This window comes from Geomicrobium sp. JCM 19037 (assembly GCF_000698105.1).
Classification (GTDB): Bacteria; Bacillota; Bacilli; order Bacillales; family Marinococcaceae; genus Geomicrobium_A.
On record NZ_BAWZ01000011.1, the window covers coordinates 1 to 57,671 of the forward strand.

Sequence of the window (57,671 nt, forward strand, 5' to 3'; positions counted from 1 at the left end):
GACTACGCAACGAGGAAAATGTTTAGTTCATTCTATATAGACCACCAATCTCCTAAAAGTTACCAATATTGAGCATTCATTAGCACCGCAGGTGTTCAAAGCAGTGAAAAATGATCTAGATCACCATGAATATGATCTAGATCCCCTATATATGAGAAAAACAGTCCTTTTACCGTGATCTAGACCATTTTGGACGTGATCTAGATCGCGGATCTCCTAATCATTCCCAAATAAAGTGTAGCAAGAGGTTTATGTGAGCAAAAATCACCTCAACTTCGGGAGAGAGTAAAATCAAGCTTCTTCGTACACTTGGATGTCGGAAGATCTCGCTAGCATCGCTCGCTCAGCTCGATGCGGAAGCGAACATGACGGGCTGTGTAATTTTATACTGTGACTTCAAAAAATAGTCTCGTCTTTATGCTCTATTTCTTCTTCACTATAAAGAAATAGAACGATATTTAATGGACACTCATATGCTTTTGCTATTGTTGATCCTTAATACAAAGGTATTTCTAAATCCATTTTGTCTCGAGTAAAACAAGAATAGTCTCTTTCCTATTTCCTCTTTAAAGGTCGTGTCCGATCTGATAAGCGTCATCTAAGAATGTGTTGTAATAGTTCTTAATCTCTTTTTGGTCAATGCCTTCTGCGAATGTGTTTAAGAACAAGTGGGTCTCCGTATCTTGAATGCCAATGTAGTTGCTGATGCCTCTGTTTAATTGGATGTTAATCGCGGATGTGAATTCTTGCTCTTTATAGAAGTTTCGATCGACGCCTCCTAGACCAATAAATCGTACCTTATCAACGATGCCGTCTTTTCCTTGGCCATATGCACCCCATAATTAATCACGCGATCGACATACCCCTTCATAATCGCGGGCATCCCGTACCACCAGATTGGAAAAATGAAGACGAGGGCATCACTTTCTTCTATATGTTTGACTTCTTTCATGACTGTCTCAGTGTACACATTATTTTTGGATTCAAAATCTGGTTCATCTTTCTCGAACAGAACAGGGTTAAATTCTTCTCTATATAAATCAACCACGTCAACGATATGACCCTTTTCTTCTGCACCATTAACAAAACGCTCCGCCACTTTCATCGTTAATGCTTCTTTTCTTGGGTGAGCAACAATTAATCGAATTCTCATGAGATCAAAACCATCCTTTTTCATTTGATGTTGTAACCATAAACCTACAGTGCTTGTAGGGTCAACGGATTTACCTCGACCATTAGTTGCCAAATCGCATAACTCTTTGACACATGGGGGAGGTGCTCATAAGAAAACTCATAAATGTCGCCTAGTACTCAATGTCATTCTTGAGGATATGTTCTCTTAGTACATCATAATAGGTAAAGCTTTTCGAATAATCATCTTCAATGGTGAACGTTAAGTATGTTCCTCTTCTTATAACGTGCTCCTGATAGCCTTCAATTGGCGAAGATCCTTCAATGATAAAAGACGTTGCGTAGGACTCACCGTTCAAGAAATTATTTTTCTCTAAAATGAAGCCTGTTCGTGTATTGATAAAATCAACATCAGAAGCAATTGGTAGAAACGCACGATAACATTCTGTTTCTTGATCTTCTGTAGAACGAATCTGCACAGGCTTTACACAAACTACTTTTTCCTCGCGCTGTTGAATGTCGAAGTGGTTACGCTGTTGGTTCAGTTGATCTAAATCGCTTAATTTGTTTTGAATGCTGTTCTTTAGTAAGGATAACTGCTTTATTTCATCATCAATTTTATCAATGAGTTTGCTATAGTTCTCTTTCATTTCAGGTAGGGTGCCTTCTTTAGAAAAGAGATCACGTATCTCATTTACGCTGCCACCCATTCGTTTCAATAGGTTTAAGCTGTGTAATTTCCTTGTTTCTTCTATTGAATAATACCGGTAGCCATTTTCTTCATTTACGAAAGAGGGTGTGATTACCCCTAATTTATCGTAATAACGCAATGTTTGTTGAGGGATATTAAACATCGATGCGATTTCCCCAATTTTGTATGTTCTTTCATTTACCATAAAAACCCCCTTTGAAAAATTACTATCCCTTTTTATGGCGATATGTTAAGTAGCCGTACAGGGAAAATGCATATAACAATACAGAAATGGTAGTTATTATAATAGCAAATAAAGGACTTATATCAGAAACTAAAATGACAAGCCAAGATATTGGTATTATTGGAACTAGTAGTATATGAGCATTTACGAATTTTAATTTTTTTCTAGGGATGTAATCCTTTACGATGTTAGATACTATGATGCTCCCTAGCAACAAACTTAAGGCTGTTAAAGTTATTAATTGTAATATATTTGCCATATACACCTCCAGAAATTATGGGCGTACTTTTATGACGCTCTATATAATTCTGTAAGGAACTGTTTTGAAAGAAACCAGATATGAGAAGGAGCCAAAGATGAAACATACATCCCATGGGGCGACTTCACGGACGGTCTCGATCGAACAGCAGAAGACGCTGCTCGCCAATTCGTAAGTGTCTGGTTGACTACGTGAGGGCGCGATAACTTGCAAGCTCCTCTGTTCGTACCCTAGCTCACAGTAGATGCACCAAAAAAGAAAACCAGCATTACTGCTTTCAAATTGTCTCCTCCTGGAATGCCCGTTTCTAACAAAGTACTAATGAACAAGCACGCCATCAACTGTTTACAAACCAACTCCAACAAACGCAAATGGAGATCCGACCTTCTATACGACTCGAGCAGAATGCTGCCTGCTTCTTCTCCTTCTCGTCACTAGAACTGCTGAGAATAGCACGCTAATGATGCCCACGCCTTGCCAAACTGCCAATGTATCATTCAGAACGAGCACTCCGGTTATTACAGCAACGATCGGCTCAATGGTAGCGAGAATTGATGCTTTACTCGCTTCAAGATGTTTCAATCCGGTTGTATAAAAAACATATCCGGCAACGGTTGAAACGAGGGCGAGCAGTACACTAGAAACGAGCACATCTGGATATGTAAATAACTCCACTTTAGCGGTCACGTCACTAGCAATTAGCATAAACACACTTGTGTATAAAACGTATACGTTGTGATGGTGAGTGGTGAGTAGCGGTCGGTAATCGGTTTTGTAAAGATGCTATACAATGCGTAAAAGAATCCTGAAAGAATGCCCATGCCAACAACAGATAGTGGCAAGCTTGAGGAACCATATGGGAGCAGCTCCACAACGAAGGCACAGCCAATGACAGCGAGACCAAGCGCAATCATCTTTGTTTTTGTGAGAGCCTCTTTAAAGAAAATTCTCGATAAGATGGTAACAAATAAAGGCCCAGTATAAAGCAGCGTAACAGCGAGTGAAATGCCAGCTTGGGCGAACACTTCAAAGTAAAAGTAATTAAAAAAAGCGATGCTAATGATGCCTGCACCTGCAAACACAAGATGATCACGCAACTTTGTAGCGAGGTGTTTTCGGAAAAATAACATCATTAATAAAAACATGAAAACAAACGTGAAGACGCCACGAATCGCCACGACTTCCCAAGGCGTGAATCCGCGATCATACAGGGGGGATACGAAAACGCCAATTAACCCCCAAGCGGATGCACCAAGAATGGTATATAAGTATGCTTTTCCTCTAGCCATGCAGATGTTTCCTACCCCTCTTTTTTCTTCCAACCATACCACGAAACATTAAGAAGATAAAAAGTTTTCAAAGTAATTGTAGGTTCGAAACCAAAAATTGTATCATTTATAAAAAAGTTAGCTTTTTGTAAACGGTTTCTCGTAAAATATTGAAAATAACTATCTTTATTCAAAAGATTCTTGTCTGTAATGCATTTCTGCAATTGATACGATGTAGCAAATACGAAAAAGACAGCAGGAGGAGATTTGAATGGCTGAAGAAACGAAAGTGAAACAATATCAGGCACTGAACTGCATACAAAAGGTGGATTCAAGAAGCCGCACTACGCATGCTCAGTAACAATCTCCATCCAGATGTTGCTGAAAATCCTGACGATTTGGTCGTCTATGGTGGCATTGGAAAAGCAGCGCGCAACTGGGAAAGTTACGATGCGATTGTAGATAGTTTAAAGACATTAAATGATGATGAAACATTACTCGTTCAATCGGGCAAGCCGGTAGTCGTATTCAAAACACATAAGGACGCTCCAAAAGTGTTGATTGCCAACTCCAACCTCGTACCTGCTTGGGCGAATTGGGATCATTTCCATGAGCTTGATCAAAAAGGACTCATGATGTATGGACAAATGACAGCGGGGAGCTGGATTTATATTGGTTCTCAAGGCATTGTCCAAGGAACGTACGAAACGTTTGGTGAGTTAGCGAAGCAACATTACGATGGCAGCCTCGCGGGTACAATTACCGTCACCGCTGGTCTTGGTGGAATGGGTGGTGCACAACCGCTTGCGGTAACACTTAATGGGGGCGTATGTATTGCCATTGAAGTGGATCAACATCGCATTCAGCGCCGGTTAGATACAAAGTATTTGGACGTTTCCACCGATTCAGTTGATGAGGCATTACGTATGGCTGAAGAAGCGAAAGCAAAGAAAGAAGCATTATCGATTGGATTGTTAGGGAATGCTGCAGAAATCCTACCTGAATTCATTGAGCGAGGATTCACACCAGAAGTCCTTACAGACCAAACATCTTCTCACGATCCGCTAAACGGATATGTACCTACAGGTCTAAATCTAGACGAGGCGGATGAACTACGCGCTCGCTCACCAAAAAGTTATACAGAGCAATCAAGAAAAAGCATTGCTGAGCACGTAAAAGCGATGCTCACTCTTCAGCAAAAAGGATCGATTACGTTTGATTATGGCAACAACATTCGACAAGTGGCGAAAGATGAAGGAGTCGAAAATGCGTTTGACTTCCCAGGATTTGTACCCGCATATATTCGCCCACAGTTTTGCGAAGGAAAAGGACCTTTCCGCTGGGTCGCCTTGTCAGGAGATCCGGAAGACATTTATAAAACCGACGAAGTGATTCTTCGTGAATTTAGTGACAACGAGCACTTGTGTAATTGGATTCGCATGGCGAGAGAGAAGATTTCTTTCCAAGGACTACCATCTAGAATTTGCTGGTTAGGGTATGGTGAAAGAGCGAAATTTGGGAAGATCATTAACCAAATGGTCGCAGACGGTGAATTAAGCGCACCGGTTGTTATTGGACGCGATCACTTAGACTCAGGTTCGGTTGCTTCACCAAACCGTGAGACAGAAGCGATGAAAGACGGAAGTGATGCAGTCGCTGACTGGCCAATCCTCAATGCGATGATTAATAGTGTCGGTGGCGCTAGTTGGGTGAGTGTGCACCACGGTGGTGGTGTAGGTATGGGGTATTCCCTCCATGCAGGCATGGTTATCGTTGCTGATGGAACGAAAGATGCAGAAGCTCGGCTTGAGCGTGTGCTTACAACAGATCCGGGAATGGGAATTGTACGACACGTAGATGCTGGCTATGATGAGGCTATTGACGCTGCGAAGAGACATAAGATGAACATTCCGATGTTAGATCAATAGAAAGGAAGATTGTACATGTCAAAAATCGTTTATATTTCAAATGCTGCGCAAGTGGTGACAATGAAAGGCCATAGTGAACAACCTGCTAAAAAAGAGAGAATGTCAGAAGTAGGCATGATTGAACACGGCAGTGTGCTTATTGAAGATGGTGTCATTTTGGCGGTAGGAACGGATCAAGACATTCGCGCAGAATACAGTGAAAAGCTTGAGAATGCAGAGGTGATCGATGCCACTGGAAAGACGGTTACCCCTGGACTTGTTGACCCGCATACACATCTCGTTCATGCAGGTACACGCGAAAACGAATATGCGATGCGCCTTGAAGGCAGAAGTTATATGGACATTATGAACGCAGGTGGCGGAATTCATGCGACGACACGGGCGACGCAAAAAGCGACTTCAGAAGAATTATACGAGCAGTCGCACCGTCGCCTGAACAAATTTTTGCTACACGGTGTGACGACAATTGAAGCGAAAAGTGGGTACGGATTAACACTTGAACATGAGCTTAAGCAATTGCGTGTCGCTAAAGAGCTTGAAGGGGATCATCCGATCGATATTGTGTCTACGTTCATGGGGGCACATGCTGTGCCCATGGATGAAAAAGAAAATCCAGAAGCATTTGTGGACCGTGTCATTGATGAAATGATGCCAGTGGTCGCTGAAGAGAAACTTGCGCAATTTAATGATGTGTTTTGTGAGCGTGGTGTATTCACGCCTGATCAGTCAAGACGAATTCTAGAAGCAGGGAAAAAGCACGGCCTTATTCCGAAAATCCATGCAGATGAAATTGAGCCATATGAAGGCGCAGAACTTGCTGCTGAAGTGGGTGCCATTTCCGCTGATCATTTACTCAAAGCGAGCGACCGTGGAGTTGAACAAATGGCTGAAGCGGGTGTAGTGGGTGTGTTACTACCAGGAACAGCCTTCTTCTTAATGGCAGAGTTCGCCGATGGCCGTAAGATGATTGACAAAGGTTTACCCGTAGCACTTTCGACAGATCAAAATCCAGGCTCCTCACCGACGATTTCTTTGCCATTTATTATGAATCTCGGCTGCTTAAAAATGGGGATGACACCTGAAGAAGTGTTGACGGCAAGACGATCAATGCGGCACATGCCATTGGTATGGAGGAGAAAGTAGGAAGCCTTGAAGTTGGGAAGAAAGGCGACGTTACGATCTTTGATGTGCCGAACTATTTGACCTTATCCTATCAATACGGCATGAATCATGTCGATACGGTCGTTAAAGAAGGCAAGACTCTCGTCCGTGGTGGTTCATTAGCATGAGTGGCTATCCGTACCCGCAGCTCGACCGACCACAAAGAGTTTGGACAAAGAAAGCAGAGGCGACCGAAGACGTAAAAGTTCACGAATGGATTCGACCTGTCGAACAATTGACAGATTTGAATGATGTGGACGTAACAATTCTCGGAGTTCCTCTGTCAAAGTCATCCATTAGCACTTCGGCAGCGAGTGAGAACCCAGAAGCGATGCGCGCCGCTTGGAAATCGTTCCAAACGTACAACTTGGACGAAGATGTCGATCTTGCATCCCTTCAAGCCGTTGACTTAGGGGACGTCAAGCAGCATGTGACGGATATTCATCAAACGCACGAGAACATCACAAAAGCGATGGAAGCGATGAGGGTTCACCATCCGCACACACTTCCAGTGTCCTTAGGTGGTGACCACTCGATAACAGCGATGCTCGTAAAAGGATGGAAAAATGCTCATCCTAATGAGCGAATCGGGATTTTGCAATTGGATACACATTTTGACTTGCGAGACCCGAATGAGCTCGGCCCTGCAAATGGGACGCCCATCCGGTTTTTAATTGAGAACGGGGTCATTGAAGGCAAGCACGTGCATAACATTGGTCTCCATGGTTTCTTTAACGCCAAGGACTTAAAAATATACGCAGATCAACATGACATTAACTATAAAACGATGAAAAATACGAGAAAAGCCGGCATTGGATCGGTCATTCAAGAAGCATTGGAAACACTAAGTAAGCAGGTAGATACCATCTATTTAACGGTCGACATGGACGTGCTTGATATCGTTCATGGACCCGCAGCTCCCGCCGCCACACCTGGTGGCATGTATACAGAAGAATTATTCGAAGCTGTTCAACTGGCAGGTGAACATGAACGCGTGAAGGCAATGGACATTGTTTGTCTTGATCCTCGAAAAGATGTTGGGGAACAAACCGTTAAAGCTGCCGTTCACACCATGCTCAGTTTTCTTACCGGATATAGCAAAAGAAAAGAGGCGTAGTTGCCTCTTTTCTTTACACCGGTCGTTGTGTTGAATACAGGGGGATGAAAGATGAAACAAACATCGAGAACCGTTGAAACTGCGAATAACCGTCTTTCTTACGTGAAGTTATGGAGCACAATGATTATCGGTTTTCTTTTCTTTTTGCTTCCAATAAAAGTAGACGGAGCTTGGACCATTCCATTTGATGTCTTTGTGTCTGGCATACAAGACCACTTTCCGCAAATGGTCGCCTTTTACGTATTGCTCATCATTTTGTTGAGCGCTGTACTTAGTACAATCGCTTTTATTCAAGAGCGCTCGAATACTGAATGGAGTCGTGATTTTTCGTATTTTCGGACGAGCATACCGTTTTTAATCTTTCGTTTGCTCGGTGCTGTTTTTGCGATTATGATCGTCTTTAATATCGGTCCAGAAGCGGTGCTTTTGCCAAATACTGGACAGCTCATGTATCACAATCTTGTGTCATCTGTAGCAGTCATTGTTCCTTTAGGTGCTTTCTTTGTCACGCTTTTCGTTGCTTTTGGCGGATTGGAATTTATCGGAACATTATCAAAACCGATTATGCGACCCCTTTTCAAAGTGCCAGGCGTGCGTCGTTAGACATTGTCGCATCCATTGTAGCAAGCTACTCAGTCGGCATTTATGTGACGAACAAAATGTATAACCAGAGCCGATACTCCGCTAAAGAATCTATCATAATCGTGACGTGTTTTTCGTCTGTAAGCATTGGATTTTTTGCTGTTGTCGCTTCAACATTGGATTTGTTGCATCTGTTTCCCCTTATCTTTTTAAGTGTCACATTTGTCATGATTGTGCTGGCTGCGATTCTCGTTCGGATTCCACCTCTTTCTAGGAAACCAGATACGTTTGTGGGTGAACCGGTGGAAGAAGAACAACCTGAAGGAAACTTATTCAAGGCAGCACTACGGATCGGTGCAGCCGGGCAAAAGAATCTAATCAGTTATTTAAAGAACTGTTTAGTGGGTTGCTAGATGGTGGTAAATTAACGATTCTAATCTTACCTACGATTCTATCTATCGGGTTGTCTGCCATTTTAATTGCAGAATATACACCTGTTTTTCAATGGATTGGAAAGCCGATGGAACCACTCATCATGTTGTTAGGCATACCGGATGCGCATCTCGTAGCACCGGCATCACTCGTTGGAATTGCAGAGATGTTCTTGCCTGCGTTGTTTGTCGTTGAGGCCGCAGTTGAAGCGAAGTTCTTTATCGCTGTTCTTTCCTTATCTCAAGTATTGTTTTTCTCAGCGGTCATTCCGCTTTTAATGGAAGTGGATGTACCGGTCACACTAAAAGATATGCTCATTCTGTTTGTGCTCCGTACACTCATAGCGATGCCGATTATCGCCGTGATTACTCATATCGTATTCTAATTGACTTTTCACAAGGAAAAAAATACAATGAAAACAATTACACTAGTCAATAGTTGATAGTTCGTGTGTAATGTTTAAGGTTAGTGAGTGATTGGGATGCCTTTAAAAACAACCGGAAGAATCGGACAATCCGCGCTTTTGCTACTATTAGAAGAGGATTGTGCACATATTGAAGAACAATTGCAGCTTTCCAACTGGCAGTTTTGCAAAGGGAAAGTTGGATCAATGGATACACATAAAGTTGTTGCCGCTATTGAAACGGCAGCAAAGAATGAGAAGATCATTAACAAAGACCTTTACCGAGAAGGGCATGCGCTTTATCACGCGATTATTGAAGCGATGCAAGGGGTTACAAGAGGGCAAGTCCAGCTAGGGTCGATGTTACGTACGGTTGGTCTTAGCTTTTCCATCGTGAGAGGTCGACCGTATGACGAACCCGAAGAAGGGGAATGGATTGCCGTATCTCTTTATGGGACAATTGGAGCCCCGGTAAAAGGCGCCGAGCATGAGACGATTGGGCTTGGCATTAACCACATATAAACGGCCCACAGCCAATAGACACTAGGGGGCTATATGAAACCGTACATCGTACGGTTTTGTATAGTCCCTTTTTTATATTGAAAAAAGGAGCGGTCTAATGATTACATTAAATGGACATTCACTTACGATCGTACAAATGAAAAAGATCTTGTTTGATAAAGAACGTATTCAGATTGATGACTTGAGCTTGGAGAAAGTAAAAACATCTCGTGAAGCAGTAGAACGAATTGTTGAGGATGGCGATGTCGTGTACGGCATTAACACGGGATTTGGTAAGTTAAGCGATGTGCCCGTACCGAAAGAAGACGTCGTGGCACTGCAGCGCAACTTAATTCATTCTCATGCTTGCGGTGTCGGAGAGCCTTTTCCAGAACCTGTCGGGCGTGCGATGCTCATTCTTAGACTCAATGCGCTTCTTAAAGGCGTTTCTGGGGTTCGCCCTGTCATTGTTCATACGTTAAAAGATATGATTAACGCAAACCTTTCACCGGTCGTTCCGCAACAAGGGTCTCTCGGCGCAAGTGGAGATCTTGCTCCCCTCGCTCATTTAGCACTCGCGCTCATGGGAGAAGGAGACGTGTTTGTAAAAGGAGAAGTCCGCCCTGCCCTGGAAGTGTTAAACGAATACAACATTCAGCCGGTCACATTACGAGCAAAAGAGGGTCTCGCGCTCATCAACGGGACGCAAGCGATGACAGCAATGGGGGTCATTGGATACCTTGAAGCGGAGAACTTAGCTCAATATGCCGATCTTGTGAGTGCGTTGACGATCGAAGGGCTTCAAGGCATTATTGACGCTTTTGATGAGGACGTACACATCGCAAGGGGGTATGAGGAGCAAGTTGATGTTGCAGCGAGAATTCGTGACTACCTTGAAGGAAGCCGACTGACGACGCGCCAAGGGCAATTGCGAGTGCAAGATGCATACTCCATTCGTTGTATTCCGCAAGTGCACGGAGCATCTTGGCAAACGTTGAAGTATGTAAAAGAGAAGCTCGAAATTGAAATGAATGCAGCGACCGACAATCCACTAATCTTTGACGATGGTGAAAAAATCATTAGCGGAGGGAATTTTCACGGTCAACCGATTGCATTTGCTATGGACTTCCTAAAGATTGCCGTCGCAGAACTCGCGAACATTTCAGAACGAAGAATTGAGCGGTTAGTGAATCCACAGCTCAATGATTTGCCAGCATTTTTAAGCCCGCAACCTGGAATTCAGTCTGGGGCGATGATTCTCCAGTATACAGCTGCTTCCCTAGTTTCTGAAAATAAGACACTAGCTCATCCAGCAAGTGTGGATTCAATTCCATCGTCAGCGAATCAAGAAGATCATGTGAGCATGGGGACCATTGGTTCTAGGCATGCGTATCAAATTATCCAAAATGCGAGAAAAGTATTAGCGATCGAGGCCATCTGTGGCATGCAAGCTGCGGAATACAGAGGCAGTGAAAACCTTGCGAAGAAGACGAAACAGTTCTATACCGAAGCAAGAAAAGTGGTTCCGTCCATTGAGCAAGACAGAATCTTTTCAAAAGATATTGAACAACTAGACCATTGGCTAAAAACGAGAATGTGCGAGGAAGTTACGCCCGTCGTTTCTTGAGTTGTGAACGTTCGCTCTTTTTTAGGAGGGAAAGGGGTGGGTCGTTGCCGGTCGTAAAGTTGTCCACAGATAAAGGTGGGTTACGGGTGGTAAGATTTTGCTTAATTAACGAGGTGCATGATTGAAAATCAAAGCATAGAAACTAGAAATCACACCATATCAAAGTCTATGGTGCGATTTTAACCTCATACGCAAGCAAATCCGCAAAAATCTGTCCATAGAGCGTACCCAAATAATTCGGCTCTGTTCGTTCAGGATAAGGGGAAAAATAATTTCTCTTTCTTAAGTAGTGACAGTTTAATAATTTCATCATAAAACGGAGGAAGCTTAACCGCTCCTCCCCGGTCTAGTAGGCACAACGAACACAAAAGAGTTGATGTCGCGCTTCTACTCTGAAATTGAATCGCCACATCAACCAGCAACACTGTTTTTGAGGTAAAATTAAAGCTCAACATATTTAAACTGCCACATTCCAGGACGGTCCAAATCTTTACGTGCAAAAACCGAACAATTCTTCATCCCTCTCAACACCTTTAGAGAAGAGGGCGGGAGTTCTAAGCACTAATTGGATGAATTGGAACTGTTTGCAGCCGTTGACGCAGCAGTCACGGCAATAACGACACTCGCTTCAATGGCCATAATTGTTTCGTATACTGCTTTAGAAACAGGTAAATCTTTGTTCACTTGTTTCAGATGTTTACGAACCGATCGTTCTTCTTTACTATCGGGATAGACGATGCCAAGAAGCTTGCTTGCATCAATAAGTGATAACAACACGATGAGCCGTTCTTCTTCACGATTGAACGGCGTTTTTTCTTGCGCTTTTTGCAAGACGGTGTTGAACGTTTCACGCAGTCCAGTTATGTTGTTTTCTTCACGTAAATGATACGTATAGTGAGGGAAAATCCAGAGGAATTTATGTTCTTTCACGTCTAAATACGATTGTTCCTCGAGGTGATAAGCCATCACATTTGGCAAATTCTTATGAGCTGTCGTTAGTTTGTACACCCAATCTTTCGCTGAACGTTTACGCTTATCGTTTTCAATAATTTGCAACGTTTTTTGAAGAACAGGATCTTCGTGTTCACGATGAATAACGACAACTTTATCCTTTTGCAATTCTACATTTGCAGACAACATCAGCTCGGCGATTAACGCCCCGCTCAATCCGTATGGAAGCGCAGAACTACTGCGAACATACACCCGATCTTTTTCTGGATCAATCGCTGTAAGCATTAACATATCGGCTAAAGTTAACATTCCGATTCACTCCTTTAAATTATATACGTTGCGAGTTGTTGGAAGGATTCAGAAAATACTTTAAGAGTAAAGAAAAAACACTAAATACCACTGGCAAAAAAATATAAAACAACAACGTGCCGGAACCTGTGTTTAACGAAATGACGAGTACAATCATGGTGGTTAAGCTAAACAAAATTGTTGGTCCCTTCCATGTTCCGAAACGAGACAAGTAGTAATGGGCAGGGGCTATAATGAAGATGGTTATGAGTGTGATGCTAAAGAATGTTAATATGACGGTTATTCCAAATGAATGATCTGTGATTGCTGAATGTATCGCTAGGAAATGGTGAAATATACCTCCCAAAAATGAATAGATGACACTAACGATAATGGATGTGAGAGCCATATCTCGGAATAAGTCGTTCGTATTCATTATTACCTCCGCCTACCTTTTATTCAAATCCCCCGATGTCATACCACAACTTACGATAATCGACCCAACCTAATGTGTTCATTTCCACCCCATGTAAATTCTTGGGGTAAAATGCGTATTGCGTTAATCGATAAAGGTGAACATGCGTGTATTGACTTAATAGGTTGCGTTCGATGTGGAGTAGTTTGTTTAGTGCATCTGTTGATTGCAAGGCTTGTTTCACGTCATGAAGAATATCTTCAGGCAGATGAGTGTTTAATATGCTCTGACTGCTTAGAAAAGCCATCATATAAGTAAATAGCGGTGATTCAAGAAATAAGTTTTCTCCAAGTAGTAAATCAGCTCCTGCATGTTCACGGTGGAACTGGTCATAAGGCAACACTCGTAAACGCATACGAATTCCATACTTGAATAGGTGATCAATGATGAGTTGAGCATCTGCTTCATTTCCTGCTCCAGCATACGTGTAAAGCTGTAACGTTTCCCCGCTATATTTACTTTGTTGCAACAAGCTAGCTCCTCGTGTTTCGCTTCTTGCGCATGTGTCTTGTTCAAACTCTTGCACCATTCGCTCAGCTTTTGAAAATCGTTTGCCTTGGTAGCGTTCAAGTAATGAGCTGACGGGAAGAAGATGACAAATGGCTTCTCTCAAAAGGTCGTTGTTGGCTAAGGTGCTGTGTTCATATTTAAAGTTAGAAGTTTACTTCCTCGGTCCACTTTTTCATAACTTTCAAGCCGGTCATCCACACGTTCATAATAAGGGTAATGATAGAAATTTAACGGAACATCTTTCTCGTTAAAATGTTGTGCCGAAGGATAATTGTAAAGTTCAGGATAAAAAAACATGCCAACCATATCAAGCAGAGGCCTTGTGTGAAAGTGTTTTGAGAATGCGTGCATGATGAACTTTTTGTCTGTGAAGCTTGTTACTTCAAATGGCCCTGTTCCTACAGGCAGAGACGACCGTTCAACGGGAGTAATCGCAGCTCCGAGAGACGCAGCAATATGAAGCAAGTGTGGTTGTGAAGATTCAAATGTAATGCGCACAACATATCGGTTTAGTGTTTCAATCGTATCCATATCTTTAAATGCCCAATGATAAGGTGATTCTTTTATACGTAAGTGTTGTAAGAGGCTTTCCTGAACGTCTTTGGCTGTCATTTCTTTACCTGAATGGAATTGAACGTCTTTGCGTAAATAAAATGTCCATTGCTTGTTGTTGTTTTGTACGTGCCAATGATGTGCCAGGTCAGGTAAAAATTGCTCCGTCCGTTCATCATAACGAACGAGGCAGTTATAAAGATGCTTCATCACATGGTTTTCAGAACGACGGTGAACATGTAACGGATGTAAGCTCGTAAAGCTTCGGTAAGAAGGAAGAATAATCTGGTCTTTGGATGTCGTATTTATGCTTGCTTCAGTTCGAGTCATGTCGGTCATAAGCCAATCAAAAAACTGCTGTAACTCGGTATGAGGCAGAGAAAAGCGATGCAAAAACCCAAGAGCATCATCAATCGTTTGTGATGTGGCTACTTGTTTTGCTTGATCAATTAGAAAATCATTACGGCTAATGTGTAAACGAATGGACGAGATTCTGCCACGTCCACGACCAGCAGTCCACGTAATCCACCCCGCATCTGTCAGTTTAGCAAGTACTTTCTTCGCATTGCGATCTGTACAAGAGAGGATTGAGGATACACGTGGAAGCCGAATGAGAACAACAGTATTTACTTCTTTAATTTGATCTAATAACCGTAAGTAATATTCAATCAGGTGCACCTCTTCACCTCCTAAAAGGGGAACTCGATATATATTGAGTGTACACTTTTATTCCTCTTTAAAAAAGTTAGAATTATATGTGAAAGATGTGGAGGGGAATAAAATGAGTGGATCTGCTCGAATACGTGTTATCCAAGTTGCATTAATAACTGCGATCGCTTTATTTGGAGATGCGATGCTATTTATTGTACTGCCATTATATTATTCACAATTTGGGCTCACGGCTTTGTGGCAAATTGGGCTTTTGCTTTCCATTAATCGCTTAATTCGTCTTCCATTAAACCACTGGTTGCCTGGTTTTACCGGCGCTTTTCATTACGTACAGGCTTACTTATTGCGATGATTCTTGCAAGCCTCACAACCTTTTCCTACGGAGTGTTTCCGATTTTCTGGGTGCTGTTTATTGCCAGAATGCTCTGGGGTGTTGCCTGGTCATTGCTAAGAATGGGGGGGTTCCTCACCATAATTGAAGTGAGTTCTGATGATAATCGCGGAAAGCACGTTGGCATGTACAACGGTCTATGGGGGATTGGTGGACTTGTTGGAATGCTGGCAGGGGGTTTACTTGCAGACCAGATGTCAATTATGCCGATCACGACGGTGTTTGCTTTATGTGCTGCCGCGTGTATCCCGGTTGTTTGGCGAGTAATTCCTAACGTACTTATTACGAATGACGATTCAAAACAGGCGGTTACAAATGACAAATTTTCATTCACCTCGTACCATACAATCATTTTATTAACGAGCCTCGGTATGGGTTTTTTGATTATGGGATTGTTCGCATCCACGTTAAGCCCACTAATTGAAACCTACTATATTGAGGAATTGACCGTACTAGGGGTTGTGATTGGGGCGGCTACCGTTGCAGGCGTTCTGCAAGCGGTTCGTTGGAGTTGGGACCCCTTTGTTGCTCCGCTCGTCGGAAAGTGGATGGACCGACTGGAGCACTCACACTACTTATTATTTGTGCCTCTATCGGGGGGAGCGATCGTTTTCTTTTTAATTGGATGGACGAGTGAGCTGTATCTCTTGCTTTTGTTGCTCGTTGTATTTCAATTAATTTCGACGTTTTTTTTCGACCACGGTCGATACCATTGCAACAGAAGCGGCTTCAAAGACGGACAGGGTGAAATTTATGATGTGGCATACCATTATGGTAGACACTGGTGCAGCGGTAGGTCCTTTATTATCTTATTTACTGCTCTCGACATTTGATGGATCACTATCCATCGTTTACTTTATCGCAAGTGTCATATTCCTAGCATACACATGCGTTTGGGCATACGCCGCAAAAAAGATCAAAACAAAGCGAACATAATCGCGTATTCTACTATTGAAAGGAGGAGAGACGGTGCAAACCATCACTCAGCAAAGCGTTGCGTATATTGAAGAGAACTTGCTACAACCGATCACCTTGGAAACCGTTGCCATTGAAATGGGCTATTCTAAGTACCACTTTCATCGGACGTTTGTTCGAGAAGTTGGCATGAGTGCTACAGAGTACATTAAACATCGCCGACTTGTTCTCGCTGCTCACCAACTCCTCTATACAGAAGAGAGAATTATTGATATTGCACTTAATAGTTATTTTGAGAGTCAAGAAGCATTTACAAGAGCATTTAAAAAGTACTATTCCCTTCCTCCTGGAAAATATCGAAGTCTTTTCGTACAGAAAAAAGGAGATGAGCCAATGACCAATTCAGAAATTAAAGGGTGGTTCCTTAGCGGATCTCACCCCCATTTATACAAACTTACAGCGGATCAGGAGGTCGTTCATTACGGAAGCCAGAGTGTTCGGCTTGAATCAAAGGAAGCCTTAGGAGAAGAGTGCTTCGCAACGATTATGCAACAGTTTAAAGCGAAGCAGTTTATCGGCAAAAGAATGAAGTTTACGGGGTTCGTCAAAACAGAACAAGTGGAACAGTCTTGTGGATTGTGGATGAGAGTTGATGGGACTTCTCAAGATATTCTCCAATTCGATAACATGCACAATCGCCCAATTACAGGCACGACGGAGTGGAACTACTATACGATCATTTTAGATATTCCTGATGACAGTTCAATCATCTCAATCGGTCTTTTGTTATCTGGAAAAGGGAGAGTATGGGTGGATCATCTTTCTTTTGAAGAAGTGGACGATAACACCCCTTCTACAAATATGGATCCTGAAGCAGAGCTTGCCTCTGAACCTATGAACCTTTCTTTTGAGGAGGTTTGACGATGAAGAGAAAAAGGAAATCAGACCCACATTCACAATCGGTTTTCATTGATTTTTTTTTTGAAATTATTTTGTACGTGCCGCGGTTGATCAGGCGCCTCTTTAAAGAGATTTTTTAATACAAGAATGTACGTAGACTTCTAGTCTTGAGCCGTTTCTTGTCGCCAGTTAAGAGAATAGATTGTATAGAACGATATTTTCTTTTTTAAGGAGAATTCTGATGACCAAGATATTCATTGATCCAGGTCATGGAGGTCATGATCCAGGCGCTCAAGGAAACGGTCTCACGGAAAAAGTACTTGTTTTGCAAATCGGTCTACGCGTTCGAGATATTTTGCTTTCAGAATATGAGAATGTGGACGTTGCAATGAGTCGTACAACCGATGTGTTTGTTGAACTCTCTGAGCGTGCAAATCGTGCTGTTCGCTTTGGCGCAGACGGGTTTGTATCCATCCACTTAAATGCTTACGTTGCTTCAGCAAACGGTACAGAAACATTTATGCACAACAACTCCAACTTGCCTAGTCTGAGAAATCAACTGCATCAAAATATATTGTCGGAGATTCGTCGATACGGCACAGTAACTGACAGGGGATTAAAGTCTGCAAACTTTGCAGTTCTTCGGGGAACGTACCAGTCGATGAAAACCGCTCTCACTGAATCATTATTTATTACCAATGCTAGAGATGCCGCTCTACTTAAACGTTCAGAAGTCATTGAAGCGATAGCTAGAGGGCATGTGAACGGTATTGCGGCTGAGTTTAACCTATCAAAAATAACGGCAAAAGAGGAGGAGCAGTTTGTGAATTTAAATGATGCTCTGTTTGCAAGTAACATTGAGGCCATCCGCAGATTGGTTCGGCGACATGGTGTAGGGGATATGTCACAAAGGCTAGAAAACGGCACATTACCGTATGAAGACTTGATAGGCACTTTGATTAAAGCAATGGACGCTCCGGCACCTACTTCGGTTGCGCCCGCACATCAAGAAGCATGGCAAAAAGCGACGAGCCAAGGTATTCTAAATGGCGAACGACCAAAAGAACCCGTCTCCCGCGAGCAACTTGCAACCGTGTTAGATCGTACCGGCAACTTAGATTAATTGCTGATCCGTACCTCAAGTGAGGTACGGATTTTTTCCTTTGATTACGTGATACGGTGAATGGACCAAACGACACCGGAAGAAGAACCTGCACCAATATTCAAATTGATATTCAAGCCATTGGATACATAAAACAGACCAATTACGTCACCTGCATTTAAGTTCACATCTGCCGTTAAGTTCACACCCCCGTTACCGAGAATCGTTCGTAATGTTAATAGTAGAAGAATATTGACGTTTAATACCGGAAACAACCCTGAAGCAATAACTGTCGGTGTTGGAGAGATTCTTTCAAGAGTGAATGCTGGGTTAACTCCAGCCCCGAGCTGAACCGATATAGCGGCAGTCGTTTGATAATTAATCATCGCCTTAATCGAATAACGACCTGAAGTTGGAACTGTGTAATTCCCAGTCGTAGGATCAAACCCAGTGTCTGTATAAAAAGGAGCTGGCGTAATCCAATTTCCCAATTGACCGGCCGCGCTAAGCGTTGCAGGCGTTCGTTGTGCAGAAAACCCTTGTAACGATACATTCGGACCAGTACTACCCGTTGGGCCTGTTGACCCTGAAGGACCCGTAGGTCCAGTGGACCAGTTGCACCAGTAGCTCCCCTCGTGCCAGTGGCCCCAGATGGTCCGGTAGTTCCTGTTGGACCCGTACCGCCAGTAGCCCCTGTTATGCCGGTGATTCCGGTACTCCCAGTCGAACCTGTAGAGCCAGTAACACCTGTTGATCCAGTCGGTCCAATAGGTCCGGTAGCGCCAGTGGGTCCTGTAGCACCCGAAGGTCCGGTGGCACCGGTGCTACCCGTTGCTCCAGTATTGCCAGTCGAGCCGCTAGGTCCGGCAACTCCGGAAGCGCCAGTGATTCCAGTACTACCTGTATTTCCGGAGGGACCGCTAGGTCCAGTAATTCCAGTAGCTCCAGTAACACCTGTTGAACCAGTAACCCCAGTAGGACCTGTATTTCCAGTCGTTCCTGTAATCCCCGTAGGACCAGTTGTGCCAGTGTTCCCGGTACTGCCGGTTAAGCCGCTAGGCCCGGTGACACCAGTGACACCGGTAGTGCCCGTTGCTCCAGTAACCCCCGTAGCACCTGTAGGGCCAATGGCGCCTGTAACCCCAGTCACACCACTACTCCCGGTAGGACCTATTGCGCCAGTAACGCCGGTATTGCCAGTACTTCCAGTGATACCCGTAGGTCCGGTAATTCCAGTAGCCCCGGTGTTTCCTGTTGATCCTGAAGGACCAGTAGCGCCCGTAGGACCTGTGAATCCTGTGTTCCCGGTAGGCCCCGTTGCTCCAGTATTGCCAGTTGAGCCAGTAGGTCCGGTAACTCCGGTAGCTCCTGTGATTCCAGTACTGCCTGAAGGACCAGTGGCACCTGTGGTGCCCGTTGCTCCAGTAGCACCCGTAGCACCTGTAGCCGATGGCGCCAGTAACCCCAGTCACACCACTACTCCCGGTAGGACCTATTGCGCCAGTAACGCCGGTATTGCCAGTACTTCCAGTGACACCTGTAGCCCCGATTGCTCCTGTATTTCCAGTTGGACCGCTAGGTCCAGTAGGTCCAGTGGCGCCACCACTCCCGGTAGGGCCGGTAGTACCTGTGCTTCCAGTAGGTCCAGTAACTCCAGTAGGACCAGTGTTCCCGGTGCTGCCCGTTATGCCTGAAGTGCCAGTGACACCTGTGATTCCCGTTGCTCCAGTATTACCAGTCAAGCCAATAGGTCCGGTAACTCCTGTAGCTCCAGTGATTCCAGTACTGCCTGAAGGACCGGTATCACCCGTGGGTCCTGTAGCCCCTGAAGGTCCCGACGCACCGGTAACTCCAGCATCCCCAGTACTGCCTGTAGCGCCAGTTGGACCTGTGACACCAGTTGCACCAGGTAAGCCAGTAGAACCTGTAAATCCCGTTATACCCGTGGGCCCGGTTGCTCCAGTAGTTCCGGTTGAACCACTAGGTCCAGTGCACCGGTGATTCCTGAAGCTCCAGTACTGCCAGTTGAGCCAGTAGGTCCGGTGGCACCAGTCGCTCCAATAATTCCGGTGCTGCCTGAAGGACCGGTGACACCAGTGGCACCTGTGGTGCCCGTTGCTCCAGTAGGGCCGATGGTGCCAGTAACCCCAGTCACACCACTACTCCCGGTAGGACCTGTTGGGCCAGAAACCCCGGTATTGCCAGTACTTCCAGTGTTACCTGTAGCCCCGATTGCTCCTGTATTTCCAGTTGGACCGCTAGGTCCAGTAGGTCCAGTGGCGCCACCACTCCCGGTAGCCGGTAGTACCTGTGCTTCCAGTAGGTCCAGTAGGTCCGGTAACCCCAGTAGGACCAGTGTTCCCGGTGCTGCCCGTTATGCCTGAAGTACCAGTGACACCTGTGATTCCCGTTGCTCCAGTATTACCAGTCAAGCCACTAGGTCCGGTAACTCCTGTAGCTCCAGTGATTCCAGTACTGCCTGTAGCGCCAGTTGGACCTGTGACACCAGTTGCACCAGGTAAGCCAGTAGAACCTGTAAGTCCCGTTATACCCGTGGACCCGGTTGCTCCAGTAGTTCCGGTTGAACCACTAGGTCCAGTGGCACCGGTGATTCCTGAAGCTCCAGTACTGCCAGTTGAGCCAGTAGGTCCGATAACCCCTGTAACACCAGTAATTCCTGTGGCTCCAGTGCTTCCAGTATTGCCAGTTGCCCCAGTAATTCCTGTTGCTCCAGTATTGCCCGTTAAGCCACTAGGTCCGGTGGCACCAGTCGCTCCAATAATTCCAGTACTGCCTGAAGGTCCAGTAGCACCGGTGCTGCCTGTAGCTCCAGTCGGTCCTGTAACTCCAGTCACACCACTACTCCCAGTAGGCCCTATTGCGCCAGTAACCCCGGTATTGCCAGTACTTCCAGTGTTACCTGTAGCCCCGATTGCTCCTGTATTTCCAGTTGGACCGCTAGGTCCAGTAGGTCCAGTGGCGCCACCACTCCCGGTAGTGCCGGTAGTACCTGTGCTTCCAGTAGAGCCAGTAGGTCCGGTAACCCCAGTAACTCCAGATGGTCCTGTAACACCTGTTGGACCAGTTAAGCCGGTCGGTCCAGTGTTACCTGCAGTGCCAGTATTACCTGTAGCTCCAGTAATTCCAGTACTGCCTGAAGGACCGGTATCACCCGTGGGTCCTGTAGTCCCTGAAGGTCCCGACGCACCGGTAACTCCAGTAGCCCCAGTACTGCCTGTAGTGCCAGTTGGACCTGTGACACCAGTTGCACCAGGTAAGCCAGTAGAACCTGTAAATCCCGTTATACCCGTGGGCCCGGTTGCTCCAGTAGTTCCGGTTGAACCACTAGGTCCAGTGGCACCGGTGGTACCTGTGATTCCTGAAGCCCCAGTACTGCCAGTTGAGCCAGTCGGTCCGATAACCCCTGTAACACCAGTAGGACCAGTAATTCCGGTACTGCCTGAAGGTCCAGTAGTGCCCGTAGTGCCCGTGGTCCTGTAGCCCCTGAAGATCCCGTCACACCGGTGGTGCCGGTTGCACCGGTAACGCCAGTAGGCCCTGTATTTCCCGTTGCTCCAGCATTGCCGGTCGAGCCACTAGGTCCGGTAACGCCAGTAACCCCAGTAACCCCGATAGGCCCTGTATTTCCAGTCGTTCCTGTGTTCCCCGTAGCACCAGTTGAGCCAGAAGGACCAGTGCTGCCCGTCGCTCCAGTACTACCTGTAATGCCAGTAGGGCCAGTGAATCCCGCTACACCCGTAGCCCCGGTTGCTCCAGTATTTCCAGTTGAACCGCTAGGTCCAGTGGCGCCAGTACTCCCTGTAGGCCCGGTGGTACCTATGATTCCTGTTGCACCGGTGTTGCCAGTTGAGCCAGTGGGTCCGGTTACACCTGAGGGTCCAGTAGCTCCAGTGATCCCTGTCACACCACTACTCCCAGTAGGACCTATCGCGCCAGTAACGCCGGTATTACCAGTGCTTCCCGTGTTACCTGTAGCCCCCGTTGCTCCTGTATCTCCAGTTAAGCCACTAGGTCCTGTAACCCCAGTGGACCCAGCAGCCCCAGTATTCCCAGTAGGGCCAGTGCTTCCAGTATTTCCTGTTGATCCTGTAGCCCCTGTATTTCCCGTAGCTCCATTCGCTCCTGTAGGACCAGTGACACCAGTAGCTCCTGGAGGCCGGTGGTACCAGTGAATCCCGTTACACCTGAAGGACCAGTAGCTCCTGTATTTCCAGTTGAACCGCTAGGACCTATAGCGCCAGTACTCCCAGTAGCGCCTGGAGGACCAGTTAAACCAGTCGGACCCGTATCCCCAGAGACCCCCGTCGCGCCTGTTGTTCCTGTACTTCCAGTTATGCCAGTAACCCCAGTAACGCCCGTTGATCCGGTTACACCCGTATCCCCAGTTGCTCCTGTATCTCCAGTTGAACCGCTAGGTCCAGTGGCGCCAGTACTCCCTGTAGGCCCGGTGGTACCTATGATTCCTGTTGCACCGGTGTTACCAGTAGAGCCCGTAGGTCCGGTACTTCCAGTAGGCCCTGTATTTCCTGTTGATCCTGAAGGTCCCGTAGCCCTGTATTGCCCGTTATTCCTGTGTTCCCCGTAGATCCCGCCGCACCTGAAGGCCCAGTAACTCCAGTAGCCCCTGTCGATCCAGATGCACCAGTACCGCCAGTAGCACCAGTGATTCCGGGAGCCCCAGTGTTACCTGTAGTACCAGTTGATCCAGTAGGCCCTGTATTTCCCGTGTTACCTGCGAGTCCAGTAACACCGGTACTGCCCGTCACGCCAGTGCTTCCAGTCAAACCTGTTGCCCCCGTAGCCCCAGTACTGCCTGTAGCCCAGTGGGACCAGTCACACTAGTCAATCCAGTCCCTGGCGGCCCCGTTGGTCCAGTAGCACCTGGAACCCCTTGAGGTCCTGCTAGTCCTTGTCTTCCTGGTCGGCCAAGTGGCCCTGTAGCACCAGTAGCTCCCGTATTTCCTGTTGGCCCAGTTACTGTAACCCCATTAGGAGGCATTGATGAAGTATATAGAGACTGAATAAGTTGATTGTTTATGTGAATGCCACTCAGGCGATTTTTGCGATTTCCGTTCCGCAAATGATCCCATTCCGAGTTGGGTCTCAATGATGTCTCCTCCTCCATGAGTGTTTTCTATTGTGTATGCAATAAGTGTAGAAAACGTTAGAAAAGTCCATCATATTACCGACGTTGACAATCATCACTAACGTACATATACTGGAACTAATTCTACGAAAAGGAGGAAAGTTATATTATGTTTTTACCCAGACTACGCTTCCCGACATTGAACAAGTAATGGAATCGTTCAATGACTCTGCACTCCGCAGGGTAAACGGGATAAGTCTGTCATTTTATAACTTCTTCTATCGATGAGTTGGGCGGATTTTTCTGCTCTTCTCTTTTTTTGTACAGACTTTCTTCTCACTCTGACGGATCAGAGCAAACGGAGGAAGAGAGAATGGAAAAAGTAACGATTGAATTAGAAAACATCCAAATGTCGTATTTGGATCGTGTTGTACTTGATATACAAAAGCTGTCTGTCCATCAGTTTGATCGGATTGGAATTGTCGGAACCAATGGAAGTGGCAAAAGCACACTCTTAAAGTTAATGAGTCGCGAAGTTACACCAAGCAGGGGAAAAGTAATTAGTCATACAGACGCTAGTGTATTTCCGCAATTGGACAGTGAAAGTAATGCGGCGGCAGATGCTGAATGGCTCGGACGATTATCTGTCCCTAGTCACGACCAACTTAGCGGTGGAGAAGAGACGAGAAGAAAGCTCGCTCAAACATTCTCGGTCTATAAAGAGGTGTTGCTTTTGGATGAACCAACAACACATTTGGACCGTGAAGGTGTGCGCTTTGTCATTGATGAATTGAAGTACTATTATGGTGCTTTCGTTTTGGTTAGCCATGACCGTGACGTATTAGATGAATTGGTTACAAAGATATGGGAAGTCGATCAGGGGCGAGTGACGGTCTATACCGGCAATTACTCGGACTACAAACAACAGAAAGAGCTGGAGAACAAACAGCAAGCCAATCAATATGATAAATATTTAAAAGATAAGGAACGACTTCAAAGATCAGCACAAGAAAAAATGAGAAAAGCGAGTGATGTTACAAAGGGAAGTAAAGGCACGCCAAACGCCAATCGCATGTTTATGACAAAAGAAAAAGGAAGCAGTCAAAAGGCGATGGCGAAAGCTGCAAAAGCAATTGAACAGCGAATGGATCAATTAGAAGAAGTCCAAGCTCCAGAGCAAGCACAACGCATTCGCTTTCATACTCCTGAAGTGTTGGAATTACACAATAAAGTGCCCATTATGGCAGACCGAGCAACCATTCGAGCAGGAAATCGAATCCTAGTAAAGGATGTTAGTTTTCAACTACCTTTAGGAAAAACAATCGCCTTTACAGGTGCCAATGGTGCAGGGAAGTCAACGCTTTTGCACCATATTGCAAACGATCAAGCTGGCGTGATATTGTCACCGAAAGTCGTAATCGGCCGGTATGAGCAGATGGCTTATCATTTCGAGAGTGATGAAACTGTCATTGATTGGATTCGAAATCAATCAGATTACGAAGAACCACAAATTCGTGCAGTGCTGTCCTCAATGGGTTTTCAAGGGAATGATATACAGAAATCAGTCAATCAACTTAGTGGTGGAGAAGCCATTCGCCTTGTTTTGAGTGAACGATTTTTAGGAAGCTATAACGTGCTCATCTTAGATGAACCAACGACTTTTCTTGATGTGCAAAGCATTGAAGCACTCGAAGAAATGATCGCTAAATACAAGGGAACTGTTCTTATTGTGTCTCATGACAAGCGATTTTTAGAGGGTGTTTCGGACCTGATCTATGAGATTAAAGATGGTAGATTAACACGTACAAAGTAGAGAAAGTTAGAGCCTCTTGTTGTTAAAGCAAGAGGCTCCTTAAGGAAAAAAGGCCCAAAGCAAATCTATAGCTTTTACCGATTTCAGTTAATTCTATTAAATGAGATAATAATAAAAATGCAGAGGGGTGAACCTATGAAAAAGTTCTATTATTTATGTGGTGCTGCTGCGCTATTTTTATCAAGCCCATCGTTGTCGTTGTCTGCTGAAAATGGAAATGTTCCAGAGGCAAATGATGAGAAGTCTCGTATTTTGCTTGTAGAGAATGAGGTAGATGATCAAGCAATGTCTACACAAGAAAGTCGTGGAAATTACACCGATCAAGCTTGAACTTTATCGAGTCAAATCAAGATGTGCTCGGTATTGCAGAGCCTGATCAGGAATTAGAATTAATTGAAGAAACCGAAGACGAACACGGCATGACGCATATTCGCTACCAGCAAGTCGTAAATGGTGTTCCCGTTGAAGGACATCAATTACTCGTTCATTTCAACGCCGATGGCACAATGAGTAGTGTAAATGGCAATTACCATGAGGCGCAATCGGCCGTATCAACGAGTGCTGTTCATCTGTCTACAGAAGATGCGGTCAATGAGGCAAAACATCATGTAGATGCTCCTGACCACCTTGAATATAAACCTACAGCAGAATTGATCATGTATCCAATGGGGGATGAACTTGTTACCGTATATAAAGTAAACATAAACTTCATGGGCGAGGAGCCAGGGGATTGGCATGTGTTTGTGAACGCAGAAAATGGAGAGATCGTTGATCGTTACAATACGATCGGTCATCTCGCCGAAGACGCAGGCTTAGAAGTGGAAGACATATCACCTGCCCCTGTAGAAGAAAATCCGCTCATGCAAATCCGACAGCTTCCAGAAGACATTGACCGAAGTGATTTTGGGCCTATGCACGGGTCCGGTTTTGGTGTGCTCGGCGATTATCGAGTACTAAATATGGCGTATAAGATTTCTGACATTCCTCAAGGTACATTTAAGCTGTATGATTGGACGCGGCCGGACTTTGAGGGCATTTACACATATGATATGAAGAACCAATTTCCTTCTAGTGGCTTCGGGCTGCCGGGAGACCCATTTACAAACGATACCGCAGGGTTTAATTCAAGTTACGATGCACCGGGGGTGGACGCACATTACAACTCTTTGAGGGTGTATGAATATTATCTAGAAGAGCACGGTCGGAATTCTCTAGACGATGAAGGAGCACCCTCATTTCAACGGCCAATTACGGGGATAACTTCAATAACGCATTTTGGAACGGTAGACAGATGGCCTATGGGAATGGAGATGGACAGCAATTCATTCCATTATCAGCAGGCTAGATGTTGCCGCTCATGAAATTACACATGGCGTCATTACGAACACCGCCAACTTGATGTATCGTTTTGAGTCTGGCGCAGTCAACGAATCCATCGCCGATATTTTCGGGGTATTAGTGGATGACTCCAGCTGGGATATTGGCGATGATATTATCGGGGAAGCGTGGCTTGCTGAGGGTAGAACAGCGCTTAGAAGCTTAGAAGAACCAGGGAAATTCCCAGTTAACGATGCGTACGTTGAGTATGGGAATGGTTCAGGAGTCTTCCCTGCACACATGGATGAATTCTATGATATGCCCATTCAGGTTGATAATGGAGGTGTGCACGTCAACTCATCCATCATTAATCATGCAGCATTTCTCATCGGCGATGATATCGGACGTGAAGCATTAGGAAATATCGTATACCGAGCACTCACCGTTTACCTTACACCAATTTCAAACTTCGACGATACCCGATTCGCATTTGTGCAATCAGCAGTCGACCTTTACGGTGAAGGAAGCGAGGAAGCAACATCAACTAGAAACGGCTTCGACGGTGTTGGGATTTACGAAGAATAACTAAGTTGAGAAGTGATAAAAACCAGCTCGAGTCCGACTCGAGCTGGTTTTTATATATGTCTTACAATTAATAAATAATTTGTAAATATATAGTGTAATTGATAACGATTACGGGTACGGAAGAATGAAGCAATATGTCTGAATAAAGAGGTGGATCATGATATGAGAAAGAGTGTAATGATCGTCACTTTAACAATTGTACTTATTTTGTTGTCCGTTTTAATTTTGAGAGAAAGTTCTGTAACAACAATTGGTGAAGAGATTAACGCGGGAGAACTCAATGAAATTGCCTACATATATTTACAGGATGAGTCGGGTGAGATGAAGTACACGTACATTACTGACGAATCTAGCATTCGTCAGTTTAGTGATGAATTATTTGAAATTTCTATTATAAGCACAAATACGCCTATAGATGCATCCAATATTCAATATTGGGTTGAAGTCCATTCCCAAGTTGAAGAATTATTTACGTTATCGTTGACTAGTAATGCTCTGAAAATAAGTGATCCTAACTTGCAGAATGATCTTACGAGCATTTCAACCAGATATTATGAGTTAGCAAATGTGGAGGATATTGATTTTATTAACAACATGGAACTTGACTTTAGGGAACTTGAATAATGAATTTTAAGATCCATCAACTCAGGCTCAATTCATGGTGTAAGTGCAAATTAAAAGAGTTCTAATAATCGAAAGAACAACAAAAGGAAGAGTAATTTGTATATGTTGAGCGTTGGAATTATCTGGTTTGCCGTGTTCTTGCTCAATTTTCATTACATGCAGATAATCGTATTCGAGAACACCCCACTCTTCTTGGCTATACAACTACTCCTGTAGTCACAAAAATTAATTTTTGAGGCAGCTGGTTGAGCGAAATTAATCATCCTTGATCAGGATTGTCACTCAAACGTTGCCAGTAATCACAATAAGAAGTATATGAAACATTTGGTGACGTAAAGTGCTCTGGTTTAGGAGCAACTTGCCACATAAATGAGTCAAAGAGTGACGGTCATTGTCCATTATGATAACCACGAAGCATGCAGTTCACGCCTTTTTATAAATGAGTGAAATCCATAAGCTTTTCACGTGAATAAAGAGAAGCGACATAATTCATGCCATCCACTACTAGAAATATGTGTGATCACGGCAGTTTTAATAGCAAAATGTATAAAGAGCAATTGTCACCTAGACAAGGTCCACATAACAATTGATTACTGATATAGACGCTTACAATATGTATCCCTGTTAGTTTTCATGTTTTTGGTAAACCCTATGGTGAAATGCGCATAGGAGGTTACATAATGAATAAGAAAGACATGGATTGGACGGTCTTTGGAATTAGTGGAGGATTATTGCTCGTATTTTTAATCGCTTCTATGATTGACGCTGGAGCTGTCGGGCAATTTGTGGATGCTTCGTTTGCCTGGTCTTCCAAGTATTTTGGAGCCTATTGGCAAGTGTTTATGGTGCTGACGTTTATCATAACGCTCATTATGAGTTTTACAGAACTTGGGACGGTTCGCTTAGGAAAGTTACCTCGACCGAATATTTCGCGGTTTAAGTGGCTGGCGATGCTCATGACGACGCTCCTTGCCGGTGGGGGTGTGTTTTGGGCAGCGGCTGAACCGATGTACCATTATCTAGACGTTCCCCCAGTGTTCCTCGGTGATGATGCAACTGCTTCGGCAGTACATGCGGGACTATCGCAAGGCTATTTACATTGGGGATTTCTAGCGTGGACGATGATCGGGACATTAGGTGTTGTTGTGCTCATGTATGCAAAGGACAAGGGACAACCCCTTAAACCTCGTACCCTATTGTACCCGCTTCTTGGTGAGCGGGTGATGAATAAAAGTGTAATTGGAGCGACAGCGGATATTGTCTCCATACTTGCGGCTTGTGCAGGAACGATTGGACCGATTGGATTTCTTGGTTTACAAGCTGGATATGGGTTAAATGCCATATTTGGTTTCCAGATACATTTGCTGTGCAAGTGAGCATGATTTTTGTGCTCGTTGGTATTGCGACGATTTCTGCGGCAACGGGAATTCATAAAGGGATTCAGTGGCTAAGCCGCTTTAATATTATATTTACGGTATTTCTAGCAGTACTCATCTTATTGCTCGGTCCGGCGATGTTCATTGTCGATCAATTCATTAGCGCATATGGATCGTACTTAATGAACTTTTTCCCGATGAGTTTTTATCGAGGCGATGAAGAGTGGTTATCGGGTTGGACGATCTTCTTTTGGGGATGGTTTATCGGTTATGGGCCGATTATGGCAATTTTTATAAGTCGAATTTCAGACGGAAGAACGGTCCGAGAACTGTTTTTGTCCGTTGCTTTTATTGCTCCTCTCGTGACGAATTTCTGGTTTACAGTTGTTGGGGGAACAGGATTATTTTATGAAATTAACACCCCTGGTTCGGTGAGTGACATTCTCTTTGAAGGCGGTCTGCCCGCATCGATTTTTGCGATTGTACAACAACTGCCTCTTGCGACATTGTTTGCGATTGCGTTTATCCTCGTAACGTGTGTATTTGTGGCCACAACAGCAGATACAATATCATATTCAATCGGTATGATTATTAGTGGTCAACAAACACCTCCGAGAACGGTTCGGATGTTTTGGTCAATTATTTTCGGTGCGGTTGCCGCTGTATTGTTGTATATCGGTGAAGGGACGATTGATGCATTGCAGTCATTTATCGTTGTGACAGCGGTGCCCGTCTTTTTGCTCATGCTCCCGACATTATGGTTGGCTCCTCGCGTGACAATGAGCATGTTGGCAGAAGCGAAAGCGGCTCGTAAAGATGAACGCCAACACGATGAGGAAAACTTCACAGATTTGTGAAACCCATGCTCCTCTGCAAACGTAAAACATGCTATCATATAGGAATAGAATAGATACGGAGGTGGGGAAATGGGGAAAAGAGTCTTTCTTTTTATACTGACGAACATCTTGGTTATGACGACCATATTTATCGTCTGGTCCATTATATCAAGAGTCTTTGATATTCATTTGTACTCGAGTGACGGCATGTTGCAATTGTTACCACTCGCTATATTTAGTTTGATGTTCGGTTTTGGTGGTGCTTTTATTTCCTTGGCAATGTCTCGTTGGATTGCGAAGAAGATGATGAAAGTGCGTGTGCTCGACCCGAATGGTAACTTGAATCAATATGAGCGTAGTGTAGTGGAGAAAGTCCACCGCATGTCACGTGCAGCCGGCCTTGCTCATATGCCGGAAGTGGGAATCTATCACTCTAAAGAAGTGAATGCTTTTGCAACAGGGCCATCGAAAAAGCGCTCTCTCGTTGCGGTTTCTACAGGTCTTTTAGAGTCTATGGATGATGATGCGGTTGAAGGCGTCATCGCTCACGAGATTGCTCACGTTTCAAACGGAGACATGGTCACGATGACGCTTCTCCAAGGAATTGTGAATGCGATTGTTATTTTTGCAGCGCGTGTCGTCGCGTTTGTTGCAGCTCAGTTCGTACGTCAAGAATTACAATGGATCGTTAACTTTGTCATGATCCTTGTGTTACAAATCTTGTTCTCAATCCTCGGAAGCCTTGTCGTGAACGCTTTCTCCCGCTATCGAGAGTATCATGCAGACAATGGCGGAGCTGATCTTGCAGGCAAGGACAAAATGATTCACGCATTGCAATCACTTCAACGTTATGCAGAACGAGCTACGGTCCAAGACCACCGCGATGATTCCGCTGTACAAACGATGAAGATTAACGGCAATGGCGGCATGATGCGTTTGTTCTCAACGCACCCTGCACTTAGCGACCGAATTGCAAGACTAGAGCAGAAATAGTTATTTATTTGAGCTAGACCGTAAAACACGGTTCTAGCTTTTTTAATGGTCTAAGGAAGAAAAAATTTAGATGAAACTTGGCACTGTTACTGCAGAGGATATCGTGTATAATAAAGACAAGATATTACCTGTCGACAGACGACAGGTATTTGTGGAGGGCACATTTATGAAAAGTTGGAAAATTGCAAGCATACCAGGTGATGGTGTAGGGAAAGAGGTTGTCCCAGCCGCAGAACGAGTGCTTCACGCCATGGCGGAAGTTCATGGCGGGTTTCAATTTGAATTCACGTCATTTCCGTGGAGTTGTGAGTATTATTTGGAGCATGGTGTGATGATGCCGGAGGATGGACTTGATACGTTGGCGTCTTTTGATAGCATCTTTTTAGGTGCTGTTGGAAACGAAAACCTTGTTCCGGATCATGTATCTTTGTGGGGTTTATTAATAAAGATTCGACGCGAGTTCGAACAAGTGATTAATATGCGCCCTGCGAAAGTGCTCCCTGGCGTCCGGTCTCCATTAGCGAACCCTAAGGAATTTGATTTTGTTGTCGTTCGTGAAAATAGTGAAGGAGAATACAGTTCGAGTGGAGGAAGAACAGGTCGGGGCGAAGATGAGATCGCCATTCAAAATGCGGTGTTCACGAGAAAAGGTACGGAGCGTGCCATGCGATTTGCTTTTGAACAAGCGAATAAGAGAGGTAGTCACGTAACGAGTGCAACGAAGTCAAACGGCATTATTCACAGTATGCCGTTTTGGGATGATGTGTTTAACGATGTGAAGATGGATTTCCCGAAGGTAACGACGGACTCGCAACACATTGACGCTCTAGCTGCTTTTCTCGTCACAAAGCCTGAAACACTAGATGTGATTGTTGCTTCAAACCTTTTTGGGGACATTCTTACCGACATCGGTGCTGGCATTATGGGAAGCATTGGTGTCGCTCCAGCCGCAAACTTAAATGTGAATGGAAAATATCCATCGATGTTTGAACCTGTTCACGGATCAGCCCGGACATTGTCGGACAAGGAATTGCCAACCCGATCGGACAAATCTGGACTGCGAAAATGATGTTGGACCACCTTGGAGAAGAAGCGTCTGCATCGAAGATTTTGAATGCTATTGAACATGTGACTCGTGAACAAATTGTCACCCCTGACCTAGGGGGTACGGCAACGACAGAAGAAGTTACCGAAGCAATTATAAAACAATTAAAGAGGTGACCTATGGCAGAGCTAACGGTTGGAGGCATACGCATTCACTTTACAGATGACGCTCAGATTGAAAAGCCGGTGTGTGTATTGTTGCATGGATTTCCGCAAAGCTCGTTAACGTGGCGGTATGTCACTCCGTATTTGGCTAATCATTACCGTGTGATTATGGTTGATTTAAGAGGGTACGGAAAGTCGGACAAACCGGTTCAGGAAGAACTGTACACAAATGAAATTATGGCCAATGATGTTGCGGAAGTTCTCGATCATTTGGACATTCATCAAGCACTAGTCGTAGGTCATGACCGCGGAGCGAGGGTCGCGAGAAGGCTCGCTTACGAAAAGCCAACACTCGTGAAGAAATTAGTGCTCATTGATATTTTGCCTGTAGAGTATGTGTATCAATTGTCTGCAGAAGAAGCAGCAAAGAAATATTGGCATTGGATATTTCAAGTCATTCCAGATTTACCAGAGACCTTAGTTGAAGGCAAGGAAGAAGCGTTTCTTACTTATTTATTGGACCGTGGAGACGGCTTGTATGAACGGTTAAAGGCGGATGGTTCATTTGATGAGTACTTGCGTGACTTTCAACAGCCAGGTGCGGTAAAAGCGGCACTAAATGACTATCGCGCGACGTACCGAACCGATCTAGCATTCTATAAAAAAGGCGTAGACAAACTTCCCCAAGATACATTGTTATTATGGGGGGAGAACGGAAACCTCGCTGGATTACCTGTCATCGACGTATGGAAGCAAACTGTTGCTCGTGTCGAAGGTGTAGAAATTAAAGATTGTGGACATTATGTACCTGAAGAAAAACCAAGAGAAGTTGCGGAGTACATTCTTCAATTCGATGAATCATGACATGATAAGCCGACCCAGATACAAGTCTGGATCGGTTTTTTTAATCTGATAGCTGTTCGGCCATGGAAATAAATTTCTTCAGCGCGGAATCGACGTGCATGTCTTTGCGGTGTACGAATATGATTTGAATGTGAGAATGTGGCTCAGGAATATCATAAAAGGAAACAGGTCGATCAAATCGATGAGAGTCGACGAGGGAAATCGGTGCAATGGAGAACCCTAGACCAGCATTCACGCAATTCAAGATGGATTCAATCGTATTAAATTCCATAATTCGTCGCGGGTAAATCTCTTCTTCTGTCATCCACGTTTCTAGACGTTCACGATAAAGATCATACGGTCTTGTGAGCAATGTTTTATGTTGAACATCGCCCGGTGTGATGGGACTGCTTGAGTAGAGCACCAACTCTTCCGTGAAGATCTCCGTCGTGACAAGCTCAGGATGTTCAACAGGTCCAACCATAAACGCCCCGTCAAGCTGATAATTAAAAATATCATCGAGGAGAACTTTCGTCGTACCGACGCGTAAAGACAGTTCGACATCGGGGTAGTTTTTACTATAGTCAACGAGTAAATTCGGCAGGCGGCTGGAAGCTGTCGTTTCATTCGTTCCGATCCGCAACGTCCCATGAGGCATTTCATCATCGATAAGCGCAAGCGTTGTTTCGTCAACAAGTGCGAGAATCTGCTCAGCATACTGAAGAAGTTGACGTCCTTTCGGGGTTAAGGTCATCCCTCGGGGTTGACGAAAAAACAGATCGGTTTGAAACTCTTTTTCTAGCTTTTTAATTCGCGCTGTGATGTTGGACTGTACATAGTTCAGTACTTCGGCAGTTTTCGTTGTATTCTGTTCTTTTGCTAACGTAACGAAGATGTGCAAGTCTTTCAGTTCCATTGTATACTCCTATCATTTATAATGATCGATTGCGCTCATTCTTAATTATTTTTAATGATTGATATTATCTCATATAATATAATTAAAGCCAATCAACTAAAGGAGAAATGCTCATGTGGTTAATCGATGAATTAGGCATGACAAATGAAAAGAACAAAAACTTTTATCGTTTTATTCAAGAAAACTTTAGAAGGTATGAAAATAAAGAGCCGATGAAGCCGCTCACGTACCAAGTCATTAGCGAGGATACAGAAACATTGCTAAACGGATGGGCTTCGCTAAAGGACGACATGAAAAAGATTGATTCAACGGAAGAGAAGCTGAACGTGCTAAAGACGTTTATTGAAGTGAACACGAATAGCTCCAGCATTGATGAATTGCTCGAACAATTGGAAGTAGACGAAAACATGATGGTGCACAATGAATCGGACCAAAGTACAGTGGACACCTTGAAAGAATTGCGTCTCACGATTGATTCCATGCACAAACTTCACTTCGTTTAAAAGCAGCGAGAATATCGCATGAAATGAGGCCATAACTATGAACATTTCAGACGTCGTACGCCTCCCAGAACTAACCAACCGAGTAGTAAGTGAACAAACAGCCGCCAGTTGGATTTCTGATGGCATGACATTAGGGTTAAGTGGGTTTACTCGTGCCGGTGACGCCAAAGTCGTACCAAAAGCTCTAGCGAAAAAAGCAAAGAACGACCCGATGAAAGTCAATGTTTTTACAGGGGCGTCTCTTGGGGCTGACTTAGATAAAACGATGGCAGAAGCCGATCTTGTAAACAAGCGTCTCCCGTTCCAGGTGGATACAACGATGCGAAAGAGAATTAATGAAGGAGACATTTACTTCATTGACCAACATCTTTCCCACACATCAGAAGCTCTTCGCCAACAAGCGTTGCCCCCGATTGATTTTGCGATCATTGAGGCGGTAGCCATTACCGAGGACGGAGAAATTATTCCAACGACATCTGTTGGAAACTCAGCGTCATTTGCTGAGCACGCAAACGAGATTATTGTGGAGATTAATACGGCTCAACCAACATCATTAGAAGGTATGCATGACGTTTATCAGTTGGATGAACAGGGCAATCGAGACCCAATTCCGTTAACTGCTCCTGACGACCGCATCGGAGCAAAAGGCATTCGTGTTCACCCTGATAAAATTCGGGGCATCGTTTTCACTCACCAACTTGACTCCCCTTCAACTGTTACACCTCCAGACGACGAAACCGAACAAATTGCCAGGCATCTTATTTCCTTTTTAGAAAAAGAGAACGATGAAGGCCGTCTACCTGAAACGCTAGCACCGCTACAGTCGGGCATCGGTTCTGTCGCAAATGCTGTGTTTAGTGGATTAAAAGACTCACGGTTTAGAGACTTGGAAGTGTACTCCGAAGTGTTACAGGATTCGGTATTTAAATTGCTCGATCAAGGGATAGTGAAATCCGCCTCTGGATGTTCAATTACTCTTTCTCAAGACAAAATGAATGATGTATTTCCTCGATTGGATTCTTATAAAGATCGACTCGTATTACGAGCACAGGAATTCTCAAATCACCCCGAAATTATTCGTCGCTTAGGACTTATTTCCATTAATACCGCAATTGAAGCTGATTTATACGGAAATGTAAATTCCACGCACGTCTTGGGCACGAAGATGATGAATGGGATTGGTGGTTCTGGAGACTTTGCAAGGAACGCTCGCCTAAGCATCTTTGTCACAAAATCCATCGCAAAAGGTGGCGACATTTCCAGCATTGTCCCATTCGTTTCCCATGTTGATCATACAGAACACGATGTTGACATCCTCATTACTGAGCACGGGCTTGCAGATTTACGAGGACTCGCGCCTAGAGAACGTGCACCTGTGATCATTCGAAACTGTGCTGACCCAATCTACAGAGACCAGTTGCTCGATTACTTTGAGCGAGCCATTGATGAGAGTGGTGGCCAAACGCCGCACCTTTTACAAGAAGCCTTTTCTTGGTATCAACATTTCAAAGAGCATGGAACGATGCGCAATCAAGAATTCTCATATAACTAGCGCACCACAACAGAAAGAGACCGAGTGGTGAAAGCAAATAACCGCCCCCGAGACAAACGCTCAGGGGCGGTTATTTAATGAAATATACTACAGACAATGCCATAACAGGGCGTATTAGGGTAGATGTTTTCCTGCTTATATAAAGAGCAGGGGGGAATAACAGCTAGCTATGCCTACTTCATCTCGATTTTTATCATCAAGATCGAGCGAACCATTTGCACCCACTCTCCACCGATGTCGAGATAGTGTTTATTCACAAACACCTCTATTGTTGCATGATTTTGGATATTTATAGGAGATTGATGATCTAGATCACCCCAGAAACGGTCTAGATCACGGTAAAAGGGCTGGTTTTTCTAAATGCTGGGTGATCTATATAGAGTGACTTAAGGTTTTCTTGATTTGCGCTGTTGGGGTTGGAAGGGTAAGCGCGGTGCTAGGTGAGTCATTTTGCGCGCGAGTTTCCCCCATCTGCGCGCGAGTTTGCGCTATTCACTGATTTTAGCGCTGATTTCGCTAAACTTGCGCGCAGTTTGTTCCAACTTGCGCGTAAATTCCAGGATGAAGTGCCAACGACACGTCGGCGCCAGCGGGGCCGAAGCCAAATCGGACTCGGTTCGGCGCGGCTCGCGCCGACGTCTTGTGGGTACTTGAGCACAGTTTGCACTTACCAATCTTACCATTGCTTCTTGAAGAAGTTCTTTCGTTCAACTTATATAGATCATTTTCATGATGATCTAGATTATATTTCATAGTTTTCAGCACCGGTGGTGCTGATGGTCGCTTGTTTTTGGGAATGATTAGGAGATCGGAGATCTAGATCACCCCCGAAATGGTCTAGATCTCTGTAGCACACCGTAGCTCATCTGATACTTGCTCAAAAATGAACGTTCGTCTCTATAACGAACATCCAACCTTGTTTTTTCACATCAACCTTAAGAGATAACAACCATCGGCACCTTCGGTGCCGAAGATAAACCGAATGAACGTCGGCTTGACTCTTGCCAACGTCTCGCTGTCCTTTCTGACAGAAAGAGGGTGGAATTTCATATGTCTAGCTTATGGAACGGTTTTCTTACGGTGTAAGCGTGATATATGCGGTGATTAGCACAAGGCCAAACGGATTGCGTGCGCATATGCGAGGCAAAGGGGCCCTTACTAGACAACACTTCCTTAGTGGTTTTTAATCGACTGCTCACCGTGAAGGAACGTTTGTAATTGTTCTTCACGATCTCTTTGACGCAAGAAGTAGTCGGTTGAAATATATTTGAGAAGCTCCTGACGCTTGTTTTTGTTAATATGCGTTTTTATTTGTGTTCTTGCTTCTTCTAAAAACGCGAGGTCTTGCTCTATACTATCTGGAAGCAGCTGTTCAATTTGTTGGCGCAACTGCTGTGAATAATAAGGCTGGCACCATCTGTTGACGTTGTTACGATCAGGTTGCTCGGTGGATAACGGCAGGAAAATGAAAATCGCTTTTCTTTACGTCATCAGCTCGGTATATGAGTTGACCAGGTGCGCGATTTTTCGATATGGCATCATGCAACTCATAATTGTCGGTGCAAAGGACAATGAGATTAGCGGTTAAGCATTCATGTTTCGTCAAGTATCGGGGTTCCCAACAAACGAAACCATGAAAACATTCAGGTAAAGAAGGGGAGATGACGGTGATCTGAATGCCGCTGTCGAGCAGATGGCGAATTCTTCGCGACCCGACATTCCCTGCGCCAACGACGACGGCATTCATTGAAGTGGGGTGCAAGACGATGGGTAACTTGCTCATTGGAGTATTTGCCTTCCAATGCTTGTTTCGCCCTTGCAACAATAACTGGAGCGAGCGCGGCGTCTTTGCCTAAAAAGTCACAGCGAACATACGATGTTGGACCTGTTCTCGTCTGCAAAAAATCGTCTAGTTCGTTCATGAGCACCCCGGTAAACAATAAGTACGGAAGAACGTACGTTTTCTCTGACCGTAGTTTCTCCATTTTCTCTATTCCTTGTTCCAAAGTAGGAGTGGTTGCGGCTAAAAAGCAAATCTCAATGTTTTCACACGCGGTTCGCTCATAAATCAAGCGGGCGATTTTCGCCACATCACTCGGCTGGTAGCCGTCACTTGAGCCCCGCCCGACGACTAATACGTCATGAATTCGTTCGGTGTCTTTTGTCATTTTAGGTAACCCTGCATCTATGAGACGTTTAACCGCTAGGTCTACCGCTTCTTCGCATACGCCAATCGTTTCACCGTACGTAAATGTGATGTGAGGAAAGCGACGTTTGACTGCTTTCACTTCTTCTGGAATATCGGTGCGGGCATGACCAGCTGTTAAAAGTAATACGGGAACGATTGCAATGTTTCGGGCGCCATTTTCAATACACGATTCAATGGCGCTAGTAATCGTAGGTGCTGACAACTCAATAAAACCGTACGTTTGGAACAAGTTGTCGCCCGGCATTTGCCGCATCACTTCTTCAATGAAGCGTTCAAATTGTTGAACGCCGGTTTTCACTCGACTGCCATGCCCGATGTAAAGAATCGCTTGCATCGTCTTCCTCCTTTATATAAAACCACACACTTGCTTTTCGTTTTGTTTCTTCATCAAAACAAACCGCATCCACATTTGCGATCCAATCGGTCAGGCCCCCTTTTTCCAAACCATCGATAAAAAATGCCACCGATTGTTCGGTTGGAAAATAAACAACAGTTCGTTCTTCGTCTTTGAATCGATTGTGTAAACACGAATGGCTCGCTGGATGATACGTGTGACGCGAGCTAGCTGTATGTTTCGTCAACGGTTCACTCGCCAATCGTACTGCACTCGAGCCGCCTCCAGCCATCTTTGAAGATAACCCGTACTGTTCAAGTTGAACGCGCGCTCGTTCAGTTGTAGCAATAAGTCGTGAATAGACGGAGCGAATATCAACGGATTGCTCTTTTAACCAATGGAACCAATGGGTGACGGCTGTCGCATCATCAAACTGCACAGATGGAATGTGCGACCAATCAACGTCTGGTGAGGGTAAAGGATGCGTACTTGTTTTCGGATAAACGAGTACTTCTGCACCTTCATGTTCTAACACATCTTCTAAATGGGTGCTAACATCTTCGTCATAGGCAACCACGACAGATGACCCGAAGCGAGGCTTCTTTTCCCACCAACTCGTGTCGTTATGCAGGTGATTCACATTTCCGACGAGCGTTATGGCAGGGTTAATAACGGCCATTTCCTTCGCGCGTTTAGCGAGCGTTCCTAAGCTTGCACGAACAGAGCGTTGTTTTGAGGTCGTGCCCCATTCAATGATGAGTGCTGGTTCATTAGGGTCTCTGCCGTGGCGGAGCAATTGTTCAGTAATCTGCTCAAGGTTATTGATCCCCATGTAAAAAGCGAGCGTTTCAATACCCGCGAGTGCCTTCCAATCCAACTCATCGGCGGAGTCTTTCTTACGATGTCCCGCCGCAACAGCAAAACTAGCGCCGTAGTCGCGGTGTGTAACCGGAACTCCTGCATAAAGTGGAGCGGCGATTCCGGAAGTCACGCCTGGAACGATATCAAAAGGGATGTTTTGCTCATCTAGGGCTGCGGTCTCTTCGCCGACTCTTCCGAAAATTCCAGGGTCTCCGCCTTTTAAACGGACGACGGTCCGGTGTAGAAGGGCGTGACGAACGAGCTCTTCTTGAATCAGTTCTTGCCTCAATGTATGATGTTTTGGGAATTTCCCGACATAAATATACTCGGCTTCGGGAGGGGCATGTAGTAACAGTTTCGGATTGACAAGTCGATCATATAGCACCACGTCCGCTCGCCTCAAACAGCGGACTCCTTTGTCTGTCAGTAAACCATGGTCACCAGGGCCAGCACCTACGAAATATACATGTCCGCTATTCATTAGTTTCCCTCGGTATCCGACCGCGTTCTATTAGGAAATCGACAATTTCCTTTGCGCTTTCAGCAATGCTTTTGTCAGCAGTTTCAATGGTGACTTCAGGGTCAACGGGTGCTTCATATGGTGAGCTAATCCCTGTGAAATGCGGGATGCTGCCTGCTCTCGCGCGTGCATATAATCCTTTGACATCCCGCTTCTCACACGTTTCTAACGGGCAGTTCACATACACTTCAATAAATTCATCTTCTGAAAATAACTCCCGTACGAGGTCTCGGTCTGCTGTAAATGGAGAGATGAATGCGGTAGAAACGATCACCCCAGCATCAACAAATAGTTTCGACACCTCTCCAATTCTGCGAATGTTTTCCACACGATCGGTATCTGAAAAACCTAAGTCTTGATTTAAACCATGTCGTACGTTATCGCCATCTAACACATAGCTCGTTAGTCCACGTTCATGTAAAGCGACATCAACAGCGTTTGCGAGGGTGGATTTTCCTGATCCAGACAAGCCAGTAAACCAGAGCACGCAACTATGAAATCCTAGTTTTTTTTGGCGATCTTTTTTTGTGATCGTCGTGTTGTGCCAAGTAAGATTAGGTTGTGTCATGAGCCACCTCTTTTTTCTTTTCTCCACGGATCAGCACTTCAATGACTTCTTGACGACTAAATTCCTTTGGAGGAAGGATTTCATTTTTCAACATCTCACGCACTTTCGTTCCCGACAGAATGACGTGTTCTTTCTGATCATGAGGCATGTTTTGTGCGATGCCATACTGTCGCATGCGCGGCAATAAAAGCTATGCTCAAAAAATAATGGCATGATGCCTAGTTCATCTGGTGAAAATTCTTTAAAAATCTCTTGCGCTTCATACGTACCGTAATAGTCACCAACCCAGCGTGATCGCGGCCGACAATAAAATGTGTACAGCCGTAATTCCGACGAACGAGTGCATGGAAAATGGCTTCCCTCGGCCCGGCATAACGCATGGCAGCAGGAAACACAGACAAGTGCACGCGATCTTTTGGATAATAACGTTGGAGAAGCACTTCGTAACTTTCCATCCTTACTTCAGCGGGGATGTCTCCGGCTTTTGTTTCTCCAACAAGTGGGTTCAAAAACAAGCCATCGATTGTTTCTAACGCGGCTTTTTGAATGTATTCGTGGGCGCGGTGGACAGGGTTTCTCGTCTGAAAGCCGACGACCGTGTTCCAGCCATTGTCTTTAAACACTTTTCGGGTTTGTGCAGGGGTGAGATAGTAGGAAGCGAATTCTGGTCGGTCAATTTTTTTCGTCAACACAACATCACCGCCTACATAAATCGGTGCTCGAGAGAACAACTTGGCAACACCGGGGTGCTGTTCATCTGAGGTTCGATACACGAGTTCGGCTTCACGAATCTTGTTCGGCTCATAGATCGAAGAAATCGTGATTGTCCCATACGTTTCACCTTCAAAATCGAGACGAACTTCATCACCGATATCAAAAGAGGATGCGTCAAGAACGGGCAAGGTGATCGGTAAGCTCCATGCGTCACCAGATGATAAGTGCATATGTTCAACAACGTGTTCATAATCTTTCTCATCTAAAAACCAGTGAGTGGGCTGTACCCTCCAATTCCGATCAGTTCCAAATCAGAAAGAGCAAAACCATCCAGCTCAATGGATACTCTAATATGGTTCGTTTCTTTTTCAGGTTGATAGCGGTTTACGAGTGTCAACGTTCGTTTCTCCTTCGGCGTGTAAGCACATTCTGTTTTCGTCGTTCCAGCCCATCGGCCTGCTCTTTCATCCTCCCCTGGTAGTACTGGCGGGTGCAATGTGTGCAGCCGATACTCGGATAATGTTGGTCATGTAGGCGATTGTACGGCAGTTGGTGCAGCTCGATATACATCCATATTTCTTCTTCAGTCCAATGAATCAACGGACAAATCTTGATTTTCTGAAATTTATGATCAGCGTTTACGAACTCCGTCTTCGCTCTTGTTGGAGATTGCTCTCGCCGTAACCCTGAAAGCCAAGCATGATAAGGTGTAAGCTCTCGTTCTAACACATCAAGCTTACGAATCTGACAACAAAGATCAGGGTTCGTTTCCCACAAGCGCTCCCCGTGAGTTCTCGCTTGCTCATCGGGAGTGAGCATCGGTTTAGCGAGTGTGATTTGAAATTGTGGGTAACGCTCTTTCACTTCTTCGATGAGCGCATACGTTTCATCGAAATGAAAGTCGGTATCTAAAAAAAGGATGTGAGCATTTTTCTGAACTTTAGAAAGGAGGTCGAGTAGTACCATCGCCTCTGCTCCGAAGCTACAAGCGTACACAAGGTGGTGACCGTACGTTGTGTTTGCCCACTTTAATACATCCAACGCGTCCTTTTGATGAAGCTGTTTATTCAACACTTCGTAATCTTCACGTGTAGACGTTTCATACGTTGGCGTCATTTCTCTGTCTCCTTTCGAAGATTATTCATACTAAATTGATATGTTTTAAAGTGATTCTACATTCTGATTCTTTCTTTGTCAAAATAAATTAAAAAAAGGGATTTTAACAAAGTATATGATACATATGCCGGTTTTGATCAATTATTCCTATTTGACAACTAGGAATAATTACCATAAGATGAGATATAAATTTTAGCATTGACTGAACATTCCATCTTCCGAATGCGTAAAAGAGTGGAATGAGGCAAGGGGGGGGAATATGTTGCATCTGAAAAGTACAAATAGTCCTTTTACAGACGAGCAAGTTGAATGGTTGAACCAACTTCTGCCGGGACTAACTGTGGAACAAAAACTGTGGTTGAGTGGATATTTGAGCGGGACCGGTGGGAATTCTGAAGTCGCTAGAGCGGGTGTGACTGATGAGCCGCACGCTTTAGCCCCTGAACGACAAGACACGCCTGTCCAAACGGCTACCGTTTTGTACGGTTCGCAAACAGGGAACTCGCAAAGTGTCGCAGAAACACTAGCAAGAGCGTTAACGAATAACGGAATGGAGATTACAATCCAGTCGATGTCTGACTATAAGCCGAAAGAGCTCAAATCGGTTGAGCGGCTCTTTGTCGTCATTAGCACACACGGCGAAGGAGAGCCACCTGATAATGCCATTTCCTTTTATGAATATGTGTTTGGTCGCAAAATGCCGAAATTAACAGATGTGAAATTCTCCGTATTATCTCTCGGAGATGAATCGTATGAATTTTATTGTCAAACAGGTAAGGAACTGGACCGAAAATTTGAAGAGCTAGGTGCAGAAAGGGTCGTAGCGAGGGTTGATTGTGATGTTGATTTTGAAGAAGATGCCAATGATTGGGTTGAGCAAGTAGCTATTAAAATGCTCGAGGAAAGCCCAGCAGTCCCAACATCTGCTGTCGAGCCGATTGCCGTAACGGAGCAATCATCCACCTATTCAAGAAGTAAACCTTTCCAGGCGGAAGTATTGGAAAATATTAATCTTAACGGGCGTGGCTCGAACAAAGAAACGCGTCACCTTGAACTCTCCATAGACGGTTCTGGGTTTACCTTTTCTCCAGGGGATAGCATTGGCATATTTCCAGAAAATGATGAAACGCTCGTCGATCACTTTATGACGATAATGGCGTGGGAAGCGAACCAAGAAGTGGAAATTAACAAAAAAGGGGATACGCTGCCTTTACGTGAGGCGTTAATTAGGCACTTTGAAATTACGGTTTTAACGAAACCTTTATTACAGAAAACGGTGGCCTGGACGGAAAGTGACGCACTACCTCAATTGTTAGAAGCCGAACAAAACGATGTGTTACAGGCGTATTTAGAAGGCAGAGACCTTGTTGACTTTGTTCAAGATTACGGGCCTTTTACAGTTTCGGCTCCTGAGTTTGTCGGTGCGCTCCGAAAGATTCCTCCGCGTCTGTATTCGATTGCGAATAGTCAGTTGGCGAATGAAGATGAAGTCCATCTTACGGTATCAGCTGTTCGCTATGATGCCCATGATCGTAGCCGTGCTGGTGTATGTTCGGTGCAATGTGCCGAACGAACAGGAGCAGGTGGGAGCTTACCGATTTTCGTTCAGAAAAATGATAACTTTCGGTTACCAGAAGACCCTGAAACCCCGATCATCATGGTCGGCCCAGGCACAGGGGTTGCCCCGTACCGCAGTTTTTTAGAAGAAAGAGAAGAGCGAGATGCAAAAGGGAAGTCTTGGTTGTTTTTTGGGGATCAACATTTTGTTGATGACTTTTTGTATCAGTTAGATTGGCAACGGTGGCTCGGTGACGGCGTGCTCACGAAAATGGATGTCGCTTTTTCAAGAGATACGAGTGAAAAGATTTATGTTCAGCACCGAATGAGAGAAAAAGCAAAAGAAATGTACGCATGGATTGAAGAAGGTGCGGTTATTTACGTTTGTGGAGACGAAAAACAAATGGCTCAAGATGTGCATACTGCGCTCATCGATATTATTTCTGAACAAGGTCGATTTGAACGAGCTGAAGCAGAAAGTTATGTGAAGCAAATGCAACAAGAGAAAAGGTACCAAAGAGATGTCTATTAACGAGGTGAAATGAAATGGCAAATGAAGATCGCCCTCATATTCAAACCGGTCCTCCAAGTGATGTTGAGGACATTAAAGAAAAGAGTGATTACTTACGAGGCACGTTAGTCAACACGTTGCAAAACCCGCTCACCGCAGGAATTCCAGAAGAGGATAACCGCTTAATGAAATTCCACGGCAGCTATTTGCAAGATGACCGAGATTTACGTAATGAGCGGAGACGACAAAAGCTTGAGCCTGCTCATCAATTTATGGTTAGAGTGCGAGCGCCAGGCGGGGTCGCCACCCCTGAACAATGGCTTGCAATCGACAACTTGGCGACAACGTATGGCAATGGCACACTCAAGCTAACAACTCGGCAAGCTTTTCAAATCCATGGGATTTTGAAATGGAACATGAAAACGAGCATACGGGCAATCAATGATTCATTGATGGATACACTCGCAGCTTGCGGGGATGTGAACCGCAACGTCATGTGCAACCCCAATCCAGATGAATCGGCAGTGCATCAACAAGTTTATGAATGTGCGAACAAATTGAGCGATTATTTGTCGCGCGGACGAGGGCGTATCACGAAATATGGCTCGATGAAGAAAAGATTGAAAGCAACAAGGAAGTAGAACAAGAACCGATGTATGGGAAGTTGTATTTGCCGCGAAAATTTAAGATGGGCATTGCCATTCCTCCGTCCAACGACGTGGATGTATTCTCTCAAGACATAGGGTTAATCGCAATCATTGAAAATGAAAAGTTGCGAGGGTTTAATGTGATCGTCGGTGGTGGCATGGGCATGACTCACGGTGATTCACACACGTATCCACAGCTTTCGAGGGTCATTGGTTTTTGTACGCCAGAGCAAGTGACGGATGTCTCTGAGAAGTTGATTACGATTCAACGTGATTTCGGAAATCGTCATGAACGAAAGTATGCGAGATTCAAATATACGATTGATGCGAGAGGCATCGACTGGTTGATTGACGAGTTGCACGAACGATTAGGGTACAGTTTAGAAGAAGCAAGGCCCTATTCATTTACGGATAATGGCGACCGTTACGGTTGGGTGAAAGGTGTGAACAATCGTTGGCATTACACATTGTTCGTGCAAAACGGCCGTATTAAGGACGAAGAGCAGTACGAACTAATGAGTGCAATTCGCGAAATAGCCGCATTCACACAGGGAATTCAGACTTTCTCCCAATCAAAACCTCGTCATTAGCAACGTGACCGCTGCGAAGAAAAAAGCGATTCGTGAGATTTTAGACCGGTATCATATTGTTGATTCAAAGCAAATTTCCGCGTTACGCAAAAGTTCAATGGCGTGCGTGTCATTTCCAACTTGCGGCTTGGCTATGGCTGAATCCGAGCGTTACTTGCCGAGTTTGATCGATAAACTAGAAGAAACCGTCAATGAAGTGGGCTTGCGTGATAAAGAAATCGTCATTCGCATGTCTGGATGTCCTAACGGTTGCTCACGAGCGGCAATGGCCGAAATTGGTTTTATCGGTAAAGCCCCTGGTAAATATAACTTGTATCTCGGTGGAGGGTTTAAAGGCGAACGTCTAAGCAAAATGTACAAAGAAAACATTGGCGAAGAAGAAATTCTGGACACGCTCCGCCCGTTGCTCAGTGATTATGGCAAAAACCGATCGGCAGGCGAGCACTTTGGTGATTACGTCATCCGAGCAGGGTATATAAAAGCAACGAGTGATGGAACGAATTTTCATGATTGAAGAGGGACTCCTTTTGGGGAGTTTCTTTTTTTGATGGGTTGTTATGTTAAAGTGTTAGCTTACAATTGCTATTAGGAAACTTGGAACTAAATTGAATGCGGTTATGATTGAATGAGGCGAATATGAATGGATAGGACAAGCAGTTTTATGCTCTCCTTATTTGAATTGGTGCTGAATACATAGGGGGGGAGAACAATTGGTATTTATATAAGTTGAACCAAAGAAATTCGCTGAATTCGATGACCTAGATCGGTCTTTACAAGCAAACGCCTACCGGTTGTCTGGTGAAGTGCATTTGACATCGACAATTTCGTTGCCGATCGTTGTTCGCCACTGCAAGGGCTGGGGGTAAGACAGAAAAAGTTTGCTGAAGGGTAAACAGACGTGACCTAGGGTCACCACTTGGCACAAGCATGTGATGACCTGTCACGTATGTGACAATCCAACCCTTAAACCGGCCACTTTCGAGCTTCAACGGTCACATATATCGCGATTTGTGACCGTTGACTCCGTTTATGTGCGCATCCACGTTTAAAACGATGATTTTTCCTTTCCAAACTGTCACAAATATGAACTTATGAGACATTTGGGCTTCTTTTTCTACGCCCTAGCCAGTAGGCGGAAAAATGAACCGCGTCGCCCTTATTCTCTGGAGTATAAAGAAAACACGGTGCAGATGTTTCGCCATTGATGTTGCACTTGTGCTCTGGAGTACAAGCATCGGCCTGAAGTGGAAAGCAACCGCCAATAGAGCAAATTAGGAAAATCTTAAGTTCATTATATAGAGAAAGTCGTCTATTTTTAGGTTTTGCTCATATTCATGTTGAGAGCTTCAGGATGCTCATTCCTGAAAATGGATGTAAATATAAATGGCTAGTCAAAGGATCATTTTCTTGGAAGCTCGTTCTTTCAGAGGATAGAGACGCAAAATGCGATATGCTTTGAGGAAGCTTATCGCATTTTGATGATTGGTATTATCATTTGAATAATCGTGTTTATGCATTGCGTTCGTACGATAAATGTAGGCGTGTCATGAACGATGAACTCGGTGTTGAACCGACAGCTGAGCTGCAACGAATGCACGAATTATTAAAGATGGGAGAGGTGTTAACATGTGTGTCATTCATGGACAACAAGTGACAATCGAAAATGGTGAAACATTGTACATCCGAGAACGGGAAGGGGGAGAGGTGCCTGTTCTTTTCATTCATGGGAATATGACTTCTTCAAAGCATTGGGATGTGGTTCTCGAGAAAATGGATGCTTCGTACAAACTGTATGCGATTGACCTTAGGGGATTTGGCAAATCAACATACAATCAGTCATTTCAATCTCTAAAAGAGCTTGCCGACGATGTGCATGCGGTCGTGGAGAAGCTTGGTGTCCAGCACGCGTCGGTTGTTGGTTGGTCTACAGGTGGAGGTGTGGCGATGCAACTTGCAGCCGGATACCCTAAGTTTGTCGATCGTCTAATACTGATGTCCTCGCTGTCGACGAGAGGGTATCCGTTTCAAGATCATGAGGGGAAGCGATTGAATACGAAAGAGCAGATTGAAAATGATCGGCTGCGCACAATTCCTACGCTACAGGCTTACAAAAACCGAGATAAATCATTTCTTAAAAAGGTTTGGAATGCAGGCATTTACACGAACCATCAGCCTGAGCCTGAACGTTACGAAGAATATTTGGAAGATATGCTCACACAAAGAAATCTTGTCGATATTTACTACGCAAACAATCATTTCAACATGAGTAATACGTATAATGGATTGGAAGAAGGGACAAAGGAAATCGAACACATTCAAGCTCCTACCCTAGTCGTTTGGGGGAAGATGACTTAGTCATCGTTCGATCCATGACCGAAGAGATCATAGAAGATTTCCAAACGTTTAACAAAGATGTACACGTGAGCTACTTACAAGATACAGGGCATTCCCCACCCATTGATCGACTAGAGGAGCTCATCGAGACATTTGAAAGATTTATAGCAAACGAGTAAAAATATAAAATGTATCGCTTTTTTCTTGATAAGCGAAGGAGCATTCACGACATTTGTAGCCTCTTTTCGAGAACCTCCAAAGATAATAGAAAGTCATAGATATAACGGCATTGCTAATGAGTACGTAAATTATACGACAATGACTTCTCCAACAAATTTATAGAAACACTTGAATGGCCACAAATCGTCGTGTTTGTGACCATTCACTTAGTAAAAACGATCAGTGTTCACAATTTGAAAATCGTATAACGGTGTTTTGCTTGCTATAAATAGAAGATCCCATCAAAGGCCATTGGTGGGGTTTTATTGATTGAGTACCCATTTTAGATGGACTGCCTAAGTATAATTTTTAGATAAGTTTAACTAAATAATTTCTTCAAGAACCAATGGTAAGCTTCGTAAAGTGGAAACTGTGCTCAAGTTACGACCGAACTGTTCTCAAGTTGAGGAAAATCGCAGGAAAAGCGATATATTCCCATAAACTAGGGAACAGATTGAGCGAACTCGGTAACAGATTACCGGATCACTTGTACATCTTCGCCCCGAAGTACACACAAGCTGTCGGCGCGGTTCGCGCGAACCGAGTCGGATTTGGCTTCGACCGCGCTCAGGCCGATGGGTTGCTCGCTTATGGGCATTGAATCTGCGCTCCGGTTGGAACAAACTGCGCAGGAGTTTAGCGGAATGAGCGCAAAAATCGTTAAACTAGGCAAACTAGCGCTACCCTTGCCAACCCAACACCAAACAGCACAATTTAGGAAAACGTTACGTTCATCCCACATAGATCGGACCCGATGGTTCTCGTTAGCGAGTAACGTAGATAGTGGTGCACTATTTTCAATCACCTCTTTTAGTGAGCTGTGATTAGTCATTTACGACGGTAATGCTCCCCACTTCTGTTTGTAAATCTAACTTCGGAGCGTCACCAGAAGGTTCGATATGTGTAATGGCATCTGTGTTAACGACACCAACCGTCGTTTGTACATGACTCTGAATCAAGTCCGGTAATTCTTTTACTGCAACGGTGATGCTTCCAACGCTTGAGCGCACGGTCACGTCGTCAACGAGTTCTTCCATGTCTAAATGAATGGCGCCTACTTCGGTCTCGGCTTCAATTTGACTATTTAAGTTCGTACCTTGGATGCTTCCGACATCAGAGTAGAAACGCCAAGCTTGTGACGAGACATTCTGAGCTTCAATGTTGGCAACAGAAGTTGAAACGGTCACAAGCTCCAAGTCTACATCGGGTACATAAACATTCAGTGTGTGCCTCTCTGGAAAGATGCTGAACAATTGTACGCGCGGTTCTCGGTCCATAACGACTTCTAACGTGGCATCGTTTAAGCGATGTTGAAGCTCTACATGGTTCCTTTGCATCCGCATTTGGCTGCCTTCTAAAGCAACAAGAATTTCATCATCGTCATGGGGCCTAATTTGAATACTGCCGACGTCAGCTTGGATATGAAGGCGATCAATATCTTCTGTTGCGTACGTATACGATTGGTCCATATCTTCAAATTGAAAGGGACTCGTTCCGGCAATGTATTGTCCAACATTTCCAATAATGGAGATGAGAATCATGCTACTGGCGGTAATCACTATCGGCTTAATACGTATCATTTAGACTCACTCCTTACCATTCTCAAATTAAATTTCACGTATCGTAATATTAAGCTGTACATCCACTGGATGAGCTTCATCGTGCCAATGCCTAGCAAAAGCCCGACACCGACATAGCCAATCATAAGAAATCCTTTATTCCAATAGCTCTGACCAATCCCTTCTTGGATGAGCAGCAAAAGGGGAGAGATGACGAGCGTTCCTGCTGTAATTAGAAGAGCAATCGGGATAGATATGAGTGCGAGTAATGGTCCTAAAATAAAAATTAGATTAAACAAGCCTAAGGAAACAGCGGCAAAGACGGCTTTGGATACGCTTTTGTACGTCGGCTTCTGTTCAGCGGCAGTTAATTGATATTGAGCTCGAATTTCTTTCGCTGTTTTTTCTGGGGGACCTAGCCGGTCGGCAATCTCTTCTTCACTCCGCCCTTCTTCCATGCCAAGCACGAAATGTTCTTTATAATCATTGATGAATTCCTCTTGCTCGTGAGCAGGTATATCCTTTAAGTGTTGTTGTAATACGGATATATATTGATTTTCAGTCATGAGAATCCTCCCCGTGAATAATTTCTTGAACCCTTGTGTAAAATGTCCATTCCTTTAGTAATTCGTCTTTTAAAAGCAACCCTTTCTCTGTAATTGCGTAATATTTTCTTGGAGGCCCTTCTTTGGATTCAGACAAGTACGTCGAAAACAGTTCTTCCTTCGTCATTCTGCGAAGCAGTGGATAAATTCCACCCTCAGATATTTCGAATTTCTTTGATATTTCTTCAACCAATTCATACCCGTAACGGTCTTTATGAGACGTGAGGATGAGTACGCATAACTCGAGCACACCCTTTTTGAATTGAACATTCATTGTTATCACCATCGCTTTAATCGGTACTGATTAATGAACAGTACTGATCGATATAAAGTAATAATAATCTGATAAAAGAATCTTGTCAATAAAAAAACGTGCAACCGCACGTTAAAGTAATACGAACAATAAGAGGACGACAACAAGAATGCCCATCGTTAGATGGATGGATTGTAGAAGACTATCATTTGTACGAGAGAGAAGAGAGGTGAGGAGAGAAAAGGTTAAAAAGATAAAGATGAAGACGAAAGTAAGCAACCAATGAGATTGCATGGAAAATGAAAAGAGTTCAAAGCTAACTATAAAACCTACGGTTAGAATTATTAAACCAACCGATGATACGAGTGGCACTTTGGACCAAAAAGCATGATCAAACAATGACGGGTCTTTCTTATTTTCAATGATGAAAAGCGCGTACACAACGAATACGAACACAATCAAAAACAATGCTGATACCGAACTAGGGATCACCGTACCGTCTGGGGAAAAGAACACATTCACGATCCATTGGGAGATGAGGTGTGCAAACGATAACCCTGTAAAAAGGAAGATAAGTATAATGAGTTGGTACCACGTCCACTTAGAAAGTATGAATATCCTCTCCTTTATAGTTGACTAATACGAGGGTAACATAGGATAAAAGATTTGCAAATTACGAATTGTTCGACTAAAATCGAACTATACTATTCGATAGGAGTCGAACGATATGCGCATTCAGTCTGAGTGTAAACCTGTGATGGAATTTCTCCTTAGTTTGAGACTATTTAGAAATCGTACGCATCAAAAACGGTTTGATCTTAATCAGAAATGGAAAGAGGAAGTGGGAATGTCTTTTTCTAAGGAACAGCTGGAGTACATCGACACAGACGCGTTTGAACAGTCGTTGCTATACTTGGATCAACACTTGTTGTTAAGTGATGTACAACCTAAAGGAATTATGGAGTTCTTACAACAGATTAAGAGCGGGCAGTGGCCAGAGAACCATCCTAGAAATCCGTATTCCATTCAAAGTGGTGGAAAAGAAATTTATGAAATTTTGCGCGCGTGGTATGATGGGTATTATCACAAAATTGAGGCAAGAGTGACAGCGGGGTTGTGGACGCAAAAGCAACGTGCCGACAAAATTATTGACAAATACCCACTGGTACAAGCTGTTGAACATGTGACGAATGGCATTTACTTAGAAGATATAAAAAGTCGCACCGTCATCCTAACGCCCCACTATCATTGGCGTCCAATTGTGTTATACAAAGACTATGAGGATGTATCTTATTACGCGTATTCAGCAGATGATCTTGTACTATTCCGTGAAACGATTGCTCCTTATTATTTAAGGGTGCAACAAGCACTCAGCGATGAACGGAGATTAGCGCTTTTGCGACTCCTAGTTGGAACTACTAAGAGTTTTGGAGAAATTCACGAAGAGATGGGCTTAGCGAAAAGTACGGTGCATCACCACATCATCACACTCAGAGCTGCAGGCTTAGTACGAGTGCATTCTACATATGGAAAAAATGATCGGTATTCTTACAGAGAAGAAGGGATGGACGCCATGACGCTTCGGCTCCAGCAATTTTTGCATGGAGGTGAGCAGTCATTATGAAAGTCTATATGAGTCGGTCTTTCGTCATTCTCTGGATTGCCCAGTCTGCATCGGCACTCGGGAGCACGTTTACGACGTTCATTATCTCTTTTTTAGTCTATCAATTATCGGATTCATTAATTTTTATGAGTCTTACTTGGATCCTCTTTACCGTTCCAAATATTATTATGAACCTCATAGCAGGTCCATATATTGATAAGTTGCAATACAAAAGTGTCATGATTTTCTCTGAGCTCATGCGGGCTCTAGCGATTAGCGTAATTCTTGTTTTTTCGGTAACGGGTGGATTGACCATTGGATTGTTATTTGCAGCGACGGTTGTTTTTGGACTAGCAGAACCACTGTTTCGTCCTGCTGGAATGGCGTATGTGGCGTATCTACTCCCGAAATCGAAATTGCAACGGGGTAATGCGCTGTTGGAAGGAACGATGCAGCTAACAATGATGCTAGGTCCAGCTTTAGGAGGGGTATTGCTCGCGTTTCTCGGACCCAACTTTGTTCTCATATTAATTACGAGTGTACTAACGGTTTCCGGAGGGTTGCTGCTCTTTTTAACGAAAATCCAAAGAGAAAGGTCAACGGCTGGAGAACGGTGGTTCCAAATGTTTAAGGAAGGGATTGGCTTTTACCGAGTGTTCCCGGTGTTGTTTTGGATCGGCATTCTCATGTTGACCATTAATTTTAGTACAGGTGCGGCACAACCAATGTTTTTACCGTATATCCTTGAACACATCGGTGGAACGGAACTTCATTACGGAATATTCATGTCTCTTTTTTCAATCGGGATGATGCTTGGTTCTGTTACGGCGGGCATATGGCAGTCTCCAAAAAACTTGCGCGTAGTGATGTTAGGCAGTCTCACGTGTTCGGGATTTGCGATGGCAACACTAGCGTTTACGACAACGATTTGGGTCGCTTGGGTCGTGTCGGCGGTCCAAGGATTTATCGCCATGCTTTTTACAATTAATAATACGACGTTTTACCAAAAACGAGTGCCAGAGCATTTGCGAGGTCGTGTATTTGCGGTCAGAACAATTTTGGCACAAGCAGGAATTCCTTTAGGTGCAGGTGTTGGTGGGTTACTTGCAGAAGCTTACAATTTCACGGTGTTATTTATTATTCTTGGAGGATTAATTCTGCTCTCCACAATACTTGCGTGGAGTCATAAGATTTTCTATGAATTAAACAAAGAACATACGATGGCGAAAGGGGTCTCTCATGGAGATTAATCATATTACGTTTTCAGTTAGTCATCTAAAGAAATCTATCGAATTTTATGAAACGGCACTTAATGCAAAGATTCTGGTAGAAGGGGAACGGATGGCCTACTTTGATTTATCCGGAGTTTGGCTTGCGTTAAATGTTCAGACTAACATTCCGAGAAACGAAATTTCACATTCATATACACATATGGCCTTCACCGTCACACCTGAAGAACTCCAGATGAAAAAGGAGATATTTACAAAGATCGGAATTTCATTCGACGAAGGTAGAGACCGGGATAAAGAACGTGAAGGGCATTCCATCTACTTCTCCGACCCAGACGGTCATCGGTTTGAATTTCATACAGGTAGTAGAGATCAGCGAATTGAATATTATAAGGAAGAAAAGAAACCGATGCGTTTTTTTGAAAATGATGACAATCAATGACGTAATCTTTATCGTCCTTCTCTGCTCATTTATTGTGGCAGCTGTAGACTACTTACTCGGTTCAAGACTAGGGCTTGGCCATAAGTTTCATGAGGCATTTCAATTACTCGGCGCTTTAATGATCATTATTGTTGGCATCACTACGATCGCGCCCATCATTGCGACGTCGCTTCAATCAATTGCGGACCCACTTTATGGATTTACAGGTATCGAACCGGCGGCAGTGATTAACACGTTTATCGCCATTGATATGGGTGGTTATGCGTTAGCCGAGGCGCTTCACTACAATGAGGATGCGAAGGTTTTTGCATGGGCGCTTATTGGAACGATGTATGGTCCAACCATTGCATTTACAGTGCCTGTTGCACTCGGAATCATTGAAAAGCAAGACACCCCGCACTTTATTCGAGGTATTCTTATAGGCATTATGTTTGCTCCTATTGGGTGTCTAGCAGGTGGTTGGGTGGCTGGGTTTTCTACAGGCATGATGCTGAACAATCTAATCCCAGCGATCGGGTTATCTGGATTTATACTTTTAGGTTTGACGTTCAAAGCGTCATTGGTCATTACTCTTTTTACGATAATTGGCAAGGCCGTAACGGTTGTTGCAGTCTTTGGGTTGATGTTACTCGCCATCGATACATTGTTCGTCACGGTCCCAAACATCGCACCGTTACAAGAGGGAATGGGGATTTTAGGACAAATTGTCATTGTATTGGCGGGCGCTATGCCACTCGTATATGTGATCTCAAAGGTGTTAGAAAAACCTCTGCAAACGGTGGGGGCGAAGGTTAACTTGAACAAAGAAAGCAGTGCGGGACTGCTCGTATCTTTAGCACATGCAATTCCTGCATTGGCAATATATAAACATATGAATGAACGGGGAAAGGTTGTTGTAGCCGCTTTTTGTGTGGCGGGGGCATTTATATTTGGTGGTCATCTAGGGTTTGTCGCAGGGGTGAGCCCTGAACATATGACAGCGATGATCATTGGCAAAGGAACGGCAGGTTTATTTGCCATCGCTGGTGCATTGTATGCCACTCGCCATACGAGCCAAACATTGCCCGGGAAATAATAGTGTATGAGGTGATTTGTGTGAGAGAACTTCCATTGCCGACGTCAATTCAAGAAAAAGAGCAATTTTACGCTTCAGTAACAGAGCAACTGCTTGCAGATTTTTCGGGGGAGATCATTGCGATTGGGTTGTATGGCTCGATGGCTACACGCTCGGCTAGCCGTTATTCAGATATCGAAATGCATGTGATTATTACTGACAACTGTACGCTAAAAGAGCACGAATTCGTTTATCCACCGTTTAAGCTTGAGTTGTCTGTAGCAACTGAGCAACAGTTTCTAGAAGGAGCAAAAAAAGTAGATGACAGTTGGGCAATTCGGACTGGCGTGTATATGAACATCCTGCCACTGCACGACCCAAGTGCGCTTTTCAAACGAGCTCGTCAGTTGCCACTTCTTATTGACGAACAAGACATCCGAGCAACGATGCGAATTTTTATGATTTGGGAGCCGTATGAAACAATGGGGAAAATTCGCGGCAACATGGAGATGGAAAACTTTCATTATATACCAATCGGGGCATATGACTTGGTTTGGCAAACAGCGAAACTCATAGGGCTGTGGAACCGGATTTGGTATAGCACGCGTGCGAAAACGTTTCAAGAAGCTCTTGCAGCAGATTCGATTCCGGAAGGGTTTGAACCATTAGTTTCTCGCATTCTAACAGGCAAGTTAGAGGACACAAAAGCTGTTTATGCATGCTGCGAAGCGTTATGGGAAGGATTGAACATATGGTATGAACAATTAGGTATACAGTATATTGAACGAGAAATGCCGCAGTTTAAATAACAAGTGGAAGTTGCAATTCAGGATTTGGTCGTATAGAGTGCGCAATAGAAAAAATGGAGGGTTCGCATGCACTGGATAACAATCTTGCAAATCATAGCAGCGCTGGCGGTGACTGCACTAGGCTCGTGGCTTTTTTATCGAAAGTTCAAAGATGTTTACATCGTTCCTGGGATTATGATGATGGTGTGGTTTTTAATTGGTGGTGGGATGTACATTGCATTCATGCTGTTAAGTGATGCGACGTGGTTACTTTTCGCGTTCCCTACGCTTATATTTGGAATGATCGTATGTGCGGCTCTTATGATTATTAGTTTAATCGCCTCACTCGTTGTACGTATACGAAAGATTAAAGAAAAAACGTCTTAATCATAACCCTCAGATCATTTTGGCGCATTGATCTGAGGGTTATCTTTTGCGGTTTAGTTGTGATTGCAAATTTTGAATCTTCCAGTTTACGTGATTGAGCTCTGTACGAAGTTGCTCAAGTTTGTTTTCTAAATGTTCCGGTGCGACTTGACCATCTCGTAGTAGAAGTGAGTTTTCAGCCACTTGTGATTGAAAGGCAAAGCCGGTAGCTGCCTCTGCAGCACTTGTGTTTTCTGTACGAGAAGCTACTTCACGAGCGATTTGTACACCAATCAGGCCGAGAAATGAGGACGTGGTATTCAGGATTGACCCAAAGTAAATCAAGTCCTCCGATATTTGAATGAGCTCGGCATCTCGCTTGATTGCCCGTTTTTATTTTGCTGATTTTTGCTCATTCGACCACCTCACGTTTCTGGTTACTATTGTATGAGAAAGGTGGGCGGTCTGTGCACTGGATACGGTTAAATCGTTTTTCCTTGGATAGCGGGCTGTTTGAACGAATAAAGCGCAAACCCAAGCGCTAAAATGACGAGTACGCTGCCTGCAAGTGGAGTAGCTGTTACCGACCAGCCATTCACCACAAGGCCTCCTACGCCAGAACCGATCGCAATTCCAAACTGCAATGCCGATGTGTTCACACTTTGTTGAATGTCTGACGTATCGGGAGCCGTTTTGATGAGATAGCCTTGTTGAGCTGGAGCAATGGACCAACTGAGCATGCCCCATATGACGACAAAAATAGCGAATAGTACTAACGAGTTGACGGCGAATGGCATGGTGGCTAATACGATAAAGAAGAGAACGGTAAAGATAAGTACCGTTTTTTCCGGACCGATTTTGTCGGTGACAAAACCACCGATGCCCCCTCCGCTCACGGCTGAGATGCCAAACACGAAGAATGCAACACTAACCCAAAAAGGTTCAGGATTCATCGTCACATTGAGAAACTCTGCAAAATACGCATAAAACGTATAGTGTCCAGCTAACACAAGCAATGTGACAAGATGTGCTGATGACAGTTTCGTGTGGCGTAAGGAACGTACTTGCTCTCGAACAGTGCTCACTTGTTCTGGTTGAATGGCGTCAAGAAACTTCATAATAACGAGCCCTGCAACAAGTGTTAGAAGCGCAATAATTAAAAAGAGGATGCGCCAACCATAAGCTTCACCTATGACGACACCTAACGGGACACCGAGCACTAATGCAGAACTAACCCCCATTGTAATAATTCCAATCGCTCTAGACTTATACTCTGGTTTTACAATTTTGGGAGCAATCGTGAGGGACAATACGATAATGAGCGAGGCGCTCATCGCCGTAATTACACGAAAGATCACGAGCACGGCATATGTCGGGCTTAAGAAGGCACCGATATTACTTACGAAGAAAACAGCAAGAGCAATTAAGTATAACCTTTTGCGCTCGAACCGACTCGTTAACGAGAGAAGCACAGGCCAGAAACGGCAAAAACGAGTGCAAAAATCGTAATGAGTTGTCCAGCTGCGCCGACAGATACGCCAAGATCTTCAGAAATTATCGGCAGAATTCCGCCGATAATCAATTCCACCATACCGACAACAAAGGCAGAAACAGCCAATACATATACTTTAAAATTCATATAAAAGCCCTTCTTTTTTGCGAAAATTAATCCAACTTTTTCATTCTAACGCAAAACATTTTCAGATTCAAAAGGAATCACAAACCGTCAATGTTCGCTCAGACAATTTCCTTTCAATACAAAAAGGCTGTTCTTAAAAGCCGGTCAACCGACGATTAGGAACAGCCTTTATACGCTCTATA

Annotated in this window: 49 protein-coding genes and 10 pseudogenes (1 of these 59 running past the window's edge); 34 read left to right on the forward strand and 25 right to left on the reverse strand. The window is 44.4% G+C overall.

Going from position 1 to position 57,671, the window contains the following annotated elements:
• Positions 1-778: 778 nt before the first annotated feature.
• The 4 genes from JCM19037_RS22450 to JCM19037_RS08030 form a co-directional block, all read right to left on the reverse strand.
• On the reverse strand, positions 779-1,246 hold the full coding sequence (locus tag JCM19037_RS22450; RefSeq protein ID WP_052363691.1) for an NAD(P)H-dependent oxidoreductase: 468 nt from the start codon (positions 1,244-1,246) through the stop codon (positions 779-781).
• 58 nt (positions 1,247-1,304) lie between these two features.
• Positions 1,305-2,027, reverse strand: a complete 723-nt coding sequence (locus tag JCM19037_RS08025) for a MerR family transcriptional regulator (RefSeq protein WP_042399759.1) — start codon at positions 2,025-2,027, stop codon at positions 1,305-1,307.
• 685 nt (positions 2,028-2,712) lie between these two features.
• The gene (locus tag JCM19037_RS27005; protein WP_238544612.1) at positions 2,713-3,030 is read right to left on the reverse strand and encodes an EamA family transporter; all 318 of its coding nucleotides are present in this window, start codon (positions 3,028-3,030) and stop codon (positions 2,713-2,715) included.
• Positions 3,024-3,614 carry a DMT family transporter gene (locus JCM19037_RS08030; protein ID WP_238544613.1) on the reverse strand — a complete coding sequence of 197 codons (591 nt, stop codon included), beginning with the start codon at positions 3,612-3,614 and terminating at the stop codon, positions 3,024-3,026. The genes JCM19037_RS27005 and JCM19037_RS08030 overlap by 7 nt, the downstream gene beginning before the upstream one ends.
• 329 nt (positions 3,615-3,943) lie before the next feature.
• Here JCM19037_RS08030 and hutU point away from each other — a divergent pair, with 329 nt between their 5' ends.
• From hutU to hutH, 8 genes and pseudogenes are all read left to right on the forward strand, one after another.
• Positions 3,944-5,521: a urocanate hydratase gene (hutU, locus tag JCM19037_RS08035; RefSeq protein ID WP_152548987.1), complete on the forward strand. Its 1,578-nt coding sequence runs from the start codon at positions 3,944-3,946 to the stop codon at positions 5,519-5,521.
• Between the two features lie 15 nt (positions 5,522-5,536).
• A pseudogene (hutI, locus tag JCM19037_RS08040) lies at positions 5,537-6,810 on the forward strand (imidazolonepropionase).
• Entirely contained in the window at positions 6,807-7,799 is a 993-nt protein-coding gene (locus JCM19037_RS08045; RefSeq protein ID WP_042399762.1) for an agmatinase family protein, read from the forward strand. The pseudogene hutI and the gene JCM19037_RS08045 overlap by 4 nt, the downstream one beginning before the upstream one ends.
• Positions 7,800-7,850: 51 nt before the next feature.
• Positions 7,851-8,402 (forward strand): hypothetical protein, encoded by a 552-nt coding sequence (locus tag JCM19037_RS25005; RefSeq protein WP_152548988.1) that lies wholly within the window; start codon positions 7,851-7,853, stop codon positions 8,400-8,402.
• 44 nt (positions 8,403-8,446) lie between these two features.
• Positions 8,447-8,794: a hypothetical protein gene (locus JCM19037_RS25010; protein WP_152548989.1), complete on the forward strand. Its 348-nt coding sequence runs from the start codon at positions 8,447-8,449 to the stop codon at positions 8,792-8,794.
• Positions 8,788-9,198: a hypothetical protein gene (locus JCM19037_RS25015; protein ID WP_152548990.1), complete on the forward strand. Its 411-nt coding sequence runs from the start codon at positions 8,788-8,790 to the stop codon at positions 9,196-9,198. The genes JCM19037_RS25010 and JCM19037_RS25015 overlap by 7 nt, the downstream gene beginning before the upstream one ends.
• A gap of 96 nt (positions 9,199-9,294) precedes the next feature.
• Complete coding sequence (gene hutP, locus JCM19037_RS08055; RefSeq protein ID WP_042399952.1) at positions 9,295-9,738, forward strand: hut operon transcriptional regulator HutP; 444 nt, start codon at positions 9,295-9,297, stop codon at positions 9,736-9,738.
• A gap of 97 nt (positions 9,739-9,835) precedes the next feature.
• The gene (gene hutH / locus JCM19037_RS08060) at positions 9,836-11,344 is read left to right on the forward strand and encodes a histidine ammonia-lyase (protein ID WP_042399764.1); all 1,509 of its coding nucleotides are present in this window, start codon (positions 9,836-9,838) and stop codon (positions 11,342-11,344) included.
• Between the two features lie 561 nt (positions 11,345-11,905).
• Here the strand turns inward: hutH and JCM19037_RS08065 are convergent.
• The 3 genes from JCM19037_RS08065 to JCM19037_RS08080 form a co-directional block, all read right to left on the reverse strand.
• Entirely contained in the window at positions 11,906-12,604 is a 699-nt protein-coding gene (locus JCM19037_RS08065; protein ID WP_042399767.1) for a GPP34 family phosphoprotein, read from the reverse strand.
• Between the two features lie 434 nt (positions 12,605-13,038).
• Positions 13,039-13,527: a hypothetical protein gene (locus JCM19037_RS08075; RefSeq protein ID WP_042399773.1), complete on the reverse strand. Its 489-nt coding sequence runs from the start codon at positions 13,525-13,527 to the stop codon at positions 13,039-13,041.
• A gap of 158 nt (positions 13,528-13,685) precedes the next feature.
• Positions 13,686-14,798 carry an ABC transporter substrate-binding protein gene (locus tag JCM19037_RS08080; protein WP_042399777.1) on the reverse strand — a complete coding sequence of 371 codons (1,113 nt, stop codon included), beginning with the start codon at positions 14,796-14,798 and terminating at the stop codon, positions 13,686-13,688.
• A gap of 103 nt (positions 14,799-14,901) precedes the next feature.
• On the opposite strand from JCM19037_RS08080, the gene JCM19037_RS22455 reads away from it, so the two are divergent.
• The 4 genes from JCM19037_RS22455 to JCM19037_RS08095 all read left to right on the forward strand — a co-directional run bounded on the left by JCM19037_RS22455 (position 14,902) and on the right by JCM19037_RS08095 (position 18,118).
• Positions 14,902-15,141 (forward strand): hypothetical protein, encoded by a 240-nt coding sequence (locus tag JCM19037_RS22455; RefSeq protein ID WP_152548991.1) that lies wholly within the window; start codon positions 14,902-14,904, stop codon positions 15,139-15,141.
• Positions 15,138-16,013, forward strand: coding sequence for an MFS transporter (locus JCM19037_RS08085; RefSeq protein ID WP_052363693.1), 876 nt, complete (start codon positions 15,138-15,140; stop codon positions 16,011-16,013). Before JCM19037_RS22455 ends, JCM19037_RS08085 begins: the two co-directional genes overlap by 4 nt.
• A 136-nt stretch (positions 16,014-16,149) precedes the next feature.
• Entirely contained in the window at positions 16,150-17,016 is an 867-nt protein-coding gene (locus JCM19037_RS08090) for a helix-turn-helix transcriptional regulator (RefSeq protein ID WP_238544614.1), read from the forward strand.
• Between the two features lie 220 nt (positions 17,017-17,236).
• Positions 17,237-18,118, forward strand: a complete 882-nt coding sequence (locus JCM19037_RS08095; protein ID WP_042399787.1) for an N-acetylmuramoyl-L-alanine amidase — start codon at positions 17,237-17,239, stop codon at positions 18,116-18,118.
• A 44-nt stretch (positions 18,119-18,162) separates the two neighbouring features.
• Here JCM19037_RS08095 and JCM19037_RS25020 read toward each other — a convergent pair whose 3' ends face one another.
• From JCM19037_RS25020 to JCM19037_RS29965, 3 genes and pseudogenes are all read right to left on the reverse strand, one after another.
• Complete coding sequence (locus JCM19037_RS25020; protein WP_373900581.1) at positions 18,163-18,588, reverse strand: hypothetical protein; 426 nt, start codon at positions 18,586-18,588, stop codon at positions 18,163-18,165.
• Between the two features lie 320 nt (positions 18,589-18,908).
• A pseudogene (locus JCM19037_RS29960) lies at positions 18,909-21,956 on the reverse strand (hypothetical protein); the annotation flags it as partial.
• Between the two features lie 161 nt (positions 21,957-22,117).
• Positions 22,118-23,117, reverse strand: a pseudogene (locus JCM19037_RS29965) (hypothetical protein).
• 460 nt (positions 23,118-23,577) lie between these two features.
• Here JCM19037_RS29965 and JCM19037_RS08130 point away from each other — a divergent pair.
• The 9 genes and pseudogenes from JCM19037_RS08130 to JCM19037_RS08165 all read left to right on the forward strand — a co-directional run bounded on the left by JCM19037_RS08130 (position 23,578) and on the right by JCM19037_RS08165 (position 32,821).
• Entirely contained in the window at positions 23,578-25,017 is a 1,440-nt protein-coding gene (locus tag JCM19037_RS08130) for an Msr family ABC-F type ribosomal protection protein (protein ID WP_042399790.1), read from the forward strand.
• Between the two features lie 135 nt (positions 25,018-25,152).
• The gene (locus tag JCM19037_RS08135; RefSeq protein ID WP_042399792.1) at positions 25,153-25,347 is read left to right on the forward strand and encodes a hypothetical protein; all 195 of its coding nucleotides are present in this window, start codon (positions 25,153-25,155) and stop codon (positions 25,345-25,347) included.
• 23 nt (positions 25,348-25,370) lie between these two features.
• A pseudogene (locus tag JCM19037_RS27025) lies at positions 25,371-26,362 on the forward strand (M4 family metallopeptidase).
• A gap of 53 nt (positions 26,363-26,415) precedes the next feature.
• Entirely contained in the window at positions 26,416-26,919 is a 504-nt protein-coding gene (locus tag JCM19037_RS27030) for a M4 family metallopeptidase (protein ID WP_052363700.1), read from the forward strand.
• A gap of 162 nt (positions 26,920-27,081) precedes the next feature.
• Complete coding sequence (locus tag JCM19037_RS08145) at positions 27,082-27,543, forward strand: hypothetical protein (RefSeq protein WP_042399795.1); 462 nt, start codon at positions 27,082-27,084, stop codon at positions 27,541-27,543.
• Between the two features lie 680 nt (positions 27,544-28,223).
• Positions 28,224-29,776, forward strand: a pseudogene (locus JCM19037_RS08150) (BCCT family transporter).
• Between the two features lie 69 nt (positions 29,777-29,845).
• The gene (htpX, locus tag JCM19037_RS08155; protein WP_042399798.1) at positions 29,846-30,748 is read left to right on the forward strand and encodes a protease HtpX; all 903 of its coding nucleotides are present in this window, start codon (positions 29,846-29,848) and stop codon (positions 30,746-30,748) included.
• A gap of 166 nt (positions 30,749-30,914) precedes the next feature.
• Positions 30,915-31,969 (forward strand): annotated as a pseudogene (locus tag JCM19037_RS08160) (tartrate dehydrogenase).
• Between the two features lie 3 nt (positions 31,970-31,972).
• Entirely contained in the window at positions 31,973-32,821 is an 849-nt protein-coding gene (locus tag JCM19037_RS08165) for an alpha/beta fold hydrolase (RefSeq protein ID WP_042399801.1), read from the forward strand.
• A 40-nt stretch (positions 32,822-32,861) separates the two neighbouring features.
• Here the strand turns inward: JCM19037_RS08165 and JCM19037_RS08170 are convergent, their stop codons facing one another.
• Complete coding sequence (locus JCM19037_RS08170) at positions 32,862-33,716, reverse strand: LysR family transcriptional regulator (protein ID WP_042399804.1); 855 nt, start codon at positions 33,714-33,716, stop codon at positions 32,862-32,864.
• A 113-nt stretch (positions 33,717-33,829) separates the two neighbouring features.
• On the opposite strand from JCM19037_RS08170, the gene JCM19037_RS08175 reads away from it, so the two are divergent.
• Both JCM19037_RS08175 and JCM19037_RS08180 read left to right on the forward strand, forming a co-directional pair.
• Entirely contained in the window at positions 33,830-34,219 is a 390-nt protein-coding gene (locus JCM19037_RS08175; RefSeq protein ID WP_042399806.1) for a hypothetical protein, read from the forward strand.
• 37 nt (positions 34,220-34,256) lie between these two features.
• Positions 34,257-35,771, forward strand: a complete 1,515-nt coding sequence (locus tag JCM19037_RS08180) for a succinate CoA transferase (protein ID WP_042399810.1) — start codon at positions 34,257-34,259, stop codon at positions 35,769-35,771.
• A 1,173-nt stretch (positions 35,772-36,944) separates the two neighbouring features.
• On the opposite strand, the gene JCM19037_RS08185 is transcribed toward JCM19037_RS08180, so the two are convergent.
• From JCM19037_RS08185 to JCM19037_RS08210, 7 genes and pseudogenes are all read right to left on the reverse strand, one after another.
• Positions 36,945-37,160 carry a hypothetical protein gene (locus JCM19037_RS08185; RefSeq protein WP_042399813.1) on the reverse strand — a complete coding sequence of 72 codons (216 nt, stop codon included), beginning with the start codon at positions 37,158-37,160 and terminating at the stop codon, positions 36,945-36,947.
• Positions 37,161-37,206: 46 nt separating this feature from the next.
• Complete coding sequence (locus JCM19037_RS29970; RefSeq protein WP_193744703.1) at positions 37,207-37,518, reverse strand: NAD(P)-dependent oxidoreductase; 312 nt, start codon at positions 37,516-37,518, stop codon at positions 37,207-37,209.
• Entirely contained in the window at positions 37,415-38,314 is a 900-nt protein-coding gene (locus JCM19037_RS08190; RefSeq protein WP_238544615.1) for a sirohydrochlorin chelatase, read from the reverse strand. Before JCM19037_RS08190 ends, JCM19037_RS29970 begins: the two co-directional genes overlap by 104 nt.
• Complete coding sequence (gene cobA / locus JCM19037_RS08195) at positions 38,253-39,656, reverse strand: uroporphyrinogen-III C-methyltransferase (RefSeq protein WP_042399815.1); 1,404 nt, start codon at positions 39,654-39,656, stop codon at positions 38,253-38,255. The genes JCM19037_RS08190 and cobA overlap by 62 nt, the downstream gene beginning before the upstream one ends.
• Positions 39,649-40,263 (reverse strand): adenylyl-sulfate kinase, encoded by a 615-nt coding sequence (cysC, locus tag JCM19037_RS08200; protein WP_042399817.1) that lies wholly within the window; start codon positions 40,261-40,263, stop codon positions 39,649-39,651. The genes cobA and cysC overlap by 8 nt, the downstream gene beginning before the upstream one ends.
• A pseudogene (sat, locus tag JCM19037_RS28365) lies at positions 40,250-41,374 on the reverse strand (sulfate adenylyltransferase). The gene cysC and the pseudogene sat overlap by 14 nt, the downstream one beginning before the upstream one ends.
• A 27-nt stretch (positions 41,375-41,401) precedes the next feature.
• Positions 41,402-42,093, reverse strand: a pseudogene (locus tag JCM19037_RS08210) (phosphoadenylyl-sulfate reductase); the annotation flags it as partial.
• A 262-nt stretch (positions 42,094-42,355) separates the two neighbouring features.
• Here JCM19037_RS08210 and JCM19037_RS08215 point away from each other — a divergent pair.
• The 5 genes and pseudogenes from JCM19037_RS08215 to JCM19037_RS25675 all read left to right on the forward strand — a co-directional run bounded on the left by JCM19037_RS08215 (position 42,356) and on the right by JCM19037_RS25675 (position 48,552).
• Complete coding sequence (locus tag JCM19037_RS08215) at positions 42,356-44,182, forward strand: assimilatory sulfite reductase (NADPH) flavoprotein subunit (RefSeq protein WP_042399967.1); 1,827 nt, start codon at positions 42,356-42,358, stop codon at positions 44,180-44,182.
• Positions 44,183-44,196: 14 nt separating this feature from the next.
• Positions 44,197-45,912, forward strand: a pseudogene (gene cysI / locus JCM19037_RS08220) (assimilatory sulfite reductase (NADPH) hemoprotein subunit).
• 981 nt (positions 45,913-46,893) lie between these two features.
• Positions 46,894-47,052 (forward strand): bacterial transcriptional activator domain-containing protein, encoded by a 159-nt coding sequence (locus JCM19037_RS28370; protein ID WP_081829155.1) that lies wholly within the window; start codon positions 46,894-46,896, stop codon positions 47,050-47,052.
• Entirely contained in the window at positions 47,025-47,753 is a 729-nt protein-coding gene (locus JCM19037_RS08225; protein WP_238544616.1) for an alpha/beta hydrolase, read from the forward strand. Before JCM19037_RS28370 ends, JCM19037_RS08225 begins: the two co-directional genes overlap by 28 nt.
• Before the next feature lie 652 nt (positions 47,754-48,405).
• Positions 48,406-48,552: a hypothetical protein gene (locus JCM19037_RS25675; protein ID WP_193744704.1), complete on the forward strand. Its 147-nt coding sequence runs from the start codon at positions 48,406-48,408 to the stop codon at positions 48,550-48,552.
• Positions 48,553-48,775: 223 nt separating this feature from the next.
• Here the strand turns inward: JCM19037_RS25675 and JCM19037_RS08235 are convergent, their stop codons facing one another.
• The 4 genes from JCM19037_RS08235 to JCM19037_RS08250 all read right to left on the reverse strand — a co-directional run bounded on the left by JCM19037_RS08235 (position 48,776) and on the right by JCM19037_RS08250 (position 50,884).
• The gene (locus JCM19037_RS08235; RefSeq protein ID WP_042399823.1) at positions 48,776-49,531 is read right to left on the reverse strand and encodes a DUF4097 family beta strand repeat-containing protein; all 756 of its coding nucleotides are present in this window, start codon (positions 49,529-49,531) and stop codon (positions 48,776-48,778) included.
• Positions 49,528-50,076 (reverse strand): HAAS domain-containing protein, encoded by a 549-nt coding sequence (locus JCM19037_RS08240; RefSeq protein WP_042399826.1) that lies wholly within the window; start codon positions 50,074-50,076, stop codon positions 49,528-49,530. The genes JCM19037_RS08235 and JCM19037_RS08240 overlap by 4 nt, the downstream gene beginning before the upstream one ends.
• Positions 50,069-50,389 (reverse strand): PadR family transcriptional regulator, encoded by a 321-nt coding sequence (locus JCM19037_RS08245; RefSeq protein ID WP_042399828.1) that lies wholly within the window; start codon positions 50,387-50,389, stop codon positions 50,069-50,071. Before JCM19037_RS08245 ends, JCM19037_RS08240 begins: the two co-directional genes overlap by 8 nt.
• Positions 50,390-50,500: 111 nt before the next feature.
• Positions 50,501-50,884 carry a hypothetical protein gene (locus JCM19037_RS08250; protein WP_042399832.1) on the reverse strand — a complete coding sequence of 128 codons (384 nt, stop codon included), beginning with the start codon at positions 50,882-50,884 and terminating at the stop codon, positions 50,501-50,503.
• A 211-nt stretch (positions 50,885-51,095) separates the two neighbouring features.
• On the opposite strand from JCM19037_RS08250, the gene JCM19037_RS08255 reads away from it, so the two are divergent.
• The 6 genes from JCM19037_RS08255 to JCM19037_RS08280 all read left to right on the forward strand — a co-directional run bounded on the left by JCM19037_RS08255 (position 51,096) and on the right by JCM19037_RS08280 (position 55,871).
• Positions 51,096-51,992 carry a helix-turn-helix domain-containing protein gene (locus JCM19037_RS08255; RefSeq protein WP_042399834.1) on the forward strand — a complete coding sequence of 299 codons (897 nt, stop codon included), beginning with the start codon at positions 51,096-51,098 and terminating at the stop codon, positions 51,990-51,992.
• Positions 51,989-53,221, forward strand: coding sequence for an MFS transporter (locus JCM19037_RS08260; protein WP_152548997.1), 1,233 nt, complete (start codon positions 51,989-51,991; stop codon positions 53,219-53,221). Before JCM19037_RS08255 ends, JCM19037_RS08260 begins: the two co-directional genes overlap by 4 nt.
• Positions 53,211-53,642: a metallothiol transferase FosB gene (gene fosB / locus JCM19037_RS08265; RefSeq protein ID WP_042399838.1), complete on the forward strand. Its 432-nt coding sequence runs from the start codon at positions 53,211-53,213 to the stop codon at positions 53,640-53,642. Before JCM19037_RS08260 ends, fosB begins: the two co-directional genes overlap by 11 nt.
• The gene (locus JCM19037_RS08270) at positions 53,626-54,717 is read left to right on the forward strand and encodes an ethanolamine utilization protein EutH (RefSeq protein ID WP_238544617.1); all 1,092 of its coding nucleotides are present in this window, start codon (positions 53,626-53,628) and stop codon (positions 54,715-54,717) included. The genes fosB and JCM19037_RS08270 overlap by 17 nt, the downstream gene beginning before the upstream one ends.
• Before the next feature lie 20 nt (positions 54,718-54,737).
• Positions 54,738-55,505: a kanamycin nucleotidyltransferase C-terminal domain-containing protein gene (locus tag JCM19037_RS08275; protein WP_042399841.1), complete on the forward strand. Its 768-nt coding sequence runs from the start codon at positions 54,738-54,740 to the stop codon at positions 55,503-55,505.
• A 66-nt stretch (positions 55,506-55,571) separates the two neighbouring features.
• Positions 55,572-55,871 (forward strand): hypothetical protein, encoded by a 300-nt coding sequence (locus JCM19037_RS08280; RefSeq protein WP_042399843.1) that lies wholly within the window; start codon positions 55,572-55,574, stop codon positions 55,869-55,871.
• Positions 55,872-55,910: 39 nt separating this feature from the next.
• Here JCM19037_RS08280 and JCM19037_RS08285 read toward each other — a convergent pair whose 3' ends face one another.
• The 3 genes and pseudogenes from JCM19037_RS08285 to JCM19037_RS08295 all read right to left on the reverse strand — a co-directional run.
• Positions 55,911-56,195, reverse strand: coding sequence for a hypothetical protein (locus JCM19037_RS08285; protein ID WP_042399847.1), 285 nt, complete (start codon positions 56,193-56,195; stop codon positions 55,911-55,913).
• 137 nt (positions 56,196-56,332) lie between these two features.
• Positions 56,333-57,489 (reverse strand): annotated as a pseudogene (locus JCM19037_RS08290) (MFS transporter).
• A 177-nt stretch (positions 57,490-57,666) separates the two neighbouring features.
• On the reverse strand, positions 57,667-57,671 hold the 3' portion of the coding sequence (locus JCM19037_RS08295) for a Na+/H+ antiporter family protein (RefSeq protein WP_042399850.1). The gene runs 1,318 nt beyond the window's last position; the window shows 5 of its 1,323 coding nt (coding positions 1,319-1,323); its start codon lies off the right edge, out of view; its stop codon occupies positions 57,667-57,669.

Excerpts from the sequence above, each read along its gene's own strand:
- JCM19037_RS08025 (WP_042399759.1), bottom strand. The coding sequence starts at position 2,027 with ATGGTAAATGAAAGAACATACAAAATTGGGGAAATCGCATCGATGTTT.
- JCM19037_RS27005 (WP_238544612.1), bottom strand. The coding sequence starts at position 3,030 with ATGCTAATTGCTAGTGACGTGACCGCTAAAGTGGAGTTATTTACATAT.
- JCM19037_RS08030 (WP_238544613.1), bottom strand. The coding sequence starts at position 3,614 with ATGGCTAGAGGAAAAGCATACTTATATACCATTCTTGGTGCATCCGCT.
- hutU (WP_152548987.1), top strand. The coding sequence starts at position 3,944 with ATGCTCAGTAACAATCTCCATCCAGATGTTGCTGAAAATCCTGACGAT.
- JCM19037_RS08045 (WP_042399762.1), top strand. The coding sequence starts at position 6,807 with ATGAGTGGCTATCCGTACCCGCAGCTCGACCGACCACAAAGAGTTTGG.
- JCM19037_RS25005 (WP_152548988.1), top strand. The coding sequence starts at position 7,851 with ATGAAACAAACATCGAGAACCGTTGAAACTGCGAATAACCGTCTTTCT.
- hutP (WP_042399952.1), top strand. The coding sequence starts at position 9,295 with ATGCCTTTAAAAACAACCGGAAGAATCGGACAATCCGCGCTTTTGCTA.
- hutH (WP_042399764.1), top strand. The coding sequence starts at position 9,836 with ATGATTACATTAAATGGACATTCACTTACGATCGTACAAATGAAAAAG.
- JCM19037_RS08065 (WP_042399767.1), bottom strand. The coding sequence starts at position 12,604 with ATGTTAACTTTAGCCGATATGTTAATGCTTACAGCGATTGATCCAGAA.
- JCM19037_RS22455 (WP_152548991.1), top strand. The coding sequence starts at position 14,902 with ATGAGTGGATCTGCTCGAATACGTGTTATCCAAGTTGCATTAATAACT.
- JCM19037_RS08085 (WP_052363693.1), top strand. The coding sequence starts at position 15,138 with ATGATTCTTGCAAGCCTCACAACCTTTTCCTACGGAGTGTTTCCGATT.
- JCM19037_RS08095 (WP_042399787.1), top strand. The coding sequence starts at position 17,237 with ATGACCAAGATATTCATTGATCCAGGTCATGGAGGTCATGATCCAGGC.
- JCM19037_RS08130 (WP_042399790.1), top strand. The coding sequence starts at position 23,578 with ATGGAAAAAGTAACGATTGAATTAGAAAACATCCAAATGTCGTATTTG.
- JCM19037_RS08135 (WP_042399792.1), top strand. The coding sequence starts at position 25,153 with ATGAAAAAGTTCTATTATTTATGTGGTGCTGCTGCGCTATTTTTATCA.
- JCM19037_RS27030 (WP_052363700.1), top strand. The coding sequence starts at position 26,416 with ATGTATCGTTTTGAGTCTGGCGCAGTCAACGAATCCATCGCCGATATT.
- JCM19037_RS08145 (WP_042399795.1), top strand. The coding sequence starts at position 27,082 with ATGAGAAAGAGTGTAATGATCGTCACTTTAACAATTGTACTTATTTTG.
- htpX (WP_042399798.1), top strand. The coding sequence starts at position 29,846 with ATGGGGAAAAGAGTCTTTCTTTTTATACTGACGAACATCTTGGTTATG.
- JCM19037_RS08165 (WP_042399801.1), top strand. The coding sequence starts at position 31,973 with ATGGCAGAGCTAACGGTTGGAGGCATACGCATTCACTTTACAGATGAC.
- JCM19037_RS08170 (WP_042399804.1), bottom strand. The coding sequence starts at position 33,716 with ATGGAACTGAAAGACTTGCACATCTTCGTTACGTTAGCAAAAGAACAG.
- JCM19037_RS08175 (WP_042399806.1), top strand. The coding sequence starts at position 33,830 with ATGTGGTTAATCGATGAATTAGGCATGACAAATGAAAAGAACAAAAAC.
- JCM19037_RS08180 (WP_042399810.1), top strand. The coding sequence starts at position 34,257 with ATGAACATTTCAGACGTCGTACGCCTCCCAGAACTAACCAACCGAGTA.
- JCM19037_RS29970 (WP_193744703.1), bottom strand. The coding sequence starts at position 37,518 with ATGAATGCCGTCGTCGTTGGCGCAGGGAATGTCGGGTCGCGAAGAATT.
- JCM19037_RS08190 (WP_238544615.1), bottom strand. The coding sequence starts at position 38,314 with ATGCAAGCGATTCTTTACATCGGGCATGGCAGTCGAGTGAAAACCGGC.
- cobA (WP_042399815.1), bottom strand. The coding sequence starts at position 39,656 with ATGAATAGCGGACATGTATATTTCGTAGGTGCTGGCCCTGGTGACCAT.
- cysC (WP_042399817.1), bottom strand. The coding sequence starts at position 40,263 with ATGACACAACCTAATCTTACTTGGCACAACACGACGATCACAAAAAAA.
- JCM19037_RS08225 (WP_238544616.1), top strand. The coding sequence starts at position 47,025 with ATGTGTGTCATTCATGGACAACAAGTGACAATCGAAAATGGTGAAACA.
- JCM19037_RS08235 (WP_042399823.1), bottom strand. The coding sequence starts at position 49,531 with ATGATACGTATTAAGCCGATAGTGATTACCGCCAGTAGCATGATTCTC.
- JCM19037_RS08240 (WP_042399826.1), bottom strand. The coding sequence starts at position 50,076 with ATGACTGAAAATCAATATATATCCGTATTACAACAACACTTAAAGGAT.
- JCM19037_RS08245 (WP_042399828.1), bottom strand. The coding sequence starts at position 50,389 with ATGAATGTTCAATTCAAAAAGGGTGTGCTCGAGTTATGCGTACTCATC.
- JCM19037_RS08255 (WP_042399834.1), top strand. The coding sequence starts at position 51,096 with ATGCGCATTCAGTCTGAGTGTAAACCTGTGATGGAATTTCTCCTTAGT.
- JCM19037_RS08260 (WP_152548997.1), top strand. The coding sequence starts at position 51,989 with ATGAAAGTCTATATGAGTCGGTCTTTCGTCATTCTCTGGATTGCCCAG.
- fosB (WP_042399838.1), top strand. The coding sequence starts at position 53,211 with ATGGAGATTAATCATATTACGTTTTCAGTTAGTCATCTAAAGAAATCT.
- JCM19037_RS08270 (WP_238544617.1), top strand. The coding sequence starts at position 53,626 with ATGATGACAATCAATGACGTAATCTTTATCGTCCTTCTCTGCTCATTT.
- JCM19037_RS08280 (WP_042399843.1), top strand. The coding sequence starts at position 55,572 with ATGCACTGGATAACAATCTTGCAAATCATAGCAGCGCTGGCGGTGACT.